This window comes from Streptomyces sp. NPDC059224 (genome assembly GCF_042754285.1).
In the GTDB taxonomy this organism is placed as follows: Bacteria; Actinomycetota; Actinomycetes; order Streptomycetales; family Streptomycetaceae; genus Streptomyces.
Map to the genome: position 1 here is coordinate 1 of NZ_JBHZAN010000053.1, position 53,182 is coordinate 53,182.

44 protein-coding genes, 1 tRNA gene and 1 riboswitch are annotated in these 53,182 nt (G+C 71.6%); of the genes, 15 read left to right on the forward strand and 30 right to left on the reverse strand.

Annotation, left to right across the window (positions count from 1 at the left end; genetic code table 11):
• Positions 1 to 141 precede the first annotated feature (141 nt).
• Positions 142 to 984 (reverse strand): MurR/RpiR family transcriptional regulator, encoded by an 843-nt coding sequence (locus ACFXI4_RS39460; RefSeq protein ID WP_385000937.1) that lies wholly within the window; start codon positions 982 to 984, stop codon positions 142 to 144.
• Entirely contained in the window at positions 981 to 2,489 is a 1,509-nt protein-coding gene (locus tag ACFXI4_RS39465) for an aromatic amino acid ammonia-lyase (RefSeq protein ID WP_385001037.1), read from the reverse strand. The genes ACFXI4_RS39460 and ACFXI4_RS39465 overlap by 4 nt, the downstream gene beginning before the upstream one ends.
• Before the next feature lie 141 nt (positions 2,490 to 2,630).
• Between ACFXI4_RS39465 and ACFXI4_RS39470 the strand changes: the two genes are divergently transcribed.
• From ACFXI4_RS39470 to ACFXI4_RS39495, 6 genes are all read left to right on the forward strand, one after another.
• Positions 2,631 to 3,665 (forward strand): ABC transporter ATP-binding protein, encoded by a 1,035-nt coding sequence (locus ACFXI4_RS39470; RefSeq protein ID WP_385000940.1) that lies wholly within the window; start codon positions 2,631 to 2,633, stop codon positions 3,663 to 3,665.
• Positions 3,662 to 4,303, forward strand: a complete 642-nt coding sequence (locus ACFXI4_RS39475) for an ABC transporter permease (RefSeq protein ID WP_385000943.1) — start codon at positions 3,662 to 3,664, stop codon at positions 4,301 to 4,303. The genes ACFXI4_RS39470 and ACFXI4_RS39475 overlap by 4 nt, the downstream gene beginning before the upstream one ends.
• A 1-nt stretch (position 4,304) precedes the next feature.
• Positions 4,305 to 5,015 carry an ABC transporter permease gene (locus ACFXI4_RS39480; protein WP_385000946.1) on the forward strand — a complete coding sequence of 237 codons (711 nt, stop codon included), beginning with the start codon at positions 4,305 to 4,307 and terminating at the stop codon, positions 5,013 to 5,015.
• On the forward strand, positions 5,012 to 5,941 hold the full coding sequence (locus ACFXI4_RS39485) for an ABC transporter substrate-binding protein (RefSeq protein ID WP_385000949.1): 930 nt from the start codon (positions 5,012 to 5,014) through the stop codon (positions 5,939 to 5,941). Before ACFXI4_RS39480 ends, ACFXI4_RS39485 begins: the two co-directional genes overlap by 4 nt.
• 147 nt (positions 5,942 to 6,088) lie before the next feature.
• Entirely contained in the window at positions 6,089 to 6,775 is a 687-nt protein-coding gene (locus ACFXI4_RS39490) for a carbonic anhydrase (protein WP_385000952.1), read from the forward strand.
• Between the two features lie 72 nt (positions 6,776 to 6,847).
• On the forward strand, positions 6,848 to 7,267 hold the full coding sequence (locus ACFXI4_RS39495) for a hypothetical protein (RefSeq protein ID WP_385000955.1): 420 nt from the start codon (positions 6,848 to 6,850) through the stop codon (positions 7,265 to 7,267).
• A gap of 22 nt (positions 7,268 to 7,289) precedes the next feature.
• Here the strand turns inward: ACFXI4_RS39495 and ACFXI4_RS39500 are convergent, their stop codons facing one another.
• Positions 7,290 to 8,051 carry an SDR family oxidoreductase gene (locus tag ACFXI4_RS39500; RefSeq protein ID WP_385000958.1) on the reverse strand — a complete coding sequence of 254 codons (762 nt, stop codon included), beginning with the start codon at positions 8,049 to 8,051 and terminating at the stop codon, positions 7,290 to 7,292.
• A 145-nt stretch (positions 8,052 to 8,196) separates the two neighbouring features.
• Between ACFXI4_RS39500 and ACFXI4_RS39505 the strand changes: the two genes are divergently transcribed.
• Positions 8,197 to 9,048, forward strand: a complete 852-nt coding sequence (locus ACFXI4_RS39505; RefSeq protein ID WP_385000961.1) for a helix-turn-helix transcriptional regulator — start codon at positions 8,197 to 8,199, stop codon at positions 9,046 to 9,048.
• A gap of 363 nt (positions 9,049 to 9,411) precedes the next feature.
• Here ACFXI4_RS39505 and ACFXI4_RS39510 read toward each other — a convergent pair whose 3' ends face one another.
• Positions 9,412 to 10,803 (reverse strand): cystathionine beta-synthase, encoded by a 1,392-nt coding sequence (locus ACFXI4_RS39510; protein WP_362728114.1) that lies wholly within the window; start codon positions 10,801 to 10,803, stop codon positions 9,412 to 9,414.
• 161 nt (positions 10,804 to 10,964) lie between these two features.
• Here ACFXI4_RS39510 and ACFXI4_RS39515 point away from each other — a divergent pair, with 161 nt between their 5' ends.
• From ACFXI4_RS39515 to ACFXI4_RS39525, 3 genes are all read left to right on the forward strand, one after another.
• Positions 10,965 to 12,020 (forward strand): SGNH/GDSL hydrolase family protein, encoded by a 1,056-nt coding sequence (locus ACFXI4_RS39515; RefSeq protein ID WP_385000964.1) that lies wholly within the window; start codon positions 10,965 to 10,967, stop codon positions 12,018 to 12,020.
• A gap of 237 nt (positions 12,021 to 12,257) precedes the next feature.
• Positions 12,258 to 13,478 carry an acetyl-CoA C-acetyltransferase gene (locus tag ACFXI4_RS39520; protein ID WP_385000967.1) on the forward strand — a complete coding sequence of 407 codons (1,221 nt, stop codon included), beginning with the start codon at positions 12,258 to 12,260 and terminating at the stop codon, positions 13,476 to 13,478.
• Positions 13,479 to 13,750: 272 nt separating this feature from the next.
• Entirely contained in the window at positions 13,751 to 14,545 is a 795-nt protein-coding gene (locus tag ACFXI4_RS39525; RefSeq protein ID WP_385000969.1) for a hypothetical protein, read from the forward strand.
• A gap of 138 nt (positions 14,546 to 14,683) precedes the next feature.
• Here ACFXI4_RS39525 and ACFXI4_RS39530 read toward each other — a convergent pair whose 3' ends face one another.
• Complete coding sequence (locus ACFXI4_RS39530) at positions 14,684 to 14,995, reverse strand: hypothetical protein (protein ID WP_362728701.1); 312 nt, start codon at positions 14,993 to 14,995, stop codon at positions 14,684 to 14,686.
• Between the two features lie 118 nt (positions 14,996 to 15,113).
• On the opposite strand from ACFXI4_RS39530, the gene ACFXI4_RS39535 reads away from it, so the two are divergent.
• Complete coding sequence (locus ACFXI4_RS39535) at positions 15,114 to 15,344, forward strand: DUF4287 domain-containing protein (protein WP_351706537.1); 231 nt, start codon at positions 15,114 to 15,116, stop codon at positions 15,342 to 15,344.
• Positions 15,345 to 15,429: 85 nt separating this feature from the next.
• Here ACFXI4_RS39535 and ACFXI4_RS39540 read toward each other — a convergent pair whose 3' ends face one another.
• From ACFXI4_RS39540 to ACFXI4_RS39565, 6 genes are all read right to left on the reverse strand, one after another.
• Positions 15,430 to 16,290 (reverse strand): Bax inhibitor-1/YccA family protein, encoded by an 861-nt coding sequence (locus ACFXI4_RS39540; protein WP_362728699.1) that lies wholly within the window; start codon positions 16,288 to 16,290, stop codon positions 15,430 to 15,432.
• Between the two features lie 195 nt (positions 16,291 to 16,485).
• The gene (locus ACFXI4_RS39545) at positions 16,486 to 17,664 is read right to left on the reverse strand and encodes a 4-hydroxybenzoate 3-monooxygenase (protein WP_385000978.1); all 1,179 of its coding nucleotides are present in this window, start codon (positions 17,662 to 17,664) and stop codon (positions 16,486 to 16,488) included.
• A gap of 233 nt (positions 17,665 to 17,897) precedes the next feature.
• Positions 17,898 to 18,572: a hypothetical protein gene (locus ACFXI4_RS39550; RefSeq protein ID WP_385000981.1), complete on the reverse strand. Its 675-nt coding sequence runs from the start codon at positions 18,570 to 18,572 to the stop codon at positions 17,898 to 17,900.
• 70 nt (positions 18,573 to 18,642) lie between these two features.
• Complete coding sequence (locus tag ACFXI4_RS39555) at positions 18,643 to 20,556, reverse strand: hypothetical protein (protein ID WP_385000984.1); 1,914 nt, start codon at positions 20,554 to 20,556, stop codon at positions 18,643 to 18,645.
• 104 nt (positions 20,557 to 20,660) lie between these two features.
• Positions 20,661 to 20,879 carry a hypothetical protein gene (locus ACFXI4_RS39560; protein WP_362726808.1) on the reverse strand — a complete coding sequence of 73 codons (219 nt, stop codon included), beginning with the start codon at positions 20,877 to 20,879 and terminating at the stop codon, positions 20,661 to 20,663.
• 69 nt (positions 20,880 to 20,948) lie between these two features.
• Positions 20,949 to 21,164, reverse strand: coding sequence for a hypothetical protein (locus ACFXI4_RS39565; protein ID WP_362726805.1), 216 nt, complete (start codon positions 21,162 to 21,164; stop codon positions 20,949 to 20,951).
• Between the two features lie 229 nt (positions 21,165 to 21,393).
• Here ACFXI4_RS39565 and ACFXI4_RS39570 point away from each other — a divergent pair, with 229 nt between their 5' ends.
• Positions 21,394 to 21,804, forward strand: coding sequence for a helix-turn-helix transcriptional regulator (locus ACFXI4_RS39570; protein WP_385000988.1), 411 nt, complete (start codon positions 21,394 to 21,396; stop codon positions 21,802 to 21,804).
• A gap of 243 nt (positions 21,805 to 22,047) precedes the next feature.
• Positions 22,048 to 22,299 (forward strand): hypothetical protein, encoded by a 252-nt coding sequence (locus ACFXI4_RS39575; protein WP_362726800.1) that lies wholly within the window; start codon positions 22,048 to 22,050, stop codon positions 22,297 to 22,299.
• A 63-nt stretch (positions 22,300 to 22,362) separates the two neighbouring features.
• On the opposite strand, the gene ACFXI4_RS39580 is transcribed toward ACFXI4_RS39575, so the two are convergent.
• The 3 genes from ACFXI4_RS39580 to ACFXI4_RS39590 all read right to left on the reverse strand — a co-directional run bounded on the left by ACFXI4_RS39580 (position 22,363) and on the right by ACFXI4_RS39590 (position 27,960).
• Positions 22,363 to 26,145, reverse strand: coding sequence for a S8 family serine peptidase (locus ACFXI4_RS39580; RefSeq protein ID WP_385000992.1), 3,783 nt, complete (start codon positions 26,143 to 26,145; stop codon positions 22,363 to 22,365).
• Positions 26,146 to 26,401: 256 nt separating this feature from the next.
• A complete protein-coding gene (locus tag ACFXI4_RS39585; protein ID WP_385000995.1) occupies positions 26,402 to 27,400 on the reverse strand; it encodes a LuxR family transcriptional regulator in 999 nt (332 codons plus the stop codon).
• A gap of 477 nt (positions 27,401 to 27,877) precedes the next feature.
• Positions 27,878 to 27,960: transfer RNA gene (locus ACFXI4_RS39590), tRNA-Leu, on the reverse strand.
• 425 nt (positions 27,961 to 28,385) lie between these two features.
• On the opposite strand from ACFXI4_RS39590, the gene ACFXI4_RS39595 reads away from it, so the two are divergent.
• Together ACFXI4_RS39595 and ACFXI4_RS39600 are read left to right on the forward strand one after the other, a co-directional pair.
• Positions 28,386 to 29,204, forward strand: a complete 819-nt coding sequence (locus ACFXI4_RS39595) for an ABC transporter ATP-binding protein (RefSeq protein ID WP_385001039.1) — start codon at positions 28,386 to 28,388, stop codon at positions 29,202 to 29,204.
• Entirely contained in the window at positions 29,204 to 31,732 is a 2,529-nt protein-coding gene (locus ACFXI4_RS39600) for an ABC transporter permease (protein ID WP_385000998.1), read from the forward strand. The genes ACFXI4_RS39595 and ACFXI4_RS39600 overlap by 1 nt, the downstream gene beginning before the upstream one ends.
• A 63-nt stretch (positions 31,733 to 31,795) precedes the next feature.
• Here ACFXI4_RS39600 and ACFXI4_RS39605 read toward each other — a convergent pair whose 3' ends face one another.
• The 16 genes from ACFXI4_RS39605 to mfd form a co-directional block, all read right to left on the reverse strand.
• Complete coding sequence (locus tag ACFXI4_RS39605; protein ID WP_385001001.1) at positions 31,796 to 33,085, reverse strand: class I SAM-dependent methyltransferase; 1,290 nt, start codon at positions 33,083 to 33,085, stop codon at positions 31,796 to 31,798.
• 215 nt (positions 33,086 to 33,300) lie between these two features.
• Positions 33,301 to 34,680 (reverse strand): NAD(P)/FAD-dependent oxidoreductase, encoded by a 1,380-nt coding sequence (locus tag ACFXI4_RS39610; RefSeq protein WP_351489219.1) that lies wholly within the window; start codon positions 34,678 to 34,680, stop codon positions 33,301 to 33,303.
• 464 nt (positions 34,681 to 35,144) lie between these two features.
• Positions 35,145 to 36,140: an exopolyphosphatase gene (locus tag ACFXI4_RS39615; RefSeq protein ID WP_385001005.1), complete on the reverse strand. Its 996-nt coding sequence runs from the start codon at positions 36,138 to 36,140 to the stop codon at positions 35,145 to 35,147.
• Positions 36,137 to 36,667 (reverse strand): DUF501 domain-containing protein, encoded by a 531-nt coding sequence (locus ACFXI4_RS39620; RefSeq protein ID WP_385001008.1) that lies wholly within the window; start codon positions 36,665 to 36,667, stop codon positions 36,137 to 36,139. The genes ACFXI4_RS39615 and ACFXI4_RS39620 overlap by 4 nt, the downstream gene beginning before the upstream one ends.
• 29 nt (positions 36,668 to 36,696) lie before the next feature.
• A complete protein-coding gene (locus ACFXI4_RS39625; RefSeq protein WP_362727405.1) occupies positions 36,697 to 37,173 on the reverse strand; it encodes a septum formation initiator family protein in 477 nt (158 codons plus the stop codon).
• 106 nt (positions 37,174 to 37,279) lie between these two features.
• Positions 37,280 to 38,566: a phosphopyruvate hydratase gene (gene eno / locus ACFXI4_RS39630; protein WP_351320945.1), complete on the reverse strand. Its 1,287-nt coding sequence runs from the start codon at positions 38,564 to 38,566 to the stop codon at positions 37,280 to 37,282.
• 389 nt (positions 38,567 to 38,955) lie between these two features.
• Positions 38,956 to 39,627, reverse strand: a complete 672-nt coding sequence (locus ACFXI4_RS39635) for a transglycosylase family protein (protein ID WP_385001013.1) — start codon at positions 39,625 to 39,627, stop codon at positions 38,956 to 38,958.
• A gap of 3 nt (positions 39,628 to 39,630) precedes the next feature.
• Positions 39,631 to 39,802, reverse strand: a riboswitch (cyclic di-AMP (ydaO/yuaA leader).
• 208 nt (positions 39,803 to 40,010) lie between these two features.
• A complete protein-coding gene (locus tag ACFXI4_RS39640; protein WP_385001016.1) occupies positions 40,011 to 41,018 on the reverse strand; it encodes a transglycosylase family protein in 1,008 nt (335 codons plus the stop codon).
• Positions 41,019 to 41,144: 126 nt separating this feature from the next.
• A complete protein-coding gene (locus ACFXI4_RS39645; protein WP_385001019.1) occupies positions 41,145 to 42,470 on the reverse strand; it encodes a cytochrome P450 in 1,326 nt (441 codons plus the stop codon).
• A 61-nt stretch (positions 42,471 to 42,531) separates the two neighbouring features.
• A complete protein-coding gene (locus ACFXI4_RS39650) occupies positions 42,532 to 43,527 on the reverse strand; it encodes a nucleoside triphosphate pyrophosphohydrolase (protein WP_362727994.1) in 996 nt (331 codons plus the stop codon).
• 150 nt (positions 43,528 to 43,677) lie between these two features.
• On the reverse strand, positions 43,678 to 44,325 hold the full coding sequence (locus ACFXI4_RS39655) for a SurA N-terminal domain-containing protein (RefSeq protein ID WP_385001022.1): 648 nt from the start codon (positions 44,323 to 44,325) through the stop codon (positions 43,678 to 43,680).
• A 172-nt stretch (positions 44,326 to 44,497) separates the two neighbouring features.
• Positions 44,498 to 45,325, reverse strand: coding sequence for a glycoside hydrolase domain-containing protein (locus ACFXI4_RS39660; protein ID WP_385001025.1), 828 nt, complete (start codon positions 45,323 to 45,325; stop codon positions 44,498 to 44,500).
• A gap of 94 nt (positions 45,326 to 45,419) precedes the next feature.
• Positions 45,420 to 46,907 carry a protein kinase gene (locus ACFXI4_RS39665; protein WP_385001042.1) on the reverse strand — a complete coding sequence of 496 codons (1,488 nt, stop codon included), beginning with the start codon at positions 46,905 to 46,907 and terminating at the stop codon, positions 45,420 to 45,422.
• Positions 46,908 to 46,945: 38 nt separating this feature from the next.
• Positions 46,946 to 47,563 carry a hypothetical protein gene (locus tag ACFXI4_RS39670; protein ID WP_385001028.1) on the reverse strand — a complete coding sequence of 206 codons (618 nt, stop codon included), beginning with the start codon at positions 47,561 to 47,563 and terminating at the stop codon, positions 46,946 to 46,948.
• A 262-nt stretch (positions 47,564 to 47,825) separates the two neighbouring features.
• Complete coding sequence (locus tag ACFXI4_RS39675; RefSeq protein WP_385001031.1) at positions 47,826 to 48,542, reverse strand: HNH endonuclease family protein; 717 nt, start codon at positions 48,540 to 48,542, stop codon at positions 47,826 to 47,828.
• 654 nt (positions 48,543 to 49,196) lie between these two features.
• Complete coding sequence (gene mfd / locus ACFXI4_RS39680) at positions 49,197 to 52,766, reverse strand: transcription-repair coupling factor (RefSeq protein WP_385001034.1); 3,570 nt, start codon at positions 52,764 to 52,766, stop codon at positions 49,197 to 49,199.
• Positions 52,767 to 53,182: the final 416 nt, after the last annotated feature.

Genomic DNA, 53,182 nt, shown 5'->3' on the forward strand with positions numbered 1-53,182 from the left:
TCATCCGTCTCCGGCTTGACCTGCCCCGGCCGTGGCATCCCAGCACCTCCCCACCACGCACCCTACCAGGAAGCAGCCTTAAGTCACTGGTATTGGTCTTAAAGCCGGTCCTCCGGTGGGCCGCCCGTCCGGCCTGGCCGGCTATTCGACGAACAGTCCCCGGGCCGCCGCCCGCGCGTCGAACTCCTCCAGGCGGGCCTGCGCGTCCGGCAGGTCGTCGGCCATCGCCTCCAGGAGCACCCGGCCCAGCAGCATCGGCGCGCACGCCGTGTCGAAGGCGAGCCCGGTGCCGACGGCGGCCGGCAGCAGCAGGTCGGAGACCTTGGCCACGGGCGCGAAGGCGGAGTCGGCGACGGTCACCACGGTCAGCCCGGCCGCCTTGGCATAGCCCAGGGTGTCCACGACCTCGCGCGGATGCCGGGGCAGCGCGAAACAGAGCAGGGCCGTCGCACCCGCCCGCAGGGCCGCGTCGATGCGGTCGTGGATCATCGTGCCGCCCTCGTCGAGCAGCCGGACGTCCGGGTGCACCTTGGCGGCGAAGTAGGCGAAGCCGTACGCCTGCGACGCGGCGGCGCGCAGCCCGAGCACCGGCAGCGGCCGGGACGCGGCCAGCACCCGGCCGGCCTGCTGCACCGGGCGCGGGTCGGCGAGTACCTCGGCGAGGTGCCGCAGGTTCTCGATCTCGGCCTCGACGGCCTGCTGGTACTCGTTGTACGACGCGTTGCCGGCCGACTGTTCGGCGGGCACCACCTCGCGCAGGTGCTTGCGCAGCGCCGGGTAGCCGTCGAAGCCCAGGGCGACCGCGAACCGGGTCACGGACGGCTGGCTGACCCCGGCCAGGTCGGCCAGCTCCACGCTGGACAGGAAGGGCACGTCGGCGGCGCGCCGCACCATGCTGTGCGCGATGCGCCGCTGGGTCGGCGTGAGCCGGTGCCCCTCGAAGAGCGCCTGCAACCGTGTCGCAGGGCTGTCGGTCACGTTCATGACGTGCTCCCCCTCCAGATGTCCGTGAACCGGTCGAGCAGTCCGGCCGCCGCCGTGACGTCGTCCGTGAGCGGCCGGTCGGCCGGGTCCGCCTCGAGCACCGCCTCGGCGAGCTCCAGTGCCAGCCCCACCCCCAGCCCGGGTTCGGGCCGGAGCTCGCGCTGGCGCAGCGCCCGTACGCCGGCGACGAGTTCGCAGCCGACCACCAGACGGTACGCACGGCAGGCGCGCAGCGTTTGACGGGCGGCGAGCGAGGCGAAACTGGCCTGCTCCTCGACGCCTCGGGAGAGTACAGCGTGCCCGAGCGAGGCGGGCGCGGAGAAGGCGCGCAGATCGCCGAGGGCGGCGCCGGCGGCGTACTCCAGGATCATCACGCCGGAGGAGGCGGGCTCCTGGTCGGCGAGGAAGGGGCGCAGGCGGGTGAAGGCGGGTTCGTTGAGGGAGGAGAGCCGGGAGGTGGACAGGCGCGCGACCTGGGTGACGGCGAGCCGGAAGTGGTCCAGGGCGAGAGCGAGTTGGGCCTGGTAGAAGCCGCCGTGGTGGTAGGCCGCCAGGTCCGCGGGTGAGATGAGGGGGTTCTCGGCGGCCGCGTTGATCTCGACGGCGAGGACCTGCTCCAGGGCGTCCGCGGCGTCGTGGGCGGGGCCGTGGATCTGGGGCAGGCAGCGGAAGCCGTACGGGTCCTGGATCCGGCCCAGCGGCGGGGTGGGCCGGTCGGCGGCGCCGATCAGCTCCCGCATCCGGCGGGCGACCTCGACGGTGCCCCGGTGCGGGCGGGCCGCGTGCACGGGCGCCGCGTACGCCTCGTGGGAGCCGTCGACCGCGAGCAGCGACAGGGCCGCCACCACCTGGGTGGCCTCGATCAGTCCGCGCAGTTCGTGCAGGGCGAGCGCCGACTGGCCGAGGGTGAGGGCGTTGCTGCTGATCAGGGCGAGGGCGTCGTTGTTGTCGAGGGGCTGGGGATCCGGGGCCTTCTCGCCCCGCCAGGGGTGTTCCCCGGCCAGCGCCAGTCCCACCTGGGCCAGCGCGGCGATGTCCCCGGTCCCGACCGAGCCGAACTCGTTGACGACCGGATACGCCCCCGCCTCCAGCGCCTCGCACAGGGCGCTGACGACGGTGGGCCGGAGGCCCGCGCCGCCCGCCAGCAGCTGGTTGGCCCGTACCGCGAGCATCGCGCGCACCTGACGGGCGGGCAGTTCCTCGCCGATCGCGCCGGCGTGGCTGCGCAGCAGCCGCAGTCCGTGGCCTGCGGCGGCCTCGGTGGGCACGTCCTCGTTCCGGTTGGCGCCGACGCCGGTCGAACGGCCGTAGACGCGGCCGGTGGCGGCGATCTGGCGGGCGGCGTCCCAGGACTCCTCCGCGCGCCGCATCCCGTCCGTGCCGGGGACCGGCCGGGCGGCGCCGTCGGCCAGCCGTACGACATCCTCGACGCCCATTCCGATGCCGTCGAGGATCACCAGGTCGGAAGGTGTCACTCCGGCCGCGTCCACGATACGAGACGACAACACGCCCAAACTCCCCTCAACGCGGACAGCTGGTCTTGCTTTGCGGTCATCCGTTACCCCGGATTAACGCCAGACCGTTGACAAGCTATTCACCTACGAAGAACTCTGCATGACGTTATACAGCCGGGCAAGGGACATCTCATGATCCAGTTCGACGCGGTCCACAAGCGCTTCCCCAACGGCACGACAGCAGTCAATGATCTCTCCCTGGAGATGCCGGAGGGCGGGGTGACCGTCCTGGTCGGTTCCTCCGGCTGCGGCAAGACCACCACCCTGCGGATGATCAACCGGATGGTCGACCCGACCTCCGGCACCATCAGGGTCGGCGGCAAGGACGTCCTCGAACAGGACGCGGCCGAACTGCGCCGCTCCATCGGGTACGTGATCCAGCAGGCCGGCCTCTTCCCGCACCGCACGGTGCTCGACAACATCGCCACCGTCCCGCTGCTGCTCGGCTGGAACCGGAAGAAGGCCCGCGCCCGCGCCGCCGAACTCCTGGAGACCGTCGGCCTGGCCGCCGACTCCGGCAAGCGGTACCCGCACCAGCTCTCCGGCGGCCAGCAGCAGCGCGTCGGCGTGGCCCGCGCGCTCGCCGCCAACCCGCCGGTGCTGCTGATGGACGAGCCGTTCGGCGCGGTCGACCCGGTGGTCCGCGCCCAGCTCCAGGACGAACTGCTCCGGCTCCAGAAGGAGTTGAGCAAGACCATCGTCTTCGTCACGCACGACATCGACGAGGCGGTCCGGCTCGGCGACCGGATCGCCGTCTTCCGCACCGGCGGCCATCTGGTCCAGTGCGCCCCGCCCGCCGAACTGCTGGCACGCCCGGCCGACGACTTCGTGGCCGACTTCCTGGGCGCGGAGAGGGGACTGAAGCTGCTGTCCCTCCAGACCCTCGCCGACGTCCCGCAGGGCCCGGCACCCCAGGGCGAGTGGACCCTGGCACTCGACCCGGCGGGCAGGCCCCTGCGCTGGCGCTCCAAGGACGCCGAACTCCCGCTGCGGCCCCTCAAGGACGGTGACTCCCTGCTGGCCGCGCTCGACGAGTCCCTCGCCTCCCCCACCGGCCTGATAGCCCGGGTCGACGCGGACGGCGTCCTCACCGGCGTCTCGTCCCGCGACGACATCCACACCCGCGCCGGCCAGGCGCACACCGCGGCCCGGGCGGTGGCGGCATGACCATCGACTGGTCGTGGATAGGCGACCACACCGACGACCTCACCAGCCTCACGTTCTCCCATCTCCAGGCGGCGATGACGGCGGTCCTCCTCGGCCTGCTGATCTCGCTCCCGCTCGCGGTCCTCGCCCACCGGGTCCGCCCGCTGCGCGGCTTCCTGCTCGGCCTGTCGAACGTGCTCTTCACGATCCCCTCGATCGCGATCTTCGTCCTGCTGCTGCCGGTCAGCGGCCTGACCCGCACCACCACGGTCGTCGGCCTGACCGTCTACACGCTGGTCGTGCTGTTGCGGAACACGGTCGAGGGGCTGGACTCGGTGCCCGCGAAGACCAAGGAGGCGGCCAGGGCGATGGGCACCCGCCCGCTGCGCACCCTCCTCACGGTCGAGTTCCCGCTGGCCCTCCCCGTGATCATGGCGGGCGTCCGGATCGCCACCGTCATGTCCATCTCGCTGGTGAGCGTCGCCACCTACATCGGCGACGGCGGCCTCGGCCAGCTCTTCACCGACGGCTTCCAGCGCGACTTCCCGACCCCGGTGATCGCGGGCGTGGTGCTCACGATCCTGCTCGCGGTGGTCGCCGACGCCCTGCTGGTGGCCCTCCAGTACGTCCTCACCCCGTGGCGCAGGAGGCGAGCCTGAGATGTACGAGCTGTTCAAGAACCTCGGCACCTGGCTGACCAGCGGCTCCCAGTGGGCCGGCCCGGACGGCATCGGCCACCGGCTCGCCGAGCACCTCCAGTACTCACTGCTCGCGACCCTGATCGCCGCCGCGATCGGCCTGCCGATCGGCCTGCTGATCGGGCACACCGGCAAGGGCGCGTTCGTCGCCATCAACCTGGCGTCCTTCGGCCGCGCCCTGCCCACCGTCGGCCTGGTCGTCCTGGTCTTCCTGGCCGGCGGCCTGTCGATGCTGCCGGTGTACGTGGCGCTGGTCGCCCTCGCCGTACCGGCGATCGTCACCAACACCTACGCCGGGATGACGGCCGTCGACCCGGACGTCCGCGACGCCGCCCGCGGCCAGGGCATGCGCGGCCACCAGGTCCTCTTCCAGGTCGAGCTGCCGCTGGCACTGCCCCTGGTCATGACGGGCCTGCGCCTCGCGCTCATCCAGGTGGTGGCCACCGCGACCGTCGCCGCCTACGTCTCCTTCGGCGGCCTCGGCCGCTACGTCTTCGACGGACTCGCCCAGCGCGACCTCGTCCAGGTGCTCGGCGGCGCGGTGCTGGTCGCGGCCGTCGCCATCGTCCTGGACCTGCTGCTCAGCAGCCTCCAGCGCCTCCTCTTCCTCCCCCACGCTCGAAAAGACTCGCGCGGGGGGACCCCCATCCGCACCGCTAGGGACCCCAGATGAACCGACGTACACTCCTCGGCGGCCTCCTCGCGGCGGCCTCCGTGCCCGCCCTCTCCGCCTGCTCCAGCGGCATCACCTCCCTGAACGAGGGCAGCGGCCCGGCCGCCGGCGGCGGCTCCAGCAGGGACGGGATCACCATCGGCACCGCCAACTTCACCGAGAACCAGGTGCTCGGCTACCTCTACGCGGCCGCCCTCAAGGCCGCCGGTGTGAAGGTGAAGGTCCGCCCCAACCTCGGCACCCGGGAGATCGTGATCCCCGCGCTCAAGGCCGGCGACATCGACCTGCTGCCCGAGTACCAGGGCGCCCTCCTCAACTACCTGGCCCCCAAGGACACCTCGGCGGACCCGGGCACCATGCAGAACGCACTGGCGATCGCCCTGCCCAGCGGCCTCCAGGTCCTTCCCTACGGGCAGGCCGCCGACTCCGACTGCTTCGTCGTCACCCGGGCGACCGCCCAGAAGTACGGCCTGGCCTCGCTGGCCGACCTGGCCAGACAGAACGGCAGGCTGGTCATCGGCGCGGCCCCCGAGGTGAAGAAGCGCCGGGTGGGCGCCATCGGCCTGCAGGACGTGTACGGCGTCCAGTTCAAGGAGTTCAAGTCGCTGGACTCGGACGGGCCGCTGGTCAAGGGCGCCCTGAAGAAGGGTGACGTGGACGTGGCGAACCTGTTCACCACCGACACCGACATCACGGCCAACGACTGGGTGGTGCTCACCGACCCGAAGAACCTGATCCCCAGCCAGCACATCGTCCCGCTGATCGCCGACCGCAAGGCCGACTCCACGGTCCGCAAAGCCCTCGCCCGGCTCGGCAACCTCCTCACCACCGAGCAGCTCACCGAGCTCAACAGCCAGGTGGACAACGACAAGAAGGACCCCGAGGACGTGGCGGACGCGTACGCCGAGCAGCACGGGCTGACCTGATCACGAAGCCGTATCGCATGATCGATGAGCCGATGACGGAAGCGCCAAATGTCCGCAAACAGGCACGCGGAGTGACCACACGTGTGCTTACGGTGAGGAGGCGTCAACAGCACCGCACCTGATCTCTGTGAACTCTGAGGAAGCGTCATGGCCTCGAACCGCAGGGCCTTCCTGACCGCCACCGCAACCGTCACCGCGGCCGGCGCACTGGCCGTCGCCCCCGCCCCGGCGGCGTCCGGCACCGGCCGGCCGCACTCCCCGGGACCGGCCACCGCCGGCGCCGCGCTGGACGAACTCCTCGCCGGCAACCGGCGGTACGCGGCCGGCCGGCCGCACCGACCGCGCGACATCGTCGGCCACCGCCGGCTGCTGGCCGGCGGACAGCACCCGTTCGCCGTCGTCCTCGGCTGCATCGACTCCCGGGTCGTCCCCGAGCTGGTCTTCGACCAGGGGCTCGGCGACCTGCTCTGCATAAGGACGGCCGGGCAGGTGCTGGACGAGGCCGTGCTCGGTTCCATCCAGTACGGCGTGGAGGAACTGCGCGTCCCGCTGGTCGTGGTGCTCGGCCACGAACGCTGCGGGGCCGTCGCGGCCACCCTCGGCCAGCTGCGCTCCGGCGCGGCCGTCCCCGGCCACCTGGAACTCCTCGTCGAGGAGATCACCCCGGCCGCCCGCCGCACCAGGTCGCTGCCCGGCGACTGGGCCGAGCACACCATGCGGGCGCACACCGCGTGGGTGCGGGACGCGATCCGGGCGGACCCCGCCTTCGCGGGGGCCTCGGTGGTGGCGGCACGGTTCGACCTGGACAGCGGGCTGGTGACGCTGCTGCCCTGAGGGCGGGCCCCCGGAGAATTGCGGGGGCTTACCCCAGTGCGCCGGGCACCCCGGCTCCCTACCGTGGGCTCCATGACGGACGCGCATGACACCGACCTGAAGAAGGAACTCGCCGCCACCCTGCACGCCCGCAGGGATCTGGGGCCCGAGTACGAGTCGGAGCTGGCCGACTCCTTCCTGGAGAAGATCGACCAGCGCATCGACGGCGCGGTCGAGCGCCGGCTGCGCAGGACCCTGGCCGAGCAGCAGATGCAGCAGGCCCGGGGTTCGCGCGGCGCCAAGGGCAGCGACTCCTGGGGCGAGCGGTTCGGCTTCGGGATCGTGTCACTGGTGCTGGCGATCCCGCTGTCGGCGATCGGCGGCGGCATCGCGCACCTGCCGGGACTGGTGGCCGCCTGGGTGGGCATCGTCGGCATCAACGTGGCCCAGGCCGTCCGCCTGAACCCCGGCATGTTCGGCCGGGGCGGCCGGGGCGGCCGGGACGGGATGTGACCGGCCGGACCCGGCGCTGCGCTCACACCTGACGGGTCGGCAGCACGACCACCTGACGCAGGTTGACGTGCCGGGGCCGGCTCGTCACGTAGCCGACCAGGTCGGCGACGTCCTCGGCGGCCAGCCGGCCGGTCGTGCCCAGCATGCCGTCGATCTGCTCGCGCAGTTCGTCCGAGTCGATGTGGTCGGCCAGTTCGGTCTCCGTCAGCCCGGGCTCCACGTTGGTGACCCGCACGTCGCGCGGCCCGAACTCGGCGCGCAGCACCTGGGAGAGCTGGGTGACGGCGGCCTTGGTGGCGCCGTACACCGCGTAGGTGGGGAAGACGACGTGGGCGCCGATCGACGACACGTTGACGAGGTCCGCGGTACGGCCCTCGGCGGCCGCCGCCACCAGGTCCCCGGTGAAGGCCCGCAGTACCCGCAGCACTCCGGTCACGTTGGTGTCGATCATGCGCTGCCACTCGTCGAGCCGGCCGTCGTCGACCGGATGGGGCAGCATGACGCCGGCGTTGTTCACGACGAGGTCGACGGTTGCGAAGGCCTCGTGCACGGCGTCCGCGGCGGCCCGCACCGATGCGTCGTCGGTGACGTCGGCGACCACGGCGAGGGCCTGCCCGCCGCCCGCCCGGATCTTCTCCACGACCGTCTCCAGCCGGTCCGCGCGCCGGGCCAGCAGCGCCACCCGGGCGCCCCGCGCGGCCAGGCGCAGGGCGACGGCCGCCCCGATGCCGCTGGCGGCCCCGGTGACGACGGCGGTACGGCCCGACAGGTTGTCGTACGACATGAGGTACTCCCCGGTGCAGGCACCGGGCCGGTCCCGGTGGCGTGTCTCCACCCTCGCCGGGTCCGCGCGGCCTACCCAGGGATGAGCTTTTCCTGGGTCTGGCAGAACCAGGATGGAAGAACACCACTCCCCTACGATCGATCCCATGGACGGGGAACTCGGAGACTTCCTGCGCTCGCGCCGCGCCCGGATCCGGCCCGAGGAGGTGGGGCTGCCCACCCACGGCAGGCGCCGGGTGCCGGGCCTGCGCCGGGAGGAAGTGGCGCAGCTGGCGGGTGTGAGCGTCGACTACTGCATCCGGCTGGAACAGGGGCGCGGGCCCGGGGGTCCCTCCCGGACGAAGTCCGGGGGAGTGTCGGACGCGGTGCTGGACGCGATCGCCCGGGTGCTGCGCCTGGACGAGACCGAGCACGCCTGTCTGATGACGGTGGCCCGCCCCCGCCGCACGGCCGCCGGCCGTCCGGCCGCCCCGCGGGTCCGCCCCGGTGTGCAGCTGCTGCTGGACGGCATGGGGCTCACGCCCGCGTTCGTGCTGGGCCGCCGCATGGACGTGCTCGCCTGGAACGCGCTCGGCGACGCGGTGAACGGCTTCAGCACGCTGGCCCCGGCCGAACGCAACGTGCCGCGCCAGGTGTTCCTCGACCCGGCGGCCGTGGGTTTCTATCCAGACTGGGCGGCCGTCGCGGCCCAGACCGTGGCCAACCTGCGGATCGACGCGGGGCGCCACCCCGACGATGCCCGTATGGCCGCGCTGGTCGGCGAACTGTCCATGAAGAGCGCGGACTTCCGCCGCCTGTGGGCGGACCACGAGGTCAAGGAGTGCGCGTACGGCGTGAAGCGCATCCAGCACCCGGTGGCGGGCCTGCTCACCCTCCCCTACGAGACCCTCACGGTCCCGACGAACCCGGACCAGACGATCGTGGCGTACACCCCGGAACCGGGCTCGGGGACGGCTGAGCGGCTTTCGCTGCTGGGGAGCTGGGCGACGACCGGCTGAACGGGCCGGGAGAAGCGGCGCACCGGGAAGAGCCGGGAAGAGTAATGCGCGGGGACCGCCGCACCCCCGTTACCGGGGGGCGGGACGACGGCGGTCCCCGCGAGGGACGCGAGCCGGGTCAGGGCCGGGCTGGCACGTCCAGGCGTCCATGGAGGTCCGGGAGCCGCTCCGGAGGTCCTTGGACGTTCGGTGTCGGCCGAGGCGGGGAGCCGCTCCCGCCCTGCCGACATCCACCAATGTGCCGGACCCGTGTTAAGCGTGTGCTGCGTGGACGTGACACGCTCGTACCACTTCCGCGAAGTCCACCGCTCGGACGCGAAACGGCAAGTTCCCCGGCGTCACGGCCGGTTCACCGGACGTTCGTCAGTGCTTGCCGCCCTTGGCGAGAAACGCCAGCAGGTCCTGACGGCTGACCACGCCCTTGGGCTTGCCCTCGACGAGGACGATCGCCGCGTCGGCCGCGCCCAGCACCGACATCAGGTCGCCGACCGGCTCGCCGGAGCCGACCTGCGGCAGCGGCGCGCACATGTGCTTCTCCAGCGGGTCCTCCAGGGAGGCGCGCTTGCTGAACAGCGCGTCGAGCAGCTCGCGTTCGACGACCGAGCCGACGACCTCGGCGGCCATCACGTCCGGGTGCCCGGCGCCCGGCTTGACGACCGGCATCTGCGAGACGCCGTACTCGCGCAGCACCTCGATGGCCTCCCCGACGGTCTCCTCCGGGTGCATGTGGACGAGGGAGGGGATGGAGCCGCCGGCCTTGTCGCTGAGCACGTCGGCGACGCGGGCACTGGGGCCCTCGTCCTCCAGGAAGCCGTAGTCGGCCATCCACTCGTCGTTGAAGATCTTGCTCAGGTAGCCGCGGCCGCTGTCCGGCAGCAGGACGACGACGACGTCGTCCGGGCCCAGCCGCTCGGCCACCCGCAGCGCGGCCACGACCGCCATTCCGCAGGAGCCGCCGACCAGCAGCCCCTCCTCCTTGGCCAGCCGCCGGGTCATCTGGAAGGAGTCCTTGTCGGACACCGCGACGATCTCGTCGGCCACGGTCCGGTCGTAGGCGGTGGGCCAGAAGTCCTCACCGACGCCCTCGACCAGGTACGGCCGGCCGGACCCGCCGGAGTACACGGAGCCCTCCGGGTCGGCGCCGACGACCTGCACCCGGCCGTCGCTGGCGTCCTTCAGGTAGCGGCCGGTCCCGGAGATGGTGCCGCCGGTGCCCACGCCCGCCACGAAATGGGTGATCTTCCCCTCCGTCTGCTCCCACAGCTCGGGGCCGGTCGAGTGATAGTGCGAGAGGGGGTTGTTCGGGTTGGAGTACTGGTCAGGCTTCCAGGCGCCCGGGGTCTCGCGGACGAGCCGGTCGGAGACGTTGTAGTACGAGTCCGGGTGCTCCGGGTCGACGGCGGTGGGGCAGACGACGACCTCGGCGCCGTACGCCCGCAGCACGTTGATCTTGTCGGTGCTGACCTTGTCGGGGCACACGAAGATGCACTTGTACCCCTTCTGCTGGGCCACGATCGCCAGCCCGACTCCGGTGTTTCCGCTGGTCGGCTCGACGATGGTGCCCCCGGGCCGAAGCTCCCCGCTCTTCTCGGCGGCCTCGATCATCCGCAGGGCGATGCGGTCCTTCACGGAACCGCCCGGGTTGAAGTACTCGACCTTGGCGAGCACGGTGGCCTGGATGCCCTGGGTGACACTGTTGAGCCTCAGCAGCGGGGTGTTGCCGACGAGGCTGATCATCGAGTCGTGAAATCGCACCGTTGTCTCCGGTTGCTTGCAAAAGGGGTGGTCCTGGTGGTGTCGCCAGCCTAGGGCCTTTCCCGCGACCCGATCCGGAGGTTCACTCCCCGTTGAGATTGACGCACGGCCTGTACGGGGCAAGGAGTGGATGAGCGGCAACGAGGAGGTGGCGGCGGCGCATGACGAACATGTCGAGGGCGCGGGTGGCCCGGCGGATCGCGGCCGGGGCGGCGTACGGCGGCGGCGGGGTCGGGCTGGTCGGCGCGGCCGCGGTGGGTCTGGTGCTGGCCGAGGTGCGGATGGCCAGGACGGCGGTGGGCAACGGCAACAGCGGCGGCCGGGTACCGGTGGCGGACGGCCGCTACGGCGACGCGTACGGCACCGGTGAACCTCCGCTGCGCCTGACGATGCTCGGCGACTCCACGGCGGCGGGGCAGGGTGTGCACCGGGCCGCGCAGACCCCGGGCGCGCTGCTCTCGTCGGGCCTCGCGGCGGTGGCCGAACGCCCGGTCGAGCTCACCAACGTGGCCCTGCCCGGCGCCCAGTCCGACGACCTGGACCGCCAGGTGGCGCTGGTCCTCGGCTCGGCCTCGCCGGTCCCCGACGTCTGCGTGATCATGATCGGCGCGAACGACGTCACCCGCCGCATGCCGCCGACCCGCTCGGTGCGTCACCTCTCGGCCGCGGTTCGCCGGCTGCGCACGGCGGGCGCGGAGGTGGTGGTCGGCACCTGTCCCGACCTCGGCACGATCGAGCCGGTACGGCAGCCGCTGCGCTGGCTGGCCCGGCGGGCGTCGCGCCAGCTGGCGGCGGCGCAGACGATCGGCACGGTGGAGCAGGGCGGCCGCACGGTGTCGCTGGGCGACCTGCTGGGCCCCGAGTTCGCGGCCAACCCCCGCGAGCTCTTCGGCCCCGACAACTACCACCCCTCGGCGGAGGGGTACGCCACGGCGGCGATGGCGGTGCTCCCCACGGTCTGCGCGGCCCTCGGCCTGTGGCCGGCGGAAGAGGAGCGCCCCGACGCCACCCGCCGCGAGGGTTTCCTCCCGGTCGCCCGTGCGGCGGCGGAGGCGGCGGCCGAGGCCGGCACGGAGGTCACGGCGGCGATGCCGACGGGGCCGCGGGGACCGTGGGCCCTGCTGAAGCGCCGCCGGCGCCGGCACGTGGAGCCGCCCGCCCTCCCCGCCGGCCCGGCCTCCGAGGAGGCGAGGTCGAGGGCGGGCACGTCCGAGTAGGGCACGGCGGGCCGGGCCGGGGAATGCCGGGTACCGGCAGCGCCCCCGTGAGGGGCGCGGGGAACCGTACGACCAGCCACGACGGTCCCGCACCCGACGGGCACCGCACCGACCCCACCAAGCAAGCGCTTAGAAAGTGCGGCCAGTGTCACACCGCGCCACCGGTGCCCAACCACATACGTACGGGTAACTTCCCAAGCAGCCCTGTCAGTCTTCGCACGCCACTGGAGCCGTGAGATGCCAGAAGCCGTCATCGTCTCGACCGCCCGTTCCCCGATCGGCCGTGCCGTCAAGGGCTCCCTGAAGGACCTGCGCCCGGACGACCTCACCGCCACGATCATTCAGGCCGCCCTCGCCAAGGTCCCCGAGCTGGACCCGAAGGACATCGACGACCTGATGCTCGGCTGCGGCCTCCCCGGCGGCGAGCAGGGTTACAACCTCGGCCGGGTCGTCGCCGTGCAGATGGGCATGGACCACCTCCCCGGCTGCACGATCACCCGGTACTGCTCCTCGTCCCTCCAGACCAGCCGCATGGCGCTGCACGCCATCAAGGCCGGCGAGGGCGACGTGTTCATCTCGGCCGGCGTCGAGACGGTCTCCCGGTTCGTCAAGGGCAGCTCCGACGGCCTCCCGGACACCACCAACCCGGTCTTCGCCGAGGCGCAGGCCCGTACCGCCGCCACCGCCGCGTCCACCGGCTCCACCTGGCACGACCCGCGCGAGGACGGCCTGGTCCCCGACCCGTACATCGCGATGGGCCAGACCGCCGAGAACCTGGCCCGCGTCAAGGGCGTCACCCGCCAGGACATGGACGAGTTCGGCGTCCGTTCCCAGAACCTCGCCGAGGAAGCCATCAAGAACGGCTTCTGGGAGCGCGAGATCACCCCGGTGACCCTGCCCGACGGCACGGTCGTGAGCAAGGACGACGGCCCGCGTGCCGGCGTCACCATGGAGGGCGTTTCCGGTCTGAAGCCGGTCTTCCGCCCCGACGGCCTGGTCACGGCCGGCAACTGCTGCCCGCTGAACGACGGCGCGGCCGCCGTGATCATCATGTCCGACACCAAGGCCCGCGAGCTCGGCCTCACCCCGCTCGCCCGGATCGTGTCGACCGGCGTCACCGGCCTCTCCCCCGAGATCATGGGCCTCGGCCCGGTGGAGGCCTCCAAGCAGGCCCTCGGCCGCGCCGGCCTGACCGTCGACGACATCGACCTGTTCGAGATCAACGAGGCGTTCGCCGCCCAGGTGATCCCCTCCTACCGCGACCTGGACATCCCGCTGGAGAAGCTGAACGTGAACGGCGGCGCCATCGCCGTCGGCCACCCCTTCGGCATGACCGGCGCCCGCATCACCGGCACGCTCATCAACTCCCTCCAGTTCCACGACAAGCAGTTCGGTCTGGAGACGATGTGCGTCGGCGGCGGCCAGGGCATGGCCATGGTCATCGAGCGCCTCAGCTGAGCCCCTGAGTAACCGTCACGGGACCCAACGTGACGCCACGGCCCGGTGTTCGAGAAAGCCCCGAACGCCGGGCCGATTTGTGATCCAATCTCCCCCAGGATGTGACCTATCTCCCTCTGCGGATATATCGCCGCAGGTCAGTGTGGCCGTCGGGGCAGATGCGCCAGTCAAAGTCCTGTCCATTTCGTGACGTTACGCACTGACAGGTTGATAGTCCACCCTTCAAGCTGATGTAGGAAGTCGGGGGTCGACTTTGAACCGGGAGTACGTCAGTGAGCGCCATGCCGATCGCCTTGCTGCTCACCACGGCCGCCACGGGCGCCGTGGGCGTCGCTGTCCTGCGCACCGTGCTGAAGCTGCGCCGTCAGGTCGCCGAGCTGCACACCCAGCTTGCTCAGAACCAGGCCGCCGCGATGCGCGCGCTGCTGCCGGCCGCCCGCAGTCATGCGGACGCCGAGCAGATACGGGCCGCCGTCGCCGCGGCACTGGCCGAGGAGCGGGAGCGCGAGCTGGCCGAGGCGCGGGCCTTCTGGGCCGCGCAGGAGGCGCGGGACGCCTCCGACACGCCGTCGCTGCTGGGCCTGGCGGACGGTGAGCCGTTCCTGCCCCGGCACAGCGACTTCGTGGGCCTGGAGCCGGTCGCCGAGCAGGCGACGGAGACCGACGACTTCGCCGGGGGCGCCGGCACCGAGTCGCCGGAGCTGGCCGCGGCGCGCCGCCGGCACCCGTCCCACCCGGACTTCGTGCCCGTGCAGTCGCCGGTGGTGAACGACCACGAGCGCACGGTGGCGACGCTCGAGCAGCTGGCCGAGTTGCAGGTCGAGCTCTCCGACGTGCGCCCGGGGCCGCTGGGCACGCTGGACGTCTACGTCTTCGCCGACGGCACCACGCTGTGCATGACGCCGGGGCACCGGGAGACGGCGGAACGGCTGGCCGCTGCGCTGAACGCGGGCGAGACGCCGTACCTGCTGGGCGGGTCCGGGGTCTCCGGCGCCTACACGCTGACGTTCGCGTGCGGCGAGGAGAACGTGTACATCCTGGCGGACCGGGTCATAGCGTCGCTGTGACGCGTTGAGGCCACGGGCAGGCCGCCGGGTGCGGGACCGTGGGCGTTGTTGGCGCAGTGCACCGCGCGCCTTTCAGGGGCGCGGGGCACTGCGCGACCAGCCACGACGGCCGCGCCCGGCAACGCGCACCCCCGGCCCTCACACCCCCGCCTTCTTCTGCGCCTCCTCCACCAGGCGTACCGCGTCGTCGACCTCCGCGTCGCTCTCCAGGACGATCGCCAAGTCGTTCCCGGCCACGGTGATTTGGTCGGCGACCGCGAACATCCCCGCGTCCGGCATCTCCCGGGCCTGGCCGCCCGGATCCTCGACGTCCTGCGCCCAGTCGGCCAACCGCCTGGCCAGCGCCAGCGCCTCCGCGGCCGCTCCCCTCTGCAACCGACTCTGCGGCGCCGCCCTCAACTTGTCGGCGAAGTGCTCCACGGCACGGGTAAGAGGCGTCGTATCAACCACGCCGTGAGCGTAACGCCTGGCGTCGGCTGTCCTGTCCCGACTGTTGCCAACACGCCAACACTCAGGCACGGTGGCGTGAAGGACCGGCTACAACCCCCTTTGCGCACCGGAGGCGCCGATGTCCCAAGTCTTCTCCGAGGAGACCCATCGCAACATGCTCGCCCGCATCCCCCACTGCACCGGTCGTGAAGTGTCCGACTGGCTGCGCACCGTGGCCGAAGGCCCGTCCCTCTTCCGCTTCGAGGAGAAGGTCAGCTGGCTCCGCCACGAGCACAATCTCGCGTACGGCCACGCGAAGGCGTTGATCCATGAGTACGACCTGAGGAGGGCCGCGCGCAAACTTCTCTAGGCGCGCACAGACGAGAAGCAGGGACGGGAAAGGGCCCCGGGGATGTCCCGGGGCCCTTCTCGGTTCGCTTGCTCCCTTGCGGGCGCTAGTCGTTGCTGCTGAAGATCGCCACCAGGCGCAGCATCTCGACGTAGATCCACACCAGCGTCAGGGTGAGGCCGAACGCGGCCAGCCAGGCCTCGTTCTTCGGGGCGCCGTACGCGATGCCGTCCTCGATCTGCTTGAAGTCGAGGGTCAGGAAGAACGCGCCGAGCAGGATCGCAATGATGCCGACGATCGCACCGAGCGGGCCGAAGCTGCGCAGCCCGCCGTTCTCCGCGACGCCGAACGCGACCAGCAGCAGGTTGACCGCCATCACCAGAACGAAGGCGATCGCGATGGCCATGCCGACGCGGGCGTAGCGGGCGGTGACGCGGATCCAGCCGGCCTTGTAGACCAGCAGGGTCGCGGCCGTGACCGCCATCGTGCCGAGCACCGCCTGGAACGGGGCGCCGCTCCAGCGGCTGTTGTACATCTCGCTGATCACGCCGAGGAAGACGCCCTCGAAGGCGGCGTATCCCAGGATCAGCGCGGGCACCGGGGTGCGCTTGAAGCTCTGGATCAGGGCCAGGACCATCGCCACGATGGCGGAGCCGAAGGCCAGGCCGTAGCTGGTGGTGGAGATCGGCAGCAGCGCCCAGGCGAGGGCCGCGCCGACCGCGACCGTGCCCAGCGTCGTCGCCGAGCGCAGGACCACGTCGTCCATGGTCATCCGGCCGGTGGTGGCCGGGGCCTGCGGCGGGGCGCCCTGCTGGACGTCCTGCTGGGCGTAGGGGTTGTTCGCGTACGGGTTCTGCGCGTACGGGTTGCCCTGCGCGTACCCGGCCTGCGGCGCGGTGTTGAAGCCCGCGTAGCCGTTGTCGCGGCTGAACCCCCGTCGCGAGAAGACCGGGTTACTGCTCCTCATTTCACTCCTCCATGGCCGCCTTGCGAGGCCTTGGCATCAAGAGTAATGGATTGGCAAAAGAACGACCCTCGTACTTGGGGAGGATCTTTCCCTCGTCGTGCTGCGCAACACGCTACGCGGACCCCTCATTCCCGGCCACGGAGGGCTTCATTCCATGACGGGGCCGCGACACGGCCGGAACCGGCCGGAGATGCCTCAGCCGTCCAGAGGGAAGCCCGTGTACGCCTCCGCGAGGTCCGTCTCGGCCGCCCGGTGGGAGGTGATCCGGCCGAGCCGGGCCAGCTGGAGCCGGGCGTCGAAGGGGGTGTCCTCGGGGCCGCGGTGGAGCAGGGTCGTCATGTCGTAGGAGAACCGCTCGGCCTGCCAGACCCGGCGCAGGCAGGTCGCCGAGTAGGTCTCCAGGAGCTCGGGCGAGCCCGTCTGCCGCTCGTGGGCGAGGGCGCGGGCGAGGGTGACGACGTCCCCGACGGCGAGATTGAGCCCCTTGGCCCCCGTCGGCGGCACGATGTGGGCGGCGTCCCCGGCGAGGAAGACCCGGCCGTGCCGCATGGGCTCGTGGACGTACGACCGCATGGGCGTGACCGACTTCTGGGTGATCGGCCCGCGCTCCAGGCGCCAGTCGTCGTCGGTCCCGAAGCGCCGCTCCAGCTCGTCCCAGATCGCCTCGTCGCTCCACTCCTCGGCATCCGTGCCGGCCGGCACCTGGAGGTAGAGGCGGGAGACGGACGCGGAGCGCATCGACAGGAGGGCGAAACCGCGGTCGTGGCGGGCGTAGACCAGTTCGTCGTGCGAGGGGGCGACATCGGCGAGGATGCCCAGCCAGGCATACGGGTAGGTGCGCTCGAAGACCCGGGAGAGGGATGCGGGGAACACGTTCCGGGCCACCCCCCAGAAGCCGTCGCAGCCGACGACGTACGCGCACTCCAGCACGTCCTCCCGGCCCTCGTGCCGGAACCGCACCCGCGGCCGGCCTCCCTCGGCGCCCTCCACCGCCACCGCCTCCGCCTCGAAGAGCAGCGGACCGCCCTCCTTGAGCTGGAGCGCGATGAGGTCCTTGCAGACCTCGGTCTGCGCGTAGACCATCACGGACCGGCCGCCGGTGAGGCCGGGGAAGTCCACGCGGTGGCGCTGCCCGGCGAACCGCAGTTCGATGCCGTCGTGGCGCAGGCCTTCGCGGTCCATCCGCGCCCCGGCACCGGCGGCGCGCAGCACGTCCACCGTGCCCTGCTCCAGGATCCCGGCGCGCTGGCGGTGTTCCACGTAGGAGCGGTCGCGGCTCTCCAGGACGACCGAGTCGATGCCGGCGTTGTGCAGCAGCCGGGCGAGCAGGAGCCCGGCGGGTCCGGCTCCGATGATGCCGACGGTGGTGCGCATCGGGTCGTTCCTTCCGTGGACGGGGCGTCGTCGCCGGCTCGGGGACCCGGGAGTTCGCCGGGTCAGGCTGGTTCGTCTGGTGAAATTTCTTTCACTTTGACCCCCCGAGTCTCCGTCCGCGCCCACAGCCTGTCAATGGGCGCGCCCGGGGTCCGCCGGCACGCGGCCGGCCGCCCGGCCCGCCTGAGGCGGGGTGGGCCGGGCGGCCGGTGCGTGCGGCGGTGGGACGGGGGTCAGCGGCCCGGCCAGCCGTCCAGGTGCCGGTGCATGGTGACGTCCTTGTGCGGGTTGCCCTTCGGGGCGTTCGCGACCGCGTCGTGCAGCACGGTGGTGACCTCCGCGGCGAGCCCGTCGGCCTTCGTACGCAGTTCGTCGGCGGGCAGCGTGGAGCGCGTCAGCTCGTCGAGCCGGTGGTGGATGTCGGCGAGCTTGCCCCGCGCGGCGGCGTCGAGCAGCAGCGGGTTGGGCGTGGCGACCACGAACTGGTAGGCGCCGGCCAGGGTCTGGCAGCCCGTGCACTCCTTGTTGGCGGCGTCGCTGAGGTTCACCGCGTTCAGCCGCGTGTGCTCCCCGGCGACCGTGACGATCTGGAAGGACAGCGCGACCGAACGGCAGTGGTCGTCGGCCGAGCAGCCGGCCGAGACGGCGTTGGCCTGGTTGCGCACGGCGGCGGCGTTGACCTTGCCGAACTGACGGACCGTGAACGAGTCCCGGACCTGGGTGTGGTGGCCCCGGTCGGCGTGGCTGAAGACGTGGTCGGAGGCGACCGCGGCATGCGGCACGGCGGTGGCCGCCTGCGCGGGCACGGCGGCGGCCGCGCCGGCGACCCCGGCGGCGAACAGGCCGATCCGGACGGCCCGCCGGGTGAGCGGACCTGAGGTGGTGCGTGGTTTTCGGTGACTGCTCATGGATGCTCCAGTGCTCCAGTGCTTGTGCGGAAGGTGGTTCGACGGCCGTACGACGGCCCGGGACCGCCGGTCAGGACGAGGCCGGGGGCGGACTGGCCGGGTCGCTGGCCGGCGGCGGGGACGGGCTGGGCGTCGCGGACACCGGGACGCTCTCCGACGGCGTGGGCGACGGCGCGGGCTCCGTCGTGCCGGGTCCGTCGGACGGCGAGGGCACCGGATCGGCGACCGTTCCCCCGCCGGACGGCACCGGCGACCCGGAGGCATCCCCGCCGGATTGGCCGGACACGGAGGCGGACGGCGACGCCGCGGCGGAGGCCTGGCGCGAGGACTCCGCCGGCGAAGGACCGGCGCTCGCCCCGGCCGAGTCGTCCGGCGCACCGGCCGCCGGGTCCGACGGGCTGCCGGAGTCCGTCGGACGGTCCGGAGTGTCGGCCTGCCGGGCCGGCGGTGCCTCGGTCGGCACGCCCGGCTGGAGGATCGGCGCGATCGGCGGCTGCTTGGGCAGCGGCTTCGGGGTCACCCCGGACATCCAGGCGTAGCTGAGACCCGTGAGCCCGGCGAGAGCGAGCGCGCAGGTCACGAGCCGCAGCCTGGGCCGCCCCTGCGTGGTGCGTTTCGCGGCCCGGATGATCCGCCCGCCGATCTTCACGGACAGATAGACGACGCCGGCCATCGGGCACAGCAGCATCACGCTGCCGATGGTCCCGACCAGTCCCTCGACGATCTTCCCGTCCACGAACGCCGAGCCCGTGCCGACGAGCTGCTCGGTCAGGGAGCGGGTCATGGTGGTGAGGATCCGCGGCAGGTTCCACAGTGCGTACCCGAGTTCACCGATGATCAGCGGGACCATCGTCAGCACCCAGGTGGCGACGATGGTGCGCGCCGACTTCTTCAGCCCGGCGACCTCCGTGCGGGCCTTGTCCCCCCGCGGCCCCGGCACCAGCGACAGCAGGATCGGCTTGATCTTGCCGTACAGGTCCGGGACCCCGGCCAGGTCGCCGAGGATGTAGTAGCCGTCCAGCCGTACGGCCGGCATCAGCTGTTCCAGGATCTCGAAGTGCCCGAGGTAGACGGTGGCCAGGAAGAACTGCGCCCCGGTGGCGAAGTAGGCACCGGCCATGGCCAGCATGAAGACGATGTTGAAGTAGACGCCGCCGAGGTCGGTGCGCAGCCGCCCGGCCCGGCCGATCCGGTAGACGTCGGTGACGTCGGTGTACATCGAGGGCCAGATGAGGAAGAGCCCGCACCCGATACAGCCGGGGCGGGCTCCGCCGTATCTGCACGCGGAGGCGTGGCCGAACTCGTGGAAGACGAGGGAGGCCACGGTGAGCGCGAAGACGACCAGGATCAGGACGGGCTGGTCGAGCACCTGCAGGACGGGTTCTATCGCCCCGAAGAACCCGAACAGCCAGACGTCCAGTGCGACGACCGAGGCCAGCACCACGGCCACCACCACCGGTCGGTGCAGCCAGGTCAGCGAACGGGCGATCTTCGCCGTACGCCGCTCGTCGAAGATCACCCGATGGCCCTTGAGGGCGAGCAGCAGGTCGGAGCGCGGGGCGTCGACCTCGTCGTCCTCCTGCCCCTCCGGGACCGTCACGCCCAGCGGTTCGAGCTTCTTCTCGACGAGGAAGCGGATGTTCTCCCCGCTGACCTCGCGGCCGAATCGGGCGCTGACCCGGTGGGCGATGGCCTCGGCATCGCGGACGCCGTCGACCGACGACGCCACCAGGTACAGCAGCCTGGACAGCTGCACGACCTGCCCGTCCCCCCGACGGGCGATGTACTTGGGCTCGGTGAATCCCGACCCCTGGTACTCGCCGTGCAGCCGCAGTCCCGCGCTCAGCCGCGGGGCCGGCGACGGCGGGTCGATCACCGGCAGGTTGCCCGTCGCCACCTGCTCGTAGGTGACCGGCCAGCCGCCGGGTCCGGGCACCGGGCCCGTGTCGTACAGTGCGGCGGTCCCGTCTCCGAGCACCGTCATGTGTGGTCTCCCCCCGGATCCCGCATGCGTTCCCCCCTCTGGCGCCCGGCCGGCGCCGGCCGCGAGCGCCACCGCCGGGGCGACGGCGGTGGCGCTCCCGGGGACTACTGGGTGACGCTGATCGTCTGCGCGGCGGACGAGCTGGCCGACGACCACGCGGAGTGGTCGTTCAGCGCGGCGGACTGGTTGGACGCCTCGATGTTGGCGACGTGCTTGGTCACGTTGACGGTCCTGCCGAAGCTGAACTTCAGCTTGCCGAGGGCCTCGCGGCCCGGCAGCAGCTCGGCGGACTCGTTCTCCAGCTCGTTCATGTCCATGCTCATGACGGATGTCCTTTCGTTTCCTGCGCGATGAGGTTGAGGTGGGCACCGGCGCCGCGCGCCGGCACGGTGTTACTGGTGGACGTTGATGCTCTGGGCGGCGCCGGAGTCGGCCACCGACCACGAGGAGTGGTCGTTCAGCGCGGCGGACTCGTTGGCGGCGCTGATGTTGGCGACGTGCTTGGTGACGTTGACCGTCTTGCCGAAGCCGAACTTCAGCTTGCCCAGGGCCTCACGACCCGGCAGCAGCTCCGCGGACTCGGCCTCGAGCTCATGGGCGTCCATCATGATCGCTTCCCCCTCAGGGATAGACATTTCCGATCGGACCGAGTCAGGTTCCCCCCGGACTCTGTCCAATCTGGTCGGACGTGCTGTCCAACGAGATTGGACACTAGGCCCTCGGAGACCCCCCGCGCAACCCGTTCGGGAAATCACCCTCTCGGCCGATCGGGGCGACGACCGTAGAATCGGCGCGACATGACGGACTCCGCAGGTGGCGAGCAGGAAGTGACGGTCAGTGGCCAACGCACTGCAGCAGTTGATCCGTGAGCACCTCGACCGCAAGGGCTGGTCCTACGGTGACGTGGCGCGGCGCGGTGGCGTCCCCCGCTCCACCGTCCACCACCTGGCCACCACCGAGCGGGTGGTCCGCATGCCCCAGGCGAGCACCCTGGAGGGCCTGGCCAAGGGGCTGGAGCTCCCGCTGGAGAGCGTGCGCCGGGCCGCCGCCGAGGCGTGCGGGATCCACGTGTACGACACCTCGCCGGGCGCGGAGCCGAACGAACCGCACGGCGCGGCCGCCGCCGACCCCGAGGTCGCGCTGCTCATCGCGAGCGTCCAGAAGCTGTCGGCGGACGACCGCCGCCACGTCACCGCCCTGGTGGAGTCCCTGCTGGACCGTTCCTCCAGACCCGCCAAGGACACGTGACCGCGTCCGGACCGTCTCCGGACCAGGTCCGGGACCTTCCGGACCGCCTCGCCGCCGTCCCGGGGGGTACCGTCTCCGGTCCGCCGCCGGACCGCTCCTCGAACGCTCTCGGACTGTCTTTCGCCAAGTCGGAAAAAGAATCCGACTCCGCACGAAACCGTGAAGATCCAGGACTAGTCTCTCGTTCTGCCCGGGACGCGAGAGCCGCACGACCACGGGCTCTCAGGGGGAAATGTGTTGTTCGTGCACGGCGGACCGGCGACGGCCGTGGTCCGGGGACCCGACGGTGAGTCCGTCGTCCTGCTGTCCGGGGAACTGCCCGAGGTGCTGACCGACGCCTCGGTGAGCGAGCTGCTGGACCTGGCCGCCGCCATCCTGGACGCCGGCGAACTCACCCTCTTCGAGGAGTGCCTGCGCGCGCTGCGCCGCAACGGCATGCGAGCGGGCCGCCGCATCGAGGTCGACGGCGCGGTCCTGACCGTCTACGAGGGGTGAGCCGACGCCGCGGACGACGGAGCCCCTGCCCGCCCGGAGGCGGACAGGGGCTCACAGACCGTTCTAGCGGCCCTGCTTTATGCCGAAGGCGCGGATCACGGTCTGGTCCACCGTGTTGCCCTTCGCGTCCTTCGCGACCGCGCGCAGGCTCGCGAAGCGGGCCCCGGACGGGGCGTTCAGCGTCGCCGTCCAGGCCGCACCCTTGTGGCGGGCCGTGGTCCGGTGCCAGGTGGCCCCGTCGTCGTAGGAGACGTCCAGGGTCACCGTGCGGATCGTGCCGCCGTCGGTCACGCCCTTGAGGTGCGAGGGGGTGACGGACACCGCCGACCGCCTGCCCGCCCGGCCGGACAGGTCGGTGGCCACCGCGTAGTCCAGCTGGATGAGCGGCAGGGGGGACAGCACGGTGTAGTCCGTGGTGCCGGAGGTGAATCCCCAGTCGGTGCGGGTGCGGGTCGAGTACGGCCGGCCGGGCAGGTTCCGGTTCCCCTCGACCACCAGGCGGTAGGGCAGCCGTTCGGTGGGCAGGCCCTCGACGGAGAAGATCCCGTCGTTGGCCGTCTCACCGAGCAGTTGGGTGCCCTGGTAGAGCGAGACCTTCGAGGTGTCCCCGTCGGCCCAGACGACGCCCGCGTGACCGCCGGAGTCGCCCCAGGCGCTGATCGACGACGGGCTCATGACGTCGCCGACCCTGAACGGGGCGGTACGGGTTGTGTCGTTGAGGAGCCGCGGGTGCACGACGGGGGCGAACCAGGTCTCCCGCGAGGTGCTGCGCGCCTTGTACGAACGCGGCGTGCCTCCCTGGCCGAGATCGCTCATGCCCGCGCCCGAGACCCAGCTGACGCCGGGCCCGGCCGTGACCCACGAGGTGAGCGTGCCCTGTGCCGGGACCGGGACCGAGCGGCCGAGCATGGCCCAGAGGCCGTCGACGGACAGGTCGTCGCGGCCTTCGACCGCCTCCCCCTGCTTGGTGTCGCGGAACGACTCGTCGATGCGGGCGAGATCACCCGGACCGGGCCGGTAGGTCAGCGTCCGCGGGATCGCGCCGCTGTAGTGACGGACCAGGTCGTACACATAGCGCGGGTGCGGGTGCGAGACGACCTTCAGCTGTCCCTTGCCGGGCCGGAGAAGGCGCAGGCGCAGACGGATGCTGTCGTCGGTGCCGAGCGAGGCCACCGGCAGCGGGGCCGCGTCGGGCAGGTCGGCCCACGCGTCGAGCGTCCCGTAGCCGTCGTTGAGGATCAGCAGCAGCTTTGCGCCGGCCTTCGCCGCGGCCGCGGCCTGGTCGGGGGCGGACACGGTGTCGCTGCGGCGGACGAGCGCCACCTGGCCGCGGACCTTGACCTCGGCGAACTCCGCGGCCGAGCCGTTCCCGGCCCAGACGGGCCGGTACGAGCCGCTGCCCTCGGGCAGCACGGGGGACAGGCTCTGCACGACGGCGCTGCGGTAGGTCTGGGACCCCAGCGAGAGCGTGAGCGGCGGCTGGATCTGCCGCCAGCGTGTGGCGAAGGTGTACGAGCCGTGCGTCACCTTGGGCGTCGGGGCCGCCCAGAGGCTGTCGTACCGCCAGTACTCCGGCGCGTAACTGTCCACGAACGGGACCAGGTCGCCGTTCGACCGGTACTGGTCGACCCGCATGAAGCTGTTCGCGGTCGGCTGCGGGGTGAGCGCCGCTGCCCTGCGGAGGTCGGCGGTGTCGAAGTGCAGCGACCGGTCCTGGTTCAGGTCGATCTGCGGGGCGGAGAACAGGCCGAGGCCGAGGGTGTGGGTGCCGTCGATGCCGGGGACGTCGGTGTACATCCAGGCCGCGTAGTTGCTCGGGACCAGGCTGAGGTCCAGGGAGCCGGAGGAGTCGACGGCGTAGACCTTGGGGATGGTGTTCCGGTCGACGTCCTTGAGCACGAGCATGCCGGGCAGCCCGGCGTGCTTGCGGTCCTTCGCGGTGATCGACAGCTTGACGCGCCGGCCCTCCTTGTTCACACCGATCGGCGTACGGGCGAGGACCGCCCCGTCGGAACCGGCGGCGGTGAGCTGGCCGGTGTAGGCGCCGTTGTCCGCGGCCAGGTCGAGGTGGGTGATGACACCGACGGTGGCGGTGCCGTGCGCGGGCACGGTCAGCCGGCTGTCGGTGAGGGTGAACAGCCCGGCGGGGATGCCGTCCGCGATCAGGCCGAGGTCCACCGTGACCGGTTGGGCGGCGGTGTTGGTGTAGGTGACGTCCCTGCGGACCGTCTGGCCGGGCGTGTACGGGTACTTGACCTGGGCGAACGCGGCGCCGGAGGCGATCACGGTGGCCTTCACCGCCGCGGCGATGTCGAGCCGGCCACTGCCGCCCTGGTAGGGGCTGAACCTCCGGGTGCTCGCCGTGGTGCCGACCAGCGCGTCCTTGAGCTGCTGCCCGCTCCAGTCGGGGTGCTCTTCCGCCAGCAGGGCGGCCGCGCCCGCGACATGGGGCGTCGCCATGGAGGTACCGCTCATGGTCTGGTAGGCGCCCTCGCCCTCGGGCGCGTACTGCGAGCGGGCGGCGAGGATGTCGACACCGGGGGCGGTCAGGTCGGGCTTGACGGCGTTGTCACCGACGCGCGGGCCGCGGCTGGAGAACGCCGCCAGCTGGTCCACGCCCTTGCCCGGGCCGTTCACCGCGCCGACCGTCAGCGCGGCGTCGGCCGCGCCCGGTGCGCCGATGCTGTACGGCTCGGGACCGGAGTTGCCGGCCGCGATGACGAACAGCGCCCCGGTCTCCGCGCTGAGCCGGTTCACGGCCTGGCTGAGCGGGTCGGTGCCGTCCGTGGGAGGACCCCCCAGGCTCATGCTGACGATCTTGGCGTGCTGGTCGCGGGTCGCCCACTCCATGCCGGCCAGGATCCAGGAGTCCTGGCCGCTGCCGTCGTTGTTCAGGACCTTGCCGATGTGCAGCGAGGCACCCGGGGCGACGCCCTTCTCCGTTCCGCCGGAGGCGGCGCCGGTGCCCGCGACCGTCGAGGCGACGTGGGTGCCGTGGCCGTTGCGGTCGGTGACGTCCTGGTCCGGTACGAAGCTCTGCGAAGCGGCGATCCGCCCCGCGAAGTCCGGGTGCGCGGCGTCGATCCCGGTGTCCAGGACGGCGACGTCCACGCCCTGCCCGGTGTCCCCGCTCTGCCAGACCTCGGGTGCACCGATCTGCGCGGTGGTGTCGGCCAGCGTGGCCTTCGCCTTCCCGTCCAGCCACACCTTGGCGATGCCGCCGGTCAGCCGGCCGGACGGTGCCGCGCCCGCGGTGCTCTTGGCGGCCGAGCCGGTGAGGGAGGACCAGAAGTCCGCCGCCCGCGCGTGCTCGGCGGAGATCGCGGCTCCCTGGATGCTGCTGAGCGTCAAGGTCTTGCGCGCGCCCTCGGGTGCTTTCGCGCTGCGCGCGCGGGCGGCGGCGTCGGCGCCGCCGTAGGTGACGATCAGCGGCAGCCGGTCGCTGTGGCTGTCGTCGTAACCGTCCTTGAGCAGCTCGGTGACGTTGAACAGGTGCTCGTCGAGCGCGCCCGAGGCGATCCAGGGCAGGGCCTCGTCGGGGTACACGTAGGTGTCGGGCCCCACGGACATGACATGGGCGCCGCCGGGCCTGCCCTGCGGATCGGTCACGGTCGCCGTGGTACCGGCGGCACCGACGGTCACCTCGACCCTGTCGCCCGTGATCAGCGTGACGGTACCTGTGGCATCGGGGCGGGCGGGGGCGGACTCGGCGGTGACGGTGGACGCCGCGGGGGCGGGGCCGGCGGTGCGGATCCCGGCCGACGCGGCCGGCCCGGTCGTCGTCAGGGCCACCAGGGCGGCGGCCGCGACGGTCAGCCCGCGTCGGGAGGACGGAGGTGTGCGCAAGGGGACCTCAAGAGGCTAGGCGTGCGAAAGATGTGCGTAGTCAGCCACCCTTCTGCCTCGGTGTAAAGAAGAGGTCATGTCCCTTGGGTGCCATTGTCCTCACCTGGACAGACGGCAGTTCCGCGCTCCGCAATTCCCCGGTTTGTTACGGACATGTTGACAGCAATTGATGTACCGTCAATTACCTTCCCAGGCGCCCGCATTGACCGGGGCCCAACGCCCTGACCTGCGGCTCCGGCGGGAGTGGCCGTCCGCCTCAGACCCAGTTCCGGCGGGCCGCCGCCACCCCGGCGCCGAAGCGGCTGGTCGTCCCCAATTCCGCGTAGAGGTCCTGAATACGCCGGCGAAGGGTCCGCGACGAGATCCCGAACTGCCGGGCGATCGCCTCGTCCTTGACCCCGGCCGCGAACAGCGCGAGGAGATTGCGTTCCTCGTCGGTGGGTCTGCGGCCCTCCACCGCGGGATCGGCCGCGGAGGGCCGCGGTTCGCCCGGGCCGGGGGTGCCGGCCAGGGGGGAGGCGGCCGCCCAGTAGCGCTCGAAGAGTTCCACGAGCGCTTCCAGAAGCGGGGGCGACTCGGTGTAGAGGCACTCGGTGTTCCCGGGATCCAGGCTCAGCGAGACCATCGCGGCCGCGCGGTCGGCCATGGTCAGCTTGATCGGCAGGGTCGGGGCGATCCTGGCCTCCTCGCCCCGCGACACCAGGCTGCCCAGCTCCCCCCACTCGCCGTCCGCGGCGAAACTGGCCGCGGCGTAGACGGCGCGCACCCGCACCCCGCGGCCCACCGCCGCCTCGTCGATCGGCCCGTTCGGGACCAGCAGGAAAGGGGGGCGGTCCAGGCAGCAGATCTCGGTGCGCGCGGCCTGCTTCAGCCGGTAGTAGCGGTCACCGACCGTCTCCGGCCCGCTGATCACCATCGTTCCCTGGCTGCCGGATCCGGCCCGCTTCGCGGCGTCGAAAATCGCGCCGAGCGACCCTGCCGTCTCGCGTACGGAGGCAAGTTGCCGTTCACGCGACTCCACCAGCACCCGCAGCGCGTGCCGGGGATCGACGGTCTGGAACTCCCCGGAGGTACGGCGGCTGACCAGCCCGAAGCCGTGCAGCCGCTCCAGCAGCACCAGCCCCTCCGGGTACGTCATCCCGAACTCGGCCGCCACGTCGTCGACCGTCCCTGCGCCGCGCGCCAGCAAGTGGCGATAGGCCCTCTCGGCCTCGGGGTCCACCCCCACCAGGTCCAACGGCGCAGCACCTTCCATCAGAACCTCCCAGTCGCCTGCCACCGCCCCCGGCTGTCACGAACCTAACAAGCCAACGCGGCGGACGTAGGCTGATTTTCGCCCCTCTTTCCGGGGTCGGGTCACCGCGCGGCGGGCGCGCTCCGGCGAGCACGGGCGGCGGGTCCCGTGTCGCGTCCCTTCACGGCCGAAGACCGGGCGCCTCGGCCCGAACCACCGCGGGCCCCGAAGCACCCGGACGCCACCGACCAATTCGCGGGGGCCGGCCCTCGCCCCTCCCGTCGAACCGTTCCGCCTGCGCGCCCCGCGCACGGGAGCCGCCCGGCCGTCACACGACGCCGCACCCGGCGGTGGTCTCGTCCCGGCCGTTCTTCAACGCCGTCACGTCCGCGCCATGACGGCAAGCCGGGGAGGGCGGGCACCAGCGGTGCACCGACGAGAGGCGAGTGACGCGGCCATTCGGCCGTTTCGCCAGGTAAGCTGCAGAACAGGTTGAAGTGCCCGGAACCGGACTTGAACCGGTACGCCCGCGAGGGGCAGCGAGGTTTAAGCTCGCCGTGTCTGCATTCCACCATCCGGGCAGGCCATGGGCTCCGCAACGAGATTCCGAGCCTATCGGGAGGCGTCCCCCGAACAGCGGACGGGCGACCCGATGTTGTCTTATTTTATTGACGTCTGAGGGTGCATCAGCCACCGGAACGGGCCATCCGCACTTGCCAATAGCGTTACGCGAGGTGGGCGCGCGCGTACGGGGAATGACGGAATTTCACCGTACGAACAAGGGGGCTCCACCTGTTCTCGACGGGCCGGCCTAGGGGTCCGCCGTCATCCCCAGGTATGACTCGGCGCCCTCCGGTCCCCCCCTGGTCGCCCCCCGGAACCGGAACTGCGGCTGACTACACGGGCCGCCGCGGCCGGGACGATGGTCCTGTCCCCATGAACCTCGTCGTCCCGTCAGGAGCGCCCTTCCGTGTCCACCACACCCTCCCCCAAACTTCTTCCGGGGGTGCCCCCAGCCGACCCGCGGACCACCTCGGTGGCCGCTCGCGCCACGGAGCTGTCCAAGATCTACGGGCAGGGTGAGACGCAGGTCGTCGCCCTGGACCGGGTCACCGTCGAGTTCCGGCAGGCCGAGTTCACCGCGATCATGGGGCCGTCCGGTTCCGGCAAGTCCACCCTGATGCACTGCGTCGCGGGCCTCGACACCTTCTCCTCCGGTTCCGTGCGGATCGGCGACACCGAACTCGGCTCCCTGAAGGACAAGCAGCTCACCAAGTTGCGCCGGGACAAGATCGGGTTCATCTTCCAGGCGTTCAACCTGCTGCCGACGCTGACCGCACTGGAGAACATCACCCTTCCGATGGACATCGCAGGGCGGAAACCGGACAGGCAGTGGGTCGACGGCGTCATCCAGATGGTCGGCCTGAAGGACCGGCTGAGCCACCGGCCCGCGCAGCTCTCCGGCGGCCAGCAGCAGCGCGTGGCCGTGGCCCGCGCCCTCGCCTCCCGGCCGGAGATCATCTTCGGTGACGAGCCGACCGGAAACCTGGACTCCCGCTCCGGTGCCGAAGTGCTGGGCTTCCTGCGCAACTCGGTACGGGAGCTGGGCCAGACCGTCGTCATGGTCACCCACGACCCGGTGGCCGCCGCCTACGCCGACCGCGTCGTCTTCCTCGCCGACGGCCGGATCGTCGACGAGATGTACCGCCCGACGGCGGACGGTGTCCTCGACTTCATGCGCCACCTTCCCGGGGGCGGCGGCACCAGCGGCTCCGCCGCGCGGCCCCAGGCCCCCGAGTTCGACGCGAAGGGCCGGACCAGCTGATGTTCCGCACCGCCCTGCGCAACGTCCTCGCTCACAAGGCCCGGCTGCTGATGACCGTGCTCGCCGTGATGCTCGGCGTGGCCTTCGTCTCCGGCACCCTGGTCTTCACCAACACCATCTCCGACGCGTACCAGAACAGCTCCGCCAAGGGCTTCGACGGCGTCGACGTGGCCGTTCAGGCCAAGTACCAGGACTCCAAGGGCGATCAGGTCGGCAAGACCCCCGACCTCACCCAGGCCCTGCTCGACAGGGCCGCGAAGGTCCCCGGGGCCGCCTCCGCCACCGGCGTCGTCTCCGGTTTCACCGCGATCGCCGACAAGGACGGCAAGCTGATCGGCGGCGGCTGGCAGTCCGAGGGCGGCAACTACTGGGGCACCGAGGACACCCGCTACCCGCTGGTCGGCGGCCACGCGCCGAGCGGCGCGAACGAGGTGCTGATCGACTCCAGGACCGCCGAGCGGGCCGGCTACGAGGTCGGCGACACCGTGCGCATCTCGGTGAACGGCCCGGTCCTGACGCCCACCGTCGCCGGCATCTTCACCACCGACGACGGCAACGTCGCGGCCGGCGGCAGCCTCGCCCTGTTCGACACGGCGACCGCGCAGCACCTGTTCGGCAAGAAGGGCACGTACGACGAGATCGACGTGACCGCGAAGTCCGGCACCGGCCAGGGAGCCCTCAAGGCCCAGCTGGACCGGGCGCTGCCGAAGAAGCTCGTGGAGACCACCACCGGGCAGGAACTCGCCGACGACCAGGCCGAGGCCATCTCCAGCAGCATGAGCGGCCTGCGTCAGGGTCTGCTGGTCTTCGCCGGCATCGCGCTGTTCGTCGGCACCTTCATCATCGCCAACACCTTCACCATGCTGGTCGCCCAGCGCACCAAGGAGCTGGCGCTGCTGCGCGCGGTGGGCGCCTCCCGCCGCCAGGTCACCCGCTCGGTGCTGATCGAGGCGTTCGTGGTGGGTGCGGTGGCCGGGATCGCCGGCCTGGTCGCGGGCATCGGCATCGGCGCCGGGCTGCGCGCGCTGATGGGCTCGTTCGGCGCGACCGTCCCGGAGGGCCCGCTGGTCGTCAGCCCCGGCACGGTGGCCGCCGCCCTCGCCGTCGGCGTCGTCATCACCATGCTGGCCGCCTGGCTGCCCGGCCGCCGGGCCGCGAAGATCCCGCCGGTGGCCGCGATGAGCGCCCTGCACGCCACCCCGACCACCAAGTCGCTGGTGCTGCGCAACACGGTCGGCGCCCTGTTCTCGGCGGCGGGCGTGGCGGTCATCCTGGCGGCGACGACGATGAGCGGCAGCGACGGCCAGGCCCCGATGGGTCTCGGCGCGGTCCTGCTCATCATCGGCGTCTTCGTCCTGACCCCGCTCCTGTCCCGGCCGCTGATCGCGGCCGCCGCCCCGCTGCTGCGCGGGTTCGGCGTCTCCGGCAAGCTCGCCCGGCAGAACTCGGTGCGCAACCCGCGCCGTACCGCCGCGACCGCCTCGGCGCTGATGATCGGCCTGACCCTGATCACCGGTATGACGGTGGTGGCGGGCAGCCTGCAGAAGTCCATCGACAAGATGGCGAGCTCGGCGATCCGCGCGGACTACATCGTCTCGATGGCCAACGGCAACGCGCTCTCCCCCGACGTGGCGAAGAAGGTCGCGGCCGCCGACGGCGTGACCGCCTCCAGCCCGCTGCGCAACGCGATCTCCCGGATCGACGGCAAGACCGAGTTCCTGACCGGCGTCAACGGCACGGAGATCGGCCGGCTGACCGACCTCACGGTGGACAGCGGGTCCTTCAGGGTCGCCGGCCCGGACGTGGTCGTGGACGACGACACCGCCAAGTCGTACGGCTGGAAGGCGGGGTCCGGCTTCACCGTCCACTACGAGGACGGCAAGGCACAGCGGATGACGGTCGCCGGGGTCTACGAGGGCAACGAGGTGATCCGCGGGATCATGCTCGACAACGCCACCCTCACCCCGCACGTGACCGACCCCGCCGACATGCAGGTCATGGTCAAGACGGCGGACGGCGCGTCGCCCGCGGCCAAGGACGGGCTGGAGAAGGTCCTCGGCTCGAACCCGGCGATCAGGGTCCAGGACAAGCAGGACCTGTCCGACTCCATCGCCAAGGCGTTCACGCTGATCCTGAACATGGTCTACGGCCTGCTCGCGATGGCGGTGATCGTCGCGGTCCTCGGTGTCATCAACACCCTGGCCATGTCGGTCTTCGAACGGCAGCAGGAGATCGGCATGCTCCGTGCGATCGGCCTGGACCGCAAGGCGGTCAAGCGGATGGTCCGTCTGGAGTCGCTGGTCATCTCGCTCTTCGGCGGGGTGCTGGGTCTCGGCCTGGGCGTGTTCTTCGGCTGGGCGGCCGGGCAGCTGGTCGGCGCGAGGATGCCGACCTACGAACTGGTCCTGCCCTGGTCCAGGATGGCGCTCTTCCTGGTACTGGCCGGCGTGGTCGGCGTGCTGGCGGCCCTGTGGCCGGCCCGGCGGGCGGCCCGGCTGAACATGCTCGCGGCGATCAAGTCCGAGTAGCCCGCGGACACCGCGAAGGGGCCCCGCACCACGCGTGCGGGGCCCCTTCGCCGTCCGGCGGCCCTACCGGTTCCAGGTACGGCTGCGCAGCGGCAGTCCCGACGCACCCGACTCGGGGGTCCTGACGGCCAGCACCTGGTTGACGCCGATCCGGTTGCGCTCGAAGGCGAGCGCGGAGGCGGCCATGTACAGCCGCCACACACGGGCCCGCCCGGGGCTGGTGAGCCGTACCGCCCGTGCCCAGTCGGCCTCCAGGTTGACCACCCAGCGGCGCAGGGTGCGGGCGTAGTGCTCGCGGATCGACTCCACGTCCCGCACCTCGAACCCGGCCCGTTCCAGCTGGGTGACGGTGGTGCCGATCGGGGCGAGTTCCCCGTCCGGGAAGACGTAGGCGTCGATGAACCGGTCCACGTGGTAGGCCGTCTCGTCGCGCTGCGGGCGCCGCGCGATCTGGTGGTTGAGCAGCCGTCCGCCGGGCTTCAGCAGGGCGTACAGACTGCGCGCGTACTCCAGGTACTTCTCCGCGCCCACGTGCTCGGCCATCCCGATCGACGAGATGGCGTCGTACGGGCCGTCCCTGACGTCCCGGTAGTCCTGGACCCTGATCTCCACCCGGTCCGTCAGGCCCTCGTCGGCGACCCGTTTACGGGCGTACGCGGCCTGTTCCTGGGAGAGGGTGACCCCGACGACGCTCACGCCGTGCTCGCGGGCGGCGTGGATCGCCATCGAGCCCCATCCGCAGCCGACGTCGAGCAGCCGCTGACCGGGTCTCAGATCGAGCTTGCCGCAGACGAGTTCCAGCTTGTCGCGCTGGGCGGTCTCCAGGGTGCCGTCCTGCTCCCAGTAGGCGCAGGAGTAGACCATCGAGGGCCCGAGGACGATCTCGTAGAAGTCGTTGCCGACGTCGTAGTGGTGGCTGATGGCCTGCTTGTCACTGCGGCGGGTGTGCAGATGGCCGCGTCTGCGCACCTCCTCGCGGGGCGGGGCCGGCGGGAGCGGCGGTCCGGCGAGCCTGAGCAGGTCCCGGGCGGCGGCCCGCACCTGGGGGTCGCGCAGGGCCTGGGCGAGGGTACGGCCGTCCTCCCCGCGCTCCCAGATCAGTCCGGACATCACCGCGAGGGCGCTGTACAGATCGCCCTCGATGTCCAGATCGCCGGCGACCCAGGCCCGGGCCAGGCCCAGTTCTCCCGGCTTGAACAGCATGTAACGCAGGGCACGGCGGTTGCGGATCACGATCGCCGGGGCGTCCGGCGGTCCGGCCTGTGATCCGTCCCAGGCCCGCAGCCGTACCGGGAGCGGAACTCCCAGCACCTGCTCGGCAACACTCCTCAGCCGCGACGCGGCGTCGGTCATGGCGTACACCTCCAAGACGACGATCCCGGATGCCGGTTACCACGTAAACACCGTGAGGGCAGCATCGCAGTCCCGCGAAGGAGTTACGACTGGGCAAAAGAAGCTGTAGCGGCCATGCAGTTGCGGGCGGCCCGGGAATGCCGAAGGACCTCCCGCACCACGGATGGCGGGAGGTCCTTCGGGTGGTTCTCGGTAGACCGTCGGGCAGGCTCGGGCTAGGAGGCCTTGGCCTTCTCCTCGGTCTTCGGGGCGGCCACCGGGGCCGGCTTGGCCGCCTCGTAGAACTCCTCGCGGGGGTTCTCCATGGCGCCCAGGGACACGACCTCGCGCTTGAGGAACATGCCCAGCGTCCAGTCCGCGAAGATGCGGATCTTGCGGTTCCATGTCGGCATCGCCAGACCGTGGTAGCCACGGTGCATGTACCAGGCCAGACGGCCCTTGACCTTGATCTTCGTCTTGCCCAGGACGATCATCGCGACGCCCTTGTGCAGACCCAGACCGGCGACCGCGCCCTTGTTGGCGTGGCTGTACTCCTTCTGCGGGAAGCCCCGCATGCCGGAGACCACGTTGTCGCCGAGGACCTTGGCCTGACGGAGCGCGTGCTGCGCGTTCGGCGGGCACCAGGCGTTCTCGACGCCGGCCTTGCGGGCGGCGACGTCCGGTACCTGGGCGTTGTCGCCCGCGGCCCAGATGTAGTCGGTGCCCTGCACCTGGAGGGTGGGAGCGGTGTCCACGTGGCCGCGCGGGCCGAGCGGCAGGCCGAAACGGGCGAGCGCCGGGTTCGGCTTGACGCCGGCGGTCCACACGATCGTGTTGGAGTCGACCTCCAGGCCGTTCTTCAGCACGACGTGGCCGTCCACGCAGGAGTCCATCGAGGTGGAGAGGTAGATCTCCACACCGCGGCTCTCCAGGTGCTCCTTGCCGTACAGGCCGAGCTTGGGGCCGACCTCGGGGAGGATCTTGTCGGCGGCGTCGACGAGGACGAAGCGCATGTCCTCACGGGACACGTTCTTGTAGTACTTCGCCGCGTCGCGGGCCATGTCCTCGACCTCGCCGATGGTCTCCGCGCCCGCGAAGCCGCCGCCGATGAAGACGAAGGTGAGCGCCTTGCGGCGGATCTCCTCGTCGGTCGTGGAGTCGGCCTTGTCCAGCTGCTCCAGGACGTGGTTGCGCAGGCCGATGGACTCCTCGATGCCCTTCATGCCGATGCCCTGTTCGGCGAGGCCGGGGATCGGGAAGGTGCGGGAGACCGCGCCGAGTGCGATGACCAGGTAGTCGAAGGGCAGCTCGTACGCCTCGCCCACGAGGGGGGCGATCGTGGCGACCTTGCGGTCCTGGTCGATGGTGGTGACCCGGCCGGTGAGGACCTCCGCCTTCGGAAGCACGCGTCGCAGCGGGACGACGACATGCCGGGGGGAGATGCTGCCGGCGGCGGCTTCGGGGAGGAAGGGCTGGTAGGTCATGTACGACCGGGGGTCGACGACCGTGACGGTCGCCTCGCCGTAGCGCATCTTCTTGAGGATGCGCCGAGCTGCGTACAGGCCTACGTACCCACCGCCTACTACGAGGATCCTGGGACGCTCCGTGGTGCTCATGGCATCGAGTATCCACCCGCCTCAGGGGGGCCGCTCGTGCGCCCCTTCACAAGGTTCTCCAGGGGTCGTGCTACACTCCGCCGCCCACGTGACGCAGGTCATGGCCGCCAGCGGGAACCGACTTCCGATACGACCCGTTGTCAATGCCGTGTGAGCTGCTCCTCCGGGCCTCCGGGGGCACCGCGGAGACACCGGATGTCACCCGCACGAACACCTCCGGAAACACCCTCGAAACGCTCTCCTGAGCACGCGTCCGGGGCCGTTGAGCCCCCGAACGGGCCAATGGGGACCCCCGCACCCCCCACCTGCACCGAATTCCTTGTGAAGAACTTCACGAAGTTTTCCGCGGGGGTGTCGTGGCACGGCGTGTCACGAGCCGTCCGGGGCGCTCACCCGCCACCCCGCACGCTCATCCGAGGAGGTCGGAAGGGTCGGCGAGGTGACGGGAAGCCCGCTCGGACGGGTCAGGCGATGGACCAGGCGATGCCGTCCAGGATGTCGTGCTCGCTCACCACGACCTCCGCCGCGCCCACCCGCTCCATGATCGACAGGAGTACGAGGGCGCCGGCGCCGATGACGTCGACACGTCCGGGGTGCATGGACGGGACGGCGGCCCGCTCGGCGTGGGTGGAGCCCAGCAGCCGCTCGGTGATCTCCCGGACCCGGGCGTAGGGGATGCGGGAGTGGTGGATGGCGGCCGAGTCGTACTCCGGCAGGTCCTGGTGGATGGCGGAGAGGGTGGTGACCGAGCCGGCCAGGCCGACCAGGGTGCGCGCCTCGCGCAGCGGCACGGTCCGCTCCGCGAGGTCGAGGGCGTTCTCGATGTCCGCCCGCATGGCGGCGATCTCCGCCTCGCTCGGCGGGTCGCTGACCTGTCCCCCGTGCACCAGGTGCCGCTCGGTCATCCGGACGCAGCCGACGTCCACGGACCGCGCGGCCCGCACCCGCTCGGACCCCACGACGAACTCGGTGGAGCCGCCGCCGATGTCCACGACGAGGAACGGCTCGGCGAGGTCGCCCACCCGTCGCCCACCACCACCCTCGGTCGAAGGGCGCTCCGCGCCCCCTTGGTTCTGCCCCGTCAGCTCCTTCGTCGCGCCCGTGAAGGAGAACTCGGCCTCCTGGTCACCGGTGATGACTTCCGGCTCGACGCCGAGGATGTCCAGCACGCCGCGTACGAACTCCGCGCGGTTCTCGGCGTCCCGGGAGGCGGAGGTCGCCACGAACCGCAGCCGCTGCGCCCCGTGTTCCTTGATGACGGCCGCGTACTCCCGGCAGGCTGCGAAGGTCCGCTCCAGCGCCTCCGGCGCGAGCCGCCCGGTCCGGTCGACCCCCTGCCCGAGCCGCACGATCACCATCCGCCGGTCCAGGTCGACGAGTTCACCGGTCTCGGGGTCGGCGTCGGCGACGAGCAGCCGGATGGAGTTGGTACCGCAGTCGACGGCGGCGACACGGGTCACTGGTCGTCCTCCTTGGCCGGCGTCACGCACGTGCCCTTGGCCCACCACTGGGGCAGCATGGCGATCGCCTCGTCGCCCAGCGGGTTCACGCCGGGCCCCGCGGCCAGCGAGTGCGCCACCAGCACATGGAGGCACTTCACCCGGTCCGGCATCCCGCCGGCGCTCGGAAACCCCGTCAGTTCCTCGATCTCGTCCCGGCGCCGGATGTAGTCCTCGTGCGCGGCGCGGTACGCCGACGCCAGTTCCGGATCGCTCTCCAGACGTGCCGTCATCTCCTTCATCACGCCGTTGGCCTCCAGGGTGCCGATGGCGGAGGCGGCCTTGGGGCACGTCAGGTAGTACAGCGTCGGGAACGGCGTGCCGTCCGGCAGCCGCGGCGCGGTCTCCACGACGTCCGGCTGCCCGCACGGGCACCGGTGCGCGATCGCCCGCAGCCCGCGCGGCGGCCGCCCGAGCTGCTGCTTGAAGGCCTCGACGTCGGCGTCGGTCGGCTCGGTGCGCGGAGTGGAGGGCGGGGGCGTTTGCATGACTGTGTTCTGCGTGGCTTTCTGTCGGTTCACTGGTCGGACGCGTCGGACTTGTCGACGCCGTCCCAGACGTTCGCGTACCAGGGCCGGTCGGCCGCTCCGAGGTAGGCGTGCGCCTGCTGGGCGGCAGCGGGGTCGATCACGATGTAGCCCGTCTCGCCCGGCATCACGTAGTGCAGCCGCTGCCGGATCTGCTGCTCGGCGTAGGAGTCGTCCTGCCACCGGGCCTTGACGTCCCGCAGCTGCTCGACCCGCTGCCGGGCCTGCCTCTGCTGACGTTGCAGGTCGGCGATCTCGGCACGCTGGGAGACGTACTGCCGCATCGGGTAGGCGAGCGCGACGACCATCGTGCACAGCACGATCGCGAGCAGCGCGGCACGGCTGGTGAGCCGGGAGCGGCGGGCCTGCCGCTTGGTCTGGGAGCGGTAGACCCGGGCCGCCGTCTGCTCGCCGAGCAGCTTCAGCCTGGTCGCGGTGGAGAACCGGTCCCGGTCCTTCGCGGCCATGTCCCCGCCTCCCTGATACGTGCGTACGTCCCCGGACACGGTACGGGACCGGGTACGGGGACGTACGTACGACTGGCTAAGCCTTACCCTCTACGGGCCCTACGGCTCAGCCCTTGAAGCGCGGGAAGGCGCTGCGGCCGGCGTACACCGCGGCGTCGTCGAGGATCTCCTCGATGCGCAGCAGCTGGTTGTACTTGGCGACGCGCTCGGAGCGGGCCGGGGCGCCGGTCTTGATCTGGCCGCAGTTGGTGGCGACGGCGAGGTCGGCGATGGTGACGTCCTCGGTCTCGCCGGAGCGGTGGGACATCATGCACTTGAAGCCGTTGCGCTGGGCCAGCTCGACGGCGTCCAGGGTCTCGGTGAGCGAACCGATCTGGTTCACCTTGACCAGCAGGGCGTTGGCGGCGCCGTCCTCGATGCCGCGGGCCAGGCGCTCCGGGTTGGTGACGAACAGGTCGTCGCCGACGATCTGGACCTTGTCACCGAGCTTGTCGGTGAGGACCTTCCAGCCGGCCCAGTCGTCCTCGAACAGCGGGTCCTCGATGGAGACCAGCGGGTAGGAGGCGACGAGCTCCTCGTAGTACTCGGTCATCTCGGCGGCCGAGCGGGACTTGCCCTCGAACTCGTACTTGCCGTCCTTGTAGAACTCGGACGCGGCGACGTCGAGCGCGAGCGCGATCTGCTCACCGGGGACGTAACCGGCCTGCTTGATCGCCTCCAGGATGAGGTCGAGCGCGGCGCGGTTGGACTCCAGGTTCGGGGCGAAGCCGCCCTCGTCGCCGAGGCCGGTGGACAGGCCCTTGTTCTTCAGGACCTTCTTCAGGGTGTGGTAGACCTCGGCACCCCAGCGCAGCGCCTCGGAGAAGGACTCCGCGCCGATCGGGGCGATCATGAACTCCTGGATGTCGACGTTGGAGTCCGCGTGCGAGCCGCCGTTGAGGATGTTCATCATCGGCACCGGCAGCAGGTGCGCGTTCGGGCCGCCCAGGTAGCGGAACAGCGGCAGGTCGCTGGCCTCGGAGGCGGCGTGCGCGACGGCGAGGGAGACGCCGAGGATGGCGTTGGCGCCGAGCGAGCCCTTGTTGTCGGTGGCGTCCAGGTCGAACATGGCCTGGTCGATCAGGCGCTGCTCGGTGGCGTCGTAGCCGACCAGCTCCGGGCCGATCTGCTCGATCACGGCGAGGACGGCCTTCTCGACGCCCTTGCCGAGGTAGCGGTTGGGGTCGCCGTCACGGAGCTCGATGGCCTCGAAGGCGCCGGTGGAGGCGCCGGAGGGAACGGCGGCACGACCCGTGCTGCCGTCGTCGAGGCCGACCTCGACCTCGACCGTGGGGTTGCCTCGGGAGTCCAGGATTTCCCGGGCTACGACGACGTCGATGGACGGCACGAGCATCTCCTTCTTGGGATGTGACGCTGGTTGTGCGGGCGCACGCGGGCCTGGTCGGCCCTTGCTCAGCCTTGCGACTAGAGCCTAACCGTCCCGGGCCCGTGAGCCAGCCGACCGACCGGCCCGTGGACACAGAGACGGTACTCATTGTTCATGCACGGAACAAAGGGGGGTCCGATGAAGAACGGAAGAAGAGCGGGTCAAGGAGAGGACCACCGCACGAGGACAAAGAGAAACCCCGCCCCGGCGCGTACGGGGGAAGACGCACCGGAGCGGGGAGCCGTGGGGGACGGGGGTGGCCCTCATGTGGTCCTCACCGCGGGGACCACGGTTGTGTGAGCGCTGTGGTTCGGCCGGGCGCCGCCTGTCACTTCGGGGTGCCCGCCTCCCGGGGCCTACTTGAGGTGCAGCTGCTGGCCCGGGTAGATGAAGTCGGCGTCGTCGACGATGTCCTTGTTCAGCTTGAACAGCGCCTGCCAGCCACCCTTGACCTTGTGCTTCTCGGCGATCGAGCTGAGCGTGTCGCCCTTGACGACCTTGTACTCGCCGTCGCCCTTCTTGACCTTCTTGCCGGTCGGGGTGGTGACCGTCTTCTTGGCGGCCGGACGCTCGGCGGAGCGGGAGGCGGCCTGGGTGTCGGTCGAGCGGGTGGCGGTGCCGCTGCTCGACGAGCTGGTGCTGCCGCCGGTGTGGGCGGCGCCGGACAGGCCCGTGCCGCAGACCGGCCAGGCACCCTTGCCCTGCGCGCCGAGAACCTTCTCGGCGATCTCGATCTGCTGCGCCTTGGTGGCCTGGTTGGCCTGCGCGGCGTACTGCGTGCCGCCGTACGCGGCCCAGGTGGAGGCGGAGAACTGCAGACCGCCGTAGTAGCCGTTGCCGGTGTTGATGGCCCAGTTGCCACCGGACTCGCACCGGGCGACGGCGTCCCACTCGGAGGCGGTGGCGGCCGAGGCGGTGCCGGTGGCCATCAGCGGAGCGGCGATGGCGACACCGGTGACGCCGGCGAGCGCGGCGACGCGGGCGGCCTTGGACGGACGACGGTGCTTGCCCTTGCCGGAAAACAGCATGGAGGATCCCCTCACCGACGCCTGCGAGGTGAGCTGTCGGGTTCGGGCCGAATGAGTTGCCCGGCCGCACACCTCACGGTGCGCGGCTTCACCCCGAGCCGGACACGGCAGCCTCAACCACCGGTCCCGGCACCTACCTTGGGTCCCCCGCTCCTGCCTACGGCGCTTGACGCGACGACTGTTCCCGGGTGGCCGCTGGCAGGACTCGGCGTTGCGGCGGCCGGGGCTCGTGGTGACGAGCGGCCTCGACCGTAAACAGGCGATCCGGCGAATATCAAAGATGATCAGGGCTTCTGAGACTCATCCCACACTTTCACCAAAGCGGACATTTGGCTTCGAAATAGGGCGGGCGGAAGCGTCAACTCCCGCCGGTTTCAATCCGTTTAGCTACTGAGTTTCAGGGTCTGACCGGGGGCGATGTGGTTCGGGTCGGTGCCGATGTCCGCCTTGTTGGCGGCGAAGAGCGCGCGCCATCCGCCGTCGAGGTCAAGGGAGTCGGCGATGGAGGCGAGCGTGTCGCCGTCCCGCACGGTGTAGGTGCCGGCACCCGGGGAGGCGTGACGTCCGGAAGACGTCGCACTCTGACCGTTTGTCACGCTTTCGTCCGCCGAGCCGCCGCGGTGCTTGCCGCTGCTGCTGACGGCTCCCGTGTCGACCAGATCCCAAGAGCTGCCCGTCTGCCACGAATTGTCCGAGTCGTCGGCTTCGGGCACCACGGGGTTCTCGCTCACCTCCGGGGTGCCGGAGCCTTTGGATCCCGACTTGTCCGTCTTCGTGGAGCCGGTGGAGGCGCCCTTGCCGGAGTCGCCCCTCCCACTCGGGGACGGGGTGGCCGAGTCCGGGTCCGTGGCGCCCGACGCGTCCGGCGAGGAGTCGGACGATCCGGTATCCGATGAACCAGATGAATCCGATGAACCAGATGAAGAGGACGAATCAGACAGCCCGGGGGACGAGTCGGAGGAGCCGGACGTGTCGCCGGATCCGCCGAGGCCCGTGTCGACGTTCACCGAGGAGTCGTCCGAGGACAGCCCGGCGAACAGGGCACAGGTCCGCCAGGGCTTGGTGCCCTGGTCGGCGAGGATCTTCTCGGCGACGGCGATCTGCTGCGAACGGCTCGCCTGGTCCGGCGTACTGGCGTACTCCTGGCCGCCGTGCTCGTCCCAGTCGTCCTGGGACATCTGCAGGCCGCCGTAGTAGCCGGTGCCTGCGTCCATGCTCCAGGAGCCGCCGCTCTCGCACTCGGCCACCCTGTCCCAGGTGCCGCCGTCGGCCGCGTTGGCGCTCGCCGCTCCGAGGAGCGGGATGGCGATGGCCGAGCCGGTCACGCCGGCCGCGACGAGAAGAGCCGGAGCCTGACGGGGGCGACGGTGACGACCGTTCCCGGAGAGCATGCGGAAACCTTTCGAGCGACAGCGGTGACCGGCGCGACGGGTCCTGCCGGCGCGCCGCACTGATGGGTGAAGGTATAGGCAGACGATCACTTGTCACAAGTTAATGCCGCGCAGATCACGTGAAGATCACATAGTTGAACGCCGGTCATCTTTGCCGGTGGAGGGCGCCACGGGGGTGAACTCCACGGGGAGCGTGCGCAGTCCGCGCATGATGAGCCCGCCGCGCCAGCGCAACTCGCTCTCGTCCGCCGCGAGTCGCAGATCCGGGAGACGGGTGAGGAGGGTGGCGAGCGCGCTCTGCCCTTCCAGGCGGGCGAGCGGGGCGCCGAGACAGTAGTGGATGCCGTGGCCGTATCCGAGGTGCTGGTTGTCCCGCCGGGACAGGTCGAGGGTGTCCGGCTCCGCGAACCGCTCCGGGTCCCGGTCCGCCGCGGCGAGCACCACGAGGACCGGGTCGCCGGCCGCGATGCGCTGCCCGCCGATGCCGAGCGGCTCGGTGGCGAACCGCCAGGTGGCGAGCTCCACCGGCCCGTCGTAGCGCAGGAGTTCCTCCACTCCGGTCTCCAGCAGCCCGCGCTCGCCTGCGGCCAGCGAGTCCTGCAGGCGGCGGCGCTGTTCCGGGTGGGTGAGCAGGGCGTACGTGCCGTTGCCGATGAGGTTGACCGTCGTCTCGAAGCCGGCGAACAGCAGGATGAAGGCCATGGCGGCGGCCTCGTTCTCGGTGAGGTGCTCGCCGTGGTCGGAGGCGCGGATGAGTCCGGAGATGAGGTCCTCGCCCGGGGCCGGCTCGGCGGTGAGCGCCTCCCGCTTCCGGTGGATCAGCTCGGCCAGATAGCCGCGCATCTTCTTCACGGACCGCGCGACCCCGCCCCGCGGCCCTCCCCCGTGCCGGATCATCATCCCGGCCCAGTCCCGGAAGTCGTCCTGGTCCTCGCGCGGGACGCCCAGCAGGTCGCAGATGGCGTAGATGGGCAGCGGGAAGGCGAACTCGTGGATCAGGTCGGCCTCGCCCCGCTCCGCGAACCCGTCGATGAGCCGGTCGGTCAGCTCCTGTACCCGGGGCGCGAAATCGGCCACCCGGCGCGGGGTGAACGCCTTGCTGACCAGCCGGCGCAGCCGGGTGTGGTCCGGCGGGTCGATGTTCAGCAGATGCGTCATCAGCTCGGCCTTGCGCTCACCGGGGATCCCGGTCTTCCCCTTCGCGTGCGCGGGCTCGTCGTGGTGCTCCGGGTTCTTGGACAGCCGAGGGTCGGCGAGGGCCTGCCTGGCATCGGCGTAGCGGGTGACCAGCCAGGCCTCGACCCCGCTGGGAAGCCGGGTGCGGTGCACCGGCGCGTGCTCCCGCAGCCAGGCGTAGGCGGGGTACGGGTCGGCGGCGAACTCCCAGGTGAAGAGTTCGGGCGCGGCGGGGCCGCCGGGGGTGGGGCCGTCGGAGGTGGGCTGGTTGGTCACCTCCTGACGGTATCCGGCGGCGGAGGGCCCTGGAGCCGGCCCGGCGGCCCGGGGGCAGTGCCTACGCGTCCACCCCTTCCGCGACGCGCACCGCGTCCCGGTACGCCCGGGCCGCGGCCCGCAGCGCCGACTCGGGGTCGGTTCCCTCCGCCTCGGCCCGTACCGCCAGCGCGAGCAGCTCGTACCCGATGCCCCGCGGCTGTGGCAGCGGCACCTCCAGACCGGCCGTCCGCACCCGGGAGGCGAGCTTCGAGGCCAGTGCGAGTCCGGGCTGGGCGAGGGGTATGCCGTCCGTCACCGACTCGCGCCGCTTCTCGACCGCCTTCGTGCGCAGCCAGTGCTCCTTGACCTCCTCGGGTGTCGAGGCGGTCTCGTCACCGAAGACGTGCGGATGGCGGTGGATGAGTTTCGCGACGATGCCCCCGGCCACGTCGTCGACCGAGAAGGGGGCGTCCGGGTCCTCCTCCGCGATGCGCGCGTGGAAGACGACCTGGAGAAGCACGTCGCCCAGTTCCTCCCGCAGTTCGTCGCGGTCGCCGGTCTCGATCGCCTCGACGAGTTCGTAGGCCTCCTCGATGGCGTACTTCGCCAGACCCTCATGGGTCTTCCGCGACGACCAGGGGCACTCCGCGCGGATCCGGTCCATGACCTGGACGAGGTCGAGGAGGCGGGCGCCGGGCAGGTCGTAGGAGGCGGGGAGCAGCTCCAGCCGGGGCATCGCGACGCGGCCGGAGCCGGCGAGGCGGGCCAGGCCGTCGGTGAGGGCCGGCTCGCCCTCGCCCGTCGCCACGACCACCACCGTCCGGCCGCCGGCGCAGGCCTCGACCAGTTCCTGCGCGGTGGGGGCGCTCTCGTCCACCGCCGTCCCGGCCTCCCGCAGATAGGGCAGCTGCGGGTGCGTACCGTCCGCGCACAGCACCCGGTCCGCCGAGCGCAGCGCCTGCCAGGCGGGCCAGGACAGCAGGCCGGGGGCGACCCGGTGGCTGGTGGTGAGCAGGATGATCCGGCCGGGGTCGGGGACGGGGGGAGCGGGAGGCTCCGGGCTGGTGGTGTTCACCCTCCGAACGTAACGCACCCGCGCCGCCGGCCTCGGGCGTTGTCCACAGGGCGGGGCGGTCGAGTGATCGTATGACCGCTCGCGTCGCCCCCGCCCGTGTCACCCGGCCCGCCGGCCCGGACCCCGCGCGCCGGGCCGTCCGCCCTGCGCCTACGCCGCCGTCTGTGTCCCGGCCGACGTGACCTCACGCACCCACGGCGTCTTGGTGTCCACCCGGCTGCTCTTCTGGATGTCCCAGGCGCCGTAGCGGGGGTTGAGGTCGACGTGGAGCTCCTGGGACGCCTTGGACAGGGCCTTCCAGAAGGCGGGCTGGCTGGTGTCGGTGCCGAGGAGCTTGGCGAGCTTCTGCGCCTCCAGCTGGAGGCGCAGGTTGTCGTCCAGCCGCTTGGGGGCGATGCCGTACTTCTGGAGCCAGGCGTTCTGGAGCGCCCTGGTGCCGCCGGCCTGCTGCGCGAGGCCGGTGCGCATCTGCTGGATCTCCTTGCGGGTGACGCCGATACCCGCGTCCTGGGCGGCCCGGTGCAGCACCTGGTCGAGGACCATGTTGTGCAGCGTGTCCCGGGTGAGGCTGCTGGTGGCGGCGAGCACCTGCTGGTACTGCTGCTCGTCCGGCACAGCCGCCCGCTGGGCCTGGCGTACCTCGTTCACCCGGGTCTCCAGCTGGGTGACGGTGATCCGCTGGCCGCCGACGACGGCCGCCGCGCCCGGGTGCGCGTCGCTTCCGCAGGCGGTGAGGAAGGGGACCGCGGTGGCGATCGCGGCGGACAGGACGAGCGCGGTGCGACGGCGGCGGTGCAAGGATGCCTCCCGAGGAGATTGTGCGACGGTGCACAAAGTCTTGCGGTGATCGATGGTAGGCAGTGGGCAAGCTCTGGCCAACCCATTCGACCAACGATTCACACGCGCATCCGGCACCGCCGCGCCACCCTCCGCAAGGGTTTGCGGTACCGCCTCCGCGGTACGCGCCCGCTCAGCCGGTGATCGCCACCGGGGCGTCCCACGCGTCACGGTCCACGGTGATCGTGTAACCGCCCCGCGTCTCCTTGCTGTTCACCATGTACTGGTGTGCCCGGCTGTGCGCGGTGAACTGCGTCGCGCCGAACGGCCAGTCGGCCGTGGTGGTGTTGTTCTTGTCCCACAGCGCGTACCAGAGGTTGCCCGGCAGGTCCGTCTTGTCCTTGGCGTTCGCGATCGCCTTGGCGCTGGAGCTGGTGAAGCCGTAGAAGCCCGCGCGGTAGGTCTTCGCGTGCAGCTGCTTGTCGAAGGCGCGCACATAGGTGAGCACGGCGTTGTTGCACGCCGTGTTCGTCGTGTCGTACGCCTCCATGTCCAGGTAGATCGGGCTGCCCGCCTTCATGCCGAGGGCGGCGGCCTTGGCGACCGCGTCGGTGGCGTCGGCGGTGCCGAGGGAGGCGGCGTTCGTGGTGGTCATCTTCTCCGGGTTGGAGCCGCTCTGGCAGGACGGCTGGGCGCCGACGTAGAGCGGGATGAGCTTCCAGCCGACCGCGGTGACGGACTTGACCCAGGAGGCGGTGAGGTTCGGCTGGGCGCAGCCGCGGTTCTTGCCGCCGACATAGACGGCGGCGGCCCCGTAGAGGCCGCCGTGCCAGGCCTTCATCGCGGCCAGGGAGGGGGCGGTGCAGGTGTCGAAGGCGCGCCCGGTGTACGTCTTCTGGGCGGGCCAGGTGGTGGCGGCCATGGAGGTCTGCGCGGCGATCCCGGCCCCGGCGACGACCGCGGCTCCCGCCACGCCCCACGTGATGTATCTGCGCTTCCTCGACTGCCGATGGCTGGACATTGCCGGAACCCCACCCCTGTTGTCTGTGTCGCTGGCTGTGGCCGTGCCGTGCGCGGCCGTGCACGAAGTAGGTGCAGTATGAACTGCGCGGGAACTAGCCGCGCACCTGCCCCAGCCAGTGCAGCGTCCGCCGGACCTCGCCCGCCATCGGATGACCGGGTCCGTGCAGCCGTTCCACGTCGAACAGCAGCCGGGTGAGGGTGTCCTGGGCGGCCGGCCGGTCGCCGAGCGCGAGCAGCAGCTGCCCGATCCGGCGGCGCACGTCGTGCGCGAGGTGCGGGTCGCCGGCCACGTACTGGTTCTCGTAGTACGGCAGCAGCGCGCGGTACTCGGCGAGTGCCGCGGCCGGTTCGCCGAGTTGTTCCAGACACTGGGCGGTCTCGTACCGGAACCGCAGGGACTGCGGGTCGGCCTGCCCGGCCTCGGCGGCGCGCTCGTCGGCGAGCCGGCGCAGTTCGGGCAGTGCGCGGCGGTACTGGCCGTCGTCCATCAGCGTGGCCGCGTACTGCTTGCGCAGGGTGCGGACGACCGTGGAGTGCTCGCCGTGCTGGTCGGCGGCGACCGGCAGGATCGCGCCCAGGATGTCGACGGCCTGCGTGATGCGTCCCTCCCCGAGCAGCCGCTTGACCTCGTCGACGGCGGTGACGACATCGGGCCGCGCGGGTACGGCGGCCGCCGCGGCGGCGGGTTGCGGCGCGGGCAGCCGCGCGCGGTCCGGCCAGGGCGCGTGCGGGCGCAGGAAGGGGCGTGTGGGGTCCAGGGGCGAACCGGTGTGCATGCCGCGCGCGGGCAGGAGCGGGACGAGGTTCTCGTACACCTCCTGCGCCGAGGCGGGCCGGTGCTGCGGGTCCTTGGCGAGCAGCCGCAGCACCAGCGCCTCCAGCGGCTCGGGCACCTCCGGGCGGAGCCGGCGTACCGGCACCGGCTGCTCGTACAGGTGGCGGTGCAGCACGCCGAGCGAGGTGGAGCCGGCGAACGGCACCTCCCCGCTGAGCAGTTCGTGCAGCAGCACGCCGAGCGCGTACAGGTCCGTGTACGGGCCGACCGCGCCGCCCATCGCCTGCTCGGGCGCCATGTAGGCGGGCGAGCCGATCGGGGTGCCGGTGTGGGTGAGGCGGGTGCTGTCGGTCTCCATCACGGAGGCGATACCGAGGTCCAGAACGGTGATCGTGCCGTCCTGTTTGACCATCAGGTTCCGCGGCTTGAGGTCACGGTGGACGATCGGCACCGCGTGCACGGCGCTCAGCACGGCACACAGTTGCGCGGCGACCGCGACCGCCCACGGCCAGGGGTACGGGTCGTGCTCCGCCAGGTGCCCGGCGAGGTCGGTGCCGTCCACGTACTGCATGACGAGGAACAGCTCGTCGCCCTCGGTGCCCGCGTCGTGCACGGTGACCAGGCCGGGGTGGTCGACCTGCGCGGTCACCCGGCACTCCCGCAGGAACCGGCGGCGCAGTTCGTCGGCGTCCGCGCCCGCCACCTTGTCGGGGCGCAGCAGCTTCACCCCCACGCGCCGGTCCAGCCGCTGGTCGTAGGCCGTCCAGACCTGGCCCATGCCGCCCTGGCCGAGGAGCGCGGACAGCTGGTAGCGGTCGGCGACGACCCGCCCGGGCGCCACGGTCACCTTCCGCCCTCGCCGCCGTCGTGCTTGCGCAGGTAGTCGCTGAGCTCGTCGAGCTCGGCACGCACCTGTTCGATCCGCGCGGGCGCCGGACGCTGGGGCGGCGCGGGTATGGGCGGCTGGACGTGCGGCGGCCGGGAGACCGGGGGCACGGTGTGCGGGGGCGGGGTGTGCGGCGGCTGCGTGCCCAGGGGCGTCGCCGTCGTGGCGTACGGGGAGGCGGGGTGCGGGTAGCCGTACGCCTGCGCCGCGGTCTGCGCCGCGTACGCCTCGCGCTGCCGCTGGAAGTGGCGTACGTCGGCGGCGAGGTAGTAGACGACCGTGGCCAGGAGGACGCCGAACAGCAGCGTGATCCCGAGGTAGCCGCCGACCGTGTGCACGTCGTCGCCGGGTTCGGTGGCCAGCAGCACGATGCTGAGGACGTCGGCCGCGGCAACGGCCACCAGCAGGCCGTAGTCGGCCGATCTCCGGGTCACCGTGGCCAGCCGCAGCATCATCACCCACGCCAGGAAGCCGACGCTGAACACTCCCATCGACACGAACACCACGCGCAACAGGACCAGTACCGCGTCGTGCGGCGGCCGCTGCACCGGCTGCGCATGGCCCTGGCCTTGCATGCTCGCTCCTGTTTGCCTGAAATAGGGCGTACGTGCCCGTCCGGTGCGTCCGCCGACGGACAGCACCGGACGTGCGGTGGTCGGTTCGAGCATATGGCCCGACACCGACGCGCGGTCCGGGTTGTATCGAACCGTTGTGTGGCGATCGCCGGACGCGGCCGCGTGCCGAGGGGCGGGTGGGGCCGCAGCGGCGTGCCGTCACATGCGCGCACCCCGGTGCACGGTGAACCGCGCCGTGCGCCGGGGTGCGCGAGCCGTCGTGTCAGTGGGCCTTGAACCGGGACGGGGCCTTGGTCGGGTTGCCGCCCGCGGGAAGCTTCTGGCCGGGGCAGGCGGCGAGGACCTTCTTCATCGCCGCCTTCTCGGCGGCGGTGACCCACAGCCCGTACTTCTTCTTCACGGCCACCTGCGCGGCGACGTAGGTGCAGCGGTAGGCCTTGGCTGGCGGCAGCCAGGTGGCCGTGTCGCCGTCACCCTTGCCGCGGTTGGCGCTCGCGTCGACGGCCAGCAGGTTGAGCGGGTCGTTGGCCAGGGCTATGCGCTTGCTGCCGTCCCAGTACTTGGCGCCCGTCTGCCAGGCGTCCGAGAGGGCGACGAGGTGGTCGATGTCGACCAGGCTGCGGCCACGCTTGTAGGTGATGTCCTTGCCGGAGTACGGGTCCGGGTCCAGCACGCCGGAGGAGACCTTGCAGTCGCCGCCGGTGAACTTCACCTCCTTGAGATCCCGCTTGAGTATGTCGTCCCGGGTGTCGCAGGAGTTGGAGTCGGTGTCCGCCCAGGCGGAGCCGAACTTCTCCCTGGTGTAACCGGTCTTCGGCGCCCGGCCCTTGACGGTCAGCGCGTCGGCGGCGGTCAGCGCCGCTCCCCCGCCGCGCGCGCCCTGGGCTCCCGGGCTCCCCTTGTCCTCCAGGTCCTTGCAGCCGGCCACGGCGAAGATCACGACGACAGCGATGACCGCCCCGCCCCTCAGACGCGCCACGTGCGCCCCCTCTTCCTTCCTCATTCCGCCCCCACGTGGGCGGATCTCTCCTGGCTCACGGTATCCGCCGCGTGGTTCACACCGAATGAGACCCGAAAGGGCGGGCAACAACCAACCACCCTTTACCGGTATCTCCTTGACACACCGGGAGAAGCCCGGGCGATGCGCCCCCACGCCCTTTCACGCCACACCGCGCCCGCACGCAGTACCGCACGCCGTGCCGTAACCGCACGCTTTGCCGCTCCACGGCGCGCCAAACCGCCTGGGAGGGGCGCCGGGTGGCGGAGGCGGGCGGCTCCCGGTGCGGTGCCGGCGGCCCGAAGGCCGCCGCGCCGCTCAGGAGGGGGCCCCGGCCCGCCCCGCAGGCTCCGGTGAGCTCGACCGCCCCGGATTCCCGCGTCGCCCGGTGCACCGGATCGAGCGCGTTCCCGTGGTCCACGAGGCACGTCCCGGATCCACGAGGTGCGTCCTCGGTTTCACGAGGTGCGCCGGCGGGCTCGCGCCCGGTCCGTGCGGGAGCCGGGCGCGCCCCGCGCCGGGCGAACGCGGGCGCCAAGGGGACGCGGGCGCCCACGCGTCGGCGACGGGGACGGGGGACGGCGGCGGGGCGCGGCCGGTGTCGAGGCAGCCGGCGCGAGCCGCGCCCCGGCCGTCCTACGAACCCAGCACCGACGCCAGGAACTCCCCGACCCAGCCCAGCAGCTCCCGCCCCACCAGCGGCTTCCCGCCCACCTTCGCGGTCTTCGGACGGGGCACCAGCACCTGGTGGACGGCCGGCTTGATGACGGTCCCCGGGTACAGACGCTTGAGCCGCAGCTCCTGCGATTCGCGCAACTCGACCGGTGCGAAACGGATGTTGGTGCCCTGCAGGACGATCTCGCCGACCCCGCAGGCGCGGGCGAGCATCCGCAGCCCGGCGACGAGCAGCAGGTTCTCCACCGGCTCGGGCAACTTGCCGTAGCGGTCGGTGAGTTCCTCGCGGACCGCCTTGATGTCCGCCTCGGAGTTGGCGGAGGCGATGGCCCGGTAGGCCTGGAGGCGCAGCCGCTCGCCGGGCGCGTAGTCGTGCGGGACGTGCGCGTCGACGGGCAGCTCGATCTTGACCTCCAGCGGCGGCTCCTCCCATCCCCCCGCCGAAGGCTCCCCTGCCTCCAGCTGCCGCCGGTAGTCGGCGACGGCCTCGCCGACCATGCGGACGTACAGGTCGAAGCCTACGCCCGCGATGTGCCCGGACTGCTCGCCGCCGAGCAGGTTGCCGGCGCCCCGGATCTCCAGGTCCTTCATCGCCACGTACATGCCGGCACCCATCTCGGTGTGCTGGGCGATCGTCGCGAGCCGCTCGTGCGCGGTCTCGGTCAGCGGCTTCTCCGGCGGGTACAGGAAGTACGCGTACCCGCGCTCCCGCCCTCGGCCGACCCGGCCGCGCAGCTGGTGCAGCTGGGACAGGCCGAAGGTGTCGCCGCGTTCCACGATCAGGGTGTTGGCGTTGGAGATGTCGATGCCGGACTCGACGATCGTGGTCGAGACGAGCACGTCGAACTTCTTCTCCCAGAAGTCGACGACGACCTGTTCCAGCGCCGACTCCGACATCTGGCCGTGTGCGGTGGCGATCCTGGCCTCGGGGACGATGTCACGGAGTCGGGCCGCCGCGCGGTCGATGGACTCGACCCGGTTGTGGATGTAGAAGACCTGGCCCTCGCGCAGCAGTTCGCGGCGGATGGCGGCGCCGATCTGCTTCTCCTCGTACGGTCCCACGAAGGTGAGCACCGGGTGCCGTTCCTCCGGCGGGGTGGTGATCGTGGACATCTCGCGGATGCCGGTGACCGCCATCTCCAGGGTGCGCGGGATCGGGGTCGCGGACATGGTCAGCACGTCGACGTTGGCGCGCAGCTTCTTGAGCTGCTCCTTGTGCTCGACGCCGAAGCGCTGCTCCTCGTCGACGATGACCAGGCCGAGGTCCTTGAACTTGGTCTCCGAGGCGAACAGCCGGTGCGTTCCGATGACGACGTCGACCGCGCCCTCCCGGAGTCCCTCCAGGGTGGTCTTGGCCTCGGTGTCGGTCTGGAAGCGGGAGAGCGCCTTCACGCTCACCGGGAACTGCGAGTACCGCTCGGAGAACGTGCCGAAGTGCTGCTGCACCAGCAGGGTGGTGGGCACCAGGACGGCGACCTGCTTGCCGTCCTGTACGGCCTTGAAGGCGGCCCTGACCGCGATCTCGGTCTTGCCGTAGCCGACGTCGCCGCAGATCAGGCGGTCCATCGGGACCGACTTCTCCATGTCGTCCTTGACCTCGGCGATGGTGGTCAGCTGGTCGGGGGTCTCCGCGTACGGGAAGGCGTCCTCCAGCTCGCGCTGCCAGGGCGTGTCCGTGCCGAACGCGTGCCCGGGCGCCGCCATCCGCGCGCTGTACAGCTTGATCAGGTCGGCGGCGATCTCCTTGACGGCCTTCTTGGCGCGCGCCTTGGTCTTCGTCCAGTCCGCGCCGCCCAGGCGGTGCAGGGTGGGCGCCTCGCCGCCGACGTACTTGGTGATCTGCTCCAGCTGGTCGGTGGGGATGTAGAGCCGGTCGCCGGGCTGGCCGCGCTTGGCGGGGGCGTACTCGACGACCAGGTACTCGCGGGTGGCGCCCTGGACGGTGCGCTGCACCATCTCGATGTAGCGGCCGACGCCGTGCTGTTCGTGGACGATGTAGTCGCCCTGCTCCAGGGTGAGCGGGTCGATGGTCTTGCGGCGCCGGGCCGGCATCCGGGAGCCGTCCTTGCCGGCCGCCTTCTGCCCGGACAGGTCGGTCTCGGTGAGCACGGCGAGTCTGAGTGCCGGGTCGACGAAGCCGTAGTCGATCGAACCGCAGGACACGTGCACGACCGAGGGGCTCAGCTCGGCCAGGTCGACGTCCAGACGGGCCGCGATGCCCTCGCCGCCGAGCACCTCGACGGTGCGGGAGGCGGGGCCGTGGCCCTCGGTCACGTAGACCGTGCGCCAGCCGTCGGCGAGCCAGCCCTTGGTGTCGGCGAGGGCCTTCGCGGTGTCGCCGCGGTAGGTCTCGGTGGCGTGCATGCCGAGCTTGAGGGTGTCGGCGGACCCCGCCGCGTCAGCGGCATCGGTGAACGACTCGTCGGCGGCGAACGGCGACACCGACCACCACATCATGTCCCGCTCGCGCGCCCGGTCGCGGACGTCCGCGATCGACCACAGGGAGGCCGCGCCGACATCGATGGGCGCCTCCCCGCCGCCCGCGGTCGCCGCCCACGACGCCTGCAGGAACTCCTGGCTCGTGGCCACCAGGTCGGCGGCACGCGTGCGCACCCGCTCCGGATCGCAGACGACGGCCATCGCGCCCTCGGGAAGCACGTCGAGCAGCAGCTCCATGTCGTCGACCAGTACCGGGGCGAGGGACTCCATGCCCTCGACCGCGATCCCCTCGGCGATCTTGTTCAGCAGCTCGCCCAGCTCCGGGTGCTGTTCGGCGAGGGCACGCGCGCGGGCCCGGACGTCCTCGGTGAGCAGCAGCTCGCGGCAGGGCGGCGCCCACAGGCCGTGCTCGGCGACCTCCAGGGAGCGCTGGTCGGCGACCTTGAAGTAGCGGATCTCCTCGACGTCGTCGCCCCAGAACTCGACGCGCAAGGGATGTTCCTCGGTGGGCGGGAACACGTCCAGGATGCCGCCGCGCACGGCGAACTCGCCGCGCTTCTCCACGAGCTCCACGCGCGCGTAGGCGGCGGCCGCGAGGGCGTGCACGATGTCGTTCAGGTCGGCGCTCTGCCCGGTGCGCAGCGCCACCGGCTCCAGGTCGCCGAGGCCCTTGACCTGCGGCTGGAGCACGGACCGCACGGGGGAGACGACGACGGAGACCGGGCCCGTGTCGGGGTCGTCGGAGCTCGGGTGGGCGAGGCGGCGCAGCACGGCGAGGCGACGGCCGACGGTGTCGCTGCGGGGGCTGAGCCGCTCGTGCGGCAGCGTCTCCCAGGAGGGGTACTCCACGACGCCCTCGGACGGCAGCAGGGTGCGCAGGGCGGCCGCCAGGTCCTCGGCCTCGCGGCCGGTGGCGGTGACCGCGAGCACGGGGCGGCCGGCCTCGCGGGCCAGGGCGGCGACCGCGAAGGGGCGGGCCGCGGGCGGGCCGACCAGGTCGACGTGCATGCGGTTGCCGTCCGCGGCCGCCTTGATCGCTTCCGCGAGTGCGGCGTCCTTGACGACGGCGTCGAGCAGACCGTGCAGGCTCATTCAGGGCGGCTTTCGTCGGGGGGCGGGCAACGCGAAGTGCCCGGCGCGGGCTGCGACCGGGGGGTCTCCAGCGTACGACTACGCGGGCGCGGCTGCCGGGGCTGTGGACATCGTCCGTCGCCCTGCGAGGCGCCCCGCGTCGCGGTGGCCGTACCCGGGGGACTCCGTCCCCCGGACCCCAGAAGCCTATGCCCGCCCACCGTCCGACCCGGCCGGTCAGGAAGCCGGACGCGGAGAACACCGACGCTCCGCCGACCCGGGCTGCCGCAAGACCGGACTCGAAGCACCGGCCCGCACGCCCCGCCCCGACCCGCCCCGACCCGGCCGGTCGAAGGCCGGACTCGAAGGGGGCAGGACCCCCGACCCGGAAACGGACACAGACGGAGACGGGCCCGGCGCCGCGGAGACCTCAGGTC

Excerpts from the sequence above, each read along its gene's own strand:
- ACFXI4_RS39460 (WP_385000937.1), bottom strand. The coding sequence starts at position 984 with ATGAACGTGACCGACAGCCCTGCGACACGGTTGCAGGCGCTCTTCGAG.
- ACFXI4_RS39470 (WP_385000940.1), top strand. The coding sequence starts at position 2,631 with ATGATCCAGTTCGACGCGGTCCACAAGCGCTTCCCCAACGGCACGACA.
- ACFXI4_RS39475 (WP_385000943.1), top strand. The coding sequence starts at position 3,662 with ATGACCATCGACTGGTCGTGGATAGGCGACCACACCGACGACCTCACC.
- ACFXI4_RS39480 (WP_385000946.1), top strand. The coding sequence starts at position 4,305 with ATGTACGAGCTGTTCAAGAACCTCGGCACCTGGCTGACCAGCGGCTCC.
- ACFXI4_RS39485 (WP_385000949.1), top strand. The coding sequence starts at position 5,012 with ATGAACCGACGTACACTCCTCGGCGGCCTCCTCGCGGCGGCCTCCGTG.
- ACFXI4_RS39490 (WP_385000952.1), top strand. The coding sequence starts at position 6,089 with ATGGCCTCGAACCGCAGGGCCTTCCTGACCGCCACCGCAACCGTCACC.
- ACFXI4_RS39495 (WP_385000955.1), top strand. The coding sequence starts at position 6,848 with ATGACGGACGCGCATGACACCGACCTGAAGAAGGAACTCGCCGCCACC.
- ACFXI4_RS39500 (WP_385000958.1), bottom strand. The coding sequence starts at position 8,051 with ATGTCGTACGACAACCTGTCGGGCCGTACCGCCGTCGTCACCGGGGCC.
- ACFXI4_RS39505 (WP_385000961.1), top strand. The coding sequence starts at position 8,197 with ATGGACGGGGAACTCGGAGACTTCCTGCGCTCGCGCCGCGCCCGGATC.
- ACFXI4_RS39515 (WP_385000964.1), top strand. The coding sequence starts at position 10,965 with ATGACGAACATGTCGAGGGCGCGGGTGGCCCGGCGGATCGCGGCCGGG.
- ACFXI4_RS39520 (WP_385000967.1), top strand. The coding sequence starts at position 12,258 with ATGCCAGAAGCCGTCATCGTCTCGACCGCCCGTTCCCCGATCGGCCGT.
- ACFXI4_RS39535 (WP_351706537.1), top strand. The coding sequence starts at position 15,114 with ATGTCCCAAGTCTTCTCCGAGGAGACCCATCGCAACATGCTCGCCCGC.
- ACFXI4_RS39540 (WP_362728699.1), bottom strand. The coding sequence starts at position 16,290 with ATGAGGAGCAGTAACCCGGTCTTCTCGCGACGGGGGTTCAGCCGCGAC.
- ACFXI4_RS39545 (WP_385000978.1), bottom strand. The coding sequence starts at position 17,664 with ATGCGCACCACCGTCGGCATCATCGGAGCCGGACCCGCCGGGCTCCTG.
- ACFXI4_RS39550 (WP_385000981.1), bottom strand. The coding sequence starts at position 18,572 with ATGAGCAGTCACCGAAAACCACGCACCACCTCAGGTCCGCTCACCCGG.
- ACFXI4_RS39555 (WP_385000984.1), bottom strand. The coding sequence starts at position 20,556 with ATGACGGTGCTCGGAGACGGGACCGCCGCACTGTACGACACGGGCCCG.
- ACFXI4_RS39560 (WP_362726808.1), bottom strand. The coding sequence starts at position 20,879 with ATGAGCATGGACATGAACGAGCTGGAGAACGAGTCCGCCGAGCTGCTG.
- ACFXI4_RS39565 (WP_362726805.1), bottom strand. The coding sequence starts at position 21,164 with ATGATGGACGCCCATGAGCTCGAGGCCGAGTCCGCGGAGCTGCTGCCG.
- ACFXI4_RS39585 (WP_385000995.1), bottom strand. The coding sequence starts at position 27,400 with ATGGAAGGTGCTGCGCCGTTGGACCTGGTGGGGGTGGACCCCGAGGCC.
- ACFXI4_RS39600 (WP_385000998.1), top strand. The coding sequence starts at position 29,204 with ATGTTCCGCACCGCCCTGCGCAACGTCCTCGCTCACAAGGCCCGGCTG.
- ACFXI4_RS39605 (WP_385001001.1), bottom strand. The coding sequence starts at position 33,085 with ATGACCGACGCCGCGTCGCGGCTGAGGAGTGTTGCCGAGCAGGTGCTG.
- ACFXI4_RS39610 (WP_351489219.1), bottom strand. The coding sequence starts at position 34,680 with ATGAGCACCACGGAGCGTCCCAGGATCCTCGTAGTAGGCGGTGGGTAC.
- ACFXI4_RS39620 (WP_385001008.1), bottom strand. The coding sequence starts at position 36,667 with ATGCAAACGCCCCCGCCCTCCACTCCGCGCACCGAGCCGACCGACGCC.
- ACFXI4_RS39625 (WP_362727405.1), bottom strand. The coding sequence starts at position 37,173 with ATGGCCGCGAAGGACCGGGACCGGTTCTCCACCGCGACCAGGCTGAAG.
- eno (WP_351320945.1), bottom strand. The coding sequence starts at position 38,566 with ATGCTCGTGCCGTCCATCGACGTCGTCGTAGCCCGGGAAATCCTGGAC.
- ACFXI4_RS39635 (WP_385001013.1), bottom strand. The coding sequence starts at position 39,627 with ATGCTGTTTTCCGGCAAGGGCAAGCACCGTCGTCCGTCCAAGGCCGCC.
- ACFXI4_RS39640 (WP_385001016.1), bottom strand. The coding sequence starts at position 41,018 with ATGCTCTCCGGGAACGGTCGTCACCGTCGCCCCCGTCAGGCTCCGGCT.
- ACFXI4_RS39660 (WP_385001025.1), bottom strand. The coding sequence starts at position 45,325 with ATGTCCAGCCATCGGCAGTCGAGGAAGCGCAGATACATCACGTGGGGC.
- ACFXI4_RS39670 (WP_385001028.1), bottom strand. The coding sequence starts at position 47,563 with ATGCAAGGCCAGGGCCATGCGCAGCCGGTGCAGCGGCCGCCGCACGAC.
- mfd (WP_385001034.1), bottom strand. The coding sequence starts at position 52,766 with ATGAGCCTGCACGGTCTGCTCGACGCCGTCGTCAAGGACGCCGCACTC.